Origin of the sequence: Xenorhabdus sp. TS4, assembly GCF_014467265.1 — a bacterium.
In the GTDB taxonomy this organism is placed as follows: Bacteria; Pseudomonadota; Gammaproteobacteria; order Enterobacterales; family Enterobacteriaceae; genus Xenorhabdus; species Xenorhabdus ehlersii.
On the sequence record NZ_NKHQ01000081.1, the window covers coordinates 1 to 57,671 of the forward strand.

At 42.0% G+C, this 57,671-nt stretch carries 59 protein-coding genes; 25 read left to right on the forward strand and 34 right to left on the reverse strand.

All coding sequences use genetic code 11. The annotated features are described in order from the left end of the window. The first annotated feature begins 386 nt into the window (after positions 1-386). A complete protein-coding gene (locus tag Xets_RS17285) occupies positions 387-842 on the forward strand; it encodes a YaiI/YqxD family protein (protein ID WP_187652206.1) in 456 nt (151 codons plus the stop codon). Positions 843-1,655: 813 nt separating this feature from the next. Here the strand turns inward: Xets_RS17285 and Xets_RS17290 are convergent. The 8 genes from Xets_RS17290 to Xets_RS17325 form a co-directional block, all read right to left on the reverse strand. Further along, positions 1,656-2,909, reverse strand: coding sequence for a general secretion pathway protein GspD (locus Xets_RS17290; RefSeq protein WP_187652207.1), 1,254 nt, complete (start codon positions 2,907-2,909; stop codon positions 1,656-1,658). Beyond that, positions 2,890-3,957, reverse strand: coding sequence for a zonular occludens toxin domain-containing protein (locus tag Xets_RS17295; RefSeq protein ID WP_187652208.1), 1,068 nt, complete (start codon positions 3,955-3,957; stop codon positions 2,890-2,892). The genes Xets_RS17290 and Xets_RS17295 overlap by 20 nt, the downstream gene beginning before the upstream one ends. Then, positions 3,957-4,298: a minor coat protein gene (locus tag Xets_RS17300; RefSeq protein ID WP_187652209.1), complete on the reverse strand. Its 342-nt coding sequence runs from the start codon at positions 4,296-4,298 to the stop codon at positions 3,957-3,959. The genes Xets_RS17295 and Xets_RS17300 overlap by 1 nt, the downstream gene beginning before the upstream one ends. A gap of 2 nt (positions 4,299-4,300) precedes the next feature. Further along, positions 4,301-5,737, reverse strand: coding sequence for a hypothetical protein (locus Xets_RS17305; protein ID WP_187652210.1), 1,437 nt, complete (start codon positions 5,735-5,737; stop codon positions 4,301-4,303). A 54-nt stretch (positions 5,738-5,791) separates the two neighbouring features. Then, positions 5,792-6,019, reverse strand: a complete 228-nt coding sequence (locus tag Xets_RS17310; protein WP_187652211.1) for a major coat protein — start codon at positions 6,017-6,019, stop codon at positions 5,792-5,794. An 88-nt stretch (positions 6,020-6,107) separates the two neighbouring features. Further along, on the reverse strand, positions 6,108-6,209 hold the full coding sequence (locus tag Xets_RS28750; protein ID WP_370588257.1) for a tail virion protein G7P-2: 102 nt from the start codon (positions 6,207-6,209) through the stop codon (positions 6,108-6,110). A gap of 59 nt (positions 6,210-6,268) precedes the next feature. After that, on the reverse strand, positions 6,269-6,562 hold the full coding sequence (locus tag Xets_RS17320) for a DNA-binding protein G5P (RefSeq protein WP_187652212.1): 294 nt from the start codon (positions 6,560-6,562) through the stop codon (positions 6,269-6,271). 18 nt (positions 6,563-6,580) lie between these two features. Beyond that, positions 6,581-7,864, reverse strand: a complete 1,284-nt coding sequence (locus Xets_RS17325; RefSeq protein ID WP_187652213.1) for a phage/plasmid replication protein, II/X family — start codon at positions 7,862-7,864, stop codon at positions 6,581-6,583. A 118-nt stretch (positions 7,865-7,982) separates the two neighbouring features. On the opposite strand from Xets_RS17325, the gene Xets_RS17330 reads away from it, so the two are divergent. Then, complete coding sequence (locus Xets_RS17330; RefSeq protein ID WP_187652214.1) at positions 7,983-8,327, forward strand: helix-turn-helix domain-containing protein; 345 nt, start codon at positions 7,983-7,985, stop codon at positions 8,325-8,327. Positions 8,328-9,112: 785 nt separating this feature from the next. Here Xets_RS17330 and Xets_RS17335 read toward each other — a convergent pair. From Xets_RS17335 to Xets_RS17370, 8 genes are all read right to left on the reverse strand, one after another. After that, the gene (locus Xets_RS17335; RefSeq protein WP_187652207.1) at positions 9,113-10,366 is read right to left on the reverse strand and encodes a general secretion pathway protein GspD; all 1,254 of its coding nucleotides are present in this window, start codon (positions 10,364-10,366) and stop codon (positions 9,113-9,115) included. Then, positions 10,347-11,414 (reverse strand): zonular occludens toxin domain-containing protein, encoded by a 1,068-nt coding sequence (locus tag Xets_RS17340; protein ID WP_187652208.1) that lies wholly within the window; start codon positions 11,412-11,414, stop codon positions 10,347-10,349. Before Xets_RS17340 ends, Xets_RS17335 begins: the two co-directional genes overlap by 20 nt. Further along, on the reverse strand, positions 11,414-11,755 hold the full coding sequence (locus Xets_RS17345; protein WP_187652209.1) for a minor coat protein: 342 nt from the start codon (positions 11,753-11,755) through the stop codon (positions 11,414-11,416). The genes Xets_RS17340 and Xets_RS17345 overlap by 1 nt, the downstream gene beginning before the upstream one ends. 2 nt (positions 11,756-11,757) lie before the next feature. Continuing rightward, the gene (locus tag Xets_RS17350) at positions 11,758-13,194 is read right to left on the reverse strand and encodes a hypothetical protein (protein ID WP_187652210.1); all 1,437 of its coding nucleotides are present in this window, start codon (positions 13,192-13,194) and stop codon (positions 11,758-11,760) included. A gap of 54 nt (positions 13,195-13,248) precedes the next feature. Then, positions 13,249-13,476 carry a major coat protein gene (locus Xets_RS17355; RefSeq protein WP_187652211.1) on the reverse strand — a complete coding sequence of 76 codons (228 nt, stop codon included), beginning with the start codon at positions 13,474-13,476 and terminating at the stop codon, positions 13,249-13,251. An 88-nt stretch (positions 13,477-13,564) separates the two neighbouring features. Next, positions 13,565-13,666 (reverse strand): tail virion protein G7P-2, encoded by a 102-nt coding sequence (locus Xets_RS28755; RefSeq protein ID WP_370588257.1) that lies wholly within the window; start codon positions 13,664-13,666, stop codon positions 13,565-13,567. Between the two features lie 59 nt (positions 13,667-13,725). Continuing rightward, the gene (locus tag Xets_RS17365) at positions 13,726-14,019 is read right to left on the reverse strand and encodes a DNA-binding protein G5P (RefSeq protein WP_187652212.1); all 294 of its coding nucleotides are present in this window, start codon (positions 14,017-14,019) and stop codon (positions 13,726-13,728) included. 18 nt (positions 14,020-14,037) lie between these two features. Then, positions 14,038-15,321, reverse strand: a complete 1,284-nt coding sequence (locus tag Xets_RS17370) for a phage/plasmid replication protein, II/X family (RefSeq protein WP_187652213.1) — start codon at positions 15,319-15,321, stop codon at positions 14,038-14,040. A 118-nt stretch (positions 15,322-15,439) separates the two neighbouring features. On the opposite strand from Xets_RS17370, the gene Xets_RS17375 reads away from it, so the two are divergent. Beyond that, positions 15,440-15,784, forward strand: a complete 345-nt coding sequence (locus tag Xets_RS17375; protein ID WP_187652214.1) for a helix-turn-helix domain-containing protein — start codon at positions 15,440-15,442, stop codon at positions 15,782-15,784. Between the two features lie 430 nt (positions 15,785-16,214). Here the strand turns inward: Xets_RS17375 and Xets_RS17380 are convergent, their stop codons facing one another. From Xets_RS17380 to Xets_RS17410, 7 genes are all read right to left on the reverse strand, one after another. Beyond that, positions 16,215-17,732 (reverse strand): FAD-binding oxidoreductase, encoded by a 1,518-nt coding sequence (locus tag Xets_RS17380; RefSeq protein ID WP_187652215.1) that lies wholly within the window; start codon positions 17,730-17,732, stop codon positions 16,215-16,217. 72 nt (positions 17,733-17,804) lie between these two features. Further along, the gene (locus Xets_RS17385) at positions 17,805-18,146 is read right to left on the reverse strand and encodes a DUF805 domain-containing protein (RefSeq protein ID WP_099132434.1); all 342 of its coding nucleotides are present in this window, start codon (positions 18,144-18,146) and stop codon (positions 17,805-17,807) included. 53 nt (positions 18,147-18,199) lie between these two features. Continuing rightward, positions 18,200-19,486, reverse strand: coding sequence for a 4-aminobutyrate--2-oxoglutarate transaminase (locus Xets_RS17390; protein WP_187652216.1), 1,287 nt, complete (start codon positions 19,484-19,486; stop codon positions 18,200-18,202). A gap of 36 nt (positions 19,487-19,522) precedes the next feature. Continuing rightward, positions 19,523-20,266 (reverse strand): cache domain-containing protein, encoded by a 744-nt coding sequence (locus tag Xets_RS17395; protein ID WP_187652217.1) that lies wholly within the window; start codon positions 20,264-20,266, stop codon positions 19,523-19,525. Between the two features lie 33 nt (positions 20,267-20,299). Then, on the reverse strand, positions 20,300-21,055 hold the full coding sequence (locus tag Xets_RS17400; protein WP_099132431.1) for a FadR/GntR family transcriptional regulator: 756 nt from the start codon (positions 21,053-21,055) through the stop codon (positions 20,300-20,302). Between the two features lie 53 nt (positions 21,056-21,108). Then, positions 21,109-21,882 carry a nuclear transport factor 2 family protein gene (locus tag Xets_RS17405; RefSeq protein ID WP_187652218.1) on the reverse strand — a complete coding sequence of 258 codons (774 nt, stop codon included), beginning with the start codon at positions 21,880-21,882 and terminating at the stop codon, positions 21,109-21,111. Between the two features lie 16 nt (positions 21,883-21,898). Continuing rightward, complete coding sequence (locus tag Xets_RS17410) at positions 21,899-23,329, reverse strand: gamma-aminobutyraldehyde dehydrogenase (RefSeq protein WP_187652219.1); 1,431 nt, start codon at positions 23,327-23,329, stop codon at positions 21,899-21,901. Positions 23,330-24,139: 810 nt separating this feature from the next. Between Xets_RS17410 and Xets_RS17415 the strand changes: the two genes are divergently transcribed. The 6 genes from Xets_RS17415 (at position 24,140) to Xets_RS17440 (ending at position 29,441) form a co-directional block, all read left to right on the forward strand. After that, positions 24,140-24,865: a phosphatidylserine decarboxylase gene (locus Xets_RS17415; RefSeq protein ID WP_222941638.1), complete on the forward strand. Its 726-nt coding sequence runs from the start codon at positions 24,140-24,142 to the stop codon at positions 24,863-24,865. A 33-nt stretch (positions 24,866-24,898) separates the two neighbouring features. Next, positions 24,899-25,825 carry a dimethylarginine dimethylaminohydrolase family protein gene (locus Xets_RS17420; RefSeq protein ID WP_099132427.1) on the forward strand — a complete coding sequence of 309 codons (927 nt, stop codon included), beginning with the start codon at positions 24,899-24,901 and terminating at the stop codon, positions 25,823-25,825. A 200-nt stretch (positions 25,826-26,025) separates the two neighbouring features. Beyond that, entirely contained in the window at positions 26,026-27,723 is a 1,698-nt protein-coding gene (locus Xets_RS17425) for an ABC transporter ATP-binding protein (RefSeq protein ID WP_099132426.1), read from the forward strand. Between the two features lie 229 nt (positions 27,724-27,952). Continuing rightward, a complete protein-coding gene (gene ydfG / locus Xets_RS17430) occupies positions 27,953-28,699 on the forward strand; it encodes a bifunctional NADP-dependent 3-hydroxy acid dehydrogenase/3-hydroxypropionate dehydrogenase YdfG (protein WP_187652221.1) in 747 nt (248 codons plus the stop codon). A 70-nt stretch (positions 28,700-28,769) separates the two neighbouring features. Further along, positions 28,770-29,126: a DUF1283 family protein gene (locus Xets_RS17435; protein ID WP_099132424.1), complete on the forward strand. Its 357-nt coding sequence runs from the start codon at positions 28,770-28,772 to the stop codon at positions 29,124-29,126. 30 nt (positions 29,127-29,156) lie between these two features. Then, a complete protein-coding gene (locus tag Xets_RS17440; protein WP_339352545.1) occupies positions 29,157-29,441 on the forward strand; it encodes a DUF1161 domain-containing protein in 285 nt (94 codons plus the stop codon). 57 nt (positions 29,442-29,498) lie between these two features. On the opposite strand, the gene bioD is transcribed toward Xets_RS17440, so the two are convergent. The 3 genes from bioD to Xets_RS17455 all read right to left on the reverse strand — a co-directional run bounded on the left by bioD (position 29,499) and on the right by Xets_RS17455 (position 32,558). Then, positions 29,499-30,167, reverse strand: coding sequence for a dethiobiotin synthase (gene bioD / locus Xets_RS17445; RefSeq protein WP_099132423.1), 669 nt, complete (start codon positions 30,165-30,167; stop codon positions 29,499-29,501). Positions 30,168-30,295: 128 nt separating this feature from the next. Next, complete coding sequence (locus tag Xets_RS17450; RefSeq protein WP_187652222.1) at positions 30,296-31,495, reverse strand: ROK family protein; 1,200 nt, start codon at positions 31,493-31,495, stop codon at positions 30,296-30,298. Between the two features lie 142 nt (positions 31,496-31,637). Then, positions 31,638-32,558 carry a LysR family transcriptional regulator gene (locus tag Xets_RS17455; RefSeq protein ID WP_099132421.1) on the reverse strand — a complete coding sequence of 307 codons (921 nt, stop codon included), beginning with the start codon at positions 32,556-32,558 and terminating at the stop codon, positions 31,638-31,640. Between the two features lie 132 nt (positions 32,559-32,690). Here Xets_RS17455 and Xets_RS17460 point away from each other — a divergent pair, with 132 nt between their 5' ends. Next, positions 32,691-33,965 (forward strand): MFS transporter, encoded by a 1,275-nt coding sequence (locus tag Xets_RS17460; protein WP_187652223.1) that lies wholly within the window; start codon positions 32,691-32,693, stop codon positions 33,963-33,965. Between the two features lie 114 nt (positions 33,966-34,079). Here the strand turns inward: Xets_RS17460 and Xets_RS17465 are convergent, their stop codons facing one another. After that, entirely contained in the window at positions 34,080-34,712 is a 633-nt protein-coding gene (locus tag Xets_RS17465; protein WP_099132419.1) for a helix-turn-helix domain-containing protein, read from the reverse strand. 200 nt (positions 34,713-34,912) lie between these two features. Between Xets_RS17465 and tus the strand changes: the two genes are divergently transcribed. Next, the gene (gene tus / locus Xets_RS17470) at positions 34,913-35,839 is read left to right on the forward strand and encodes a DNA replication terminus site-binding protein (protein WP_099132418.1); all 927 of its coding nucleotides are present in this window, start codon (positions 34,913-34,915) and stop codon (positions 35,837-35,839) included. Between the two features lie 61 nt (positions 35,840-35,900). Here tus and fumC read toward each other — a convergent pair whose 3' ends face one another. Further along, positions 35,901-37,295 (reverse strand): class II fumarate hydratase, encoded by a 1,395-nt coding sequence (gene fumC / locus Xets_RS17475; protein ID WP_099132417.1) that lies wholly within the window; start codon positions 37,293-37,295, stop codon positions 35,901-35,903. A gap of 173 nt (positions 37,296-37,468) precedes the next feature. Here fumC and manA point away from each other — a divergent pair, with 173 nt between their 5' ends. From manA to add, 3 genes are all read left to right on the forward strand, one after another. Continuing rightward, on the forward strand, positions 37,469-38,641 hold the full coding sequence (gene manA / locus Xets_RS17480; RefSeq protein ID WP_099132416.1) for a mannose-6-phosphate isomerase: 1,173 nt from the start codon (positions 37,469-37,471) through the stop codon (positions 38,639-38,641). 126 nt (positions 38,642-38,767) lie between these two features. Continuing rightward, a complete protein-coding gene (locus Xets_RS17485) occupies positions 38,768-40,231 on the forward strand; it encodes a YdgA family protein (protein WP_187652224.1) in 1,464 nt (487 codons plus the stop codon). Positions 40,232-40,307: 76 nt separating this feature from the next. Next, complete coding sequence (gene add, locus Xets_RS17490) at positions 40,308-41,309, forward strand: adenosine deaminase (protein ID WP_099132443.1); 1,002 nt, start codon at positions 40,308-40,310, stop codon at positions 41,307-41,309. A gap of 39 nt (positions 41,310-41,348) precedes the next feature. Here add and Xets_RS17495 read toward each other — a convergent pair whose 3' ends face one another. Further along, the gene (locus tag Xets_RS17495) at positions 41,349-42,338 is read right to left on the reverse strand and encodes a bile acid:sodium symporter family protein (protein ID WP_187652255.1); all 990 of its coding nucleotides are present in this window, start codon (positions 42,336-42,338) and stop codon (positions 41,349-41,351) included. A gap of 28 nt (positions 42,339-42,366) precedes the next feature. Next, positions 42,367-43,407 (reverse strand): oxidoreductase, encoded by a 1,041-nt coding sequence (locus Xets_RS17500; protein WP_099132413.1) that lies wholly within the window; start codon positions 43,405-43,407, stop codon positions 42,367-42,369. A gap of 167 nt (positions 43,408-43,574) precedes the next feature. Between Xets_RS17500 and Xets_RS17505 the strand changes: the two genes are divergently transcribed. The 10 genes from Xets_RS17505 to bla all read left to right on the forward strand — a co-directional run bounded on the left by Xets_RS17505 (position 43,575) and on the right by bla (position 53,921). After that, complete coding sequence (locus Xets_RS17505) at positions 43,575-44,015, forward strand: DUF2569 domain-containing protein (protein ID WP_099132412.1); 441 nt, start codon at positions 43,575-43,577, stop codon at positions 44,013-44,015. Positions 44,016-44,132: 117 nt separating this feature from the next. After that, a complete protein-coding gene (gene rsxA, locus Xets_RS17510; RefSeq protein WP_099132411.1) occupies positions 44,133-44,714 on the forward strand; it encodes an electron transport complex subunit RsxA in 582 nt (193 codons plus the stop codon). After that, the gene (gene rsxB, locus Xets_RS17515; RefSeq protein WP_099132410.1) at positions 44,714-45,337 is read left to right on the forward strand and encodes an electron transport complex subunit RsxB; all 624 of its coding nucleotides are present in this window, start codon (positions 44,714-44,716) and stop codon (positions 45,335-45,337) included. The genes rsxA and rsxB overlap by 1 nt, the downstream gene beginning before the upstream one ends. Then, entirely contained in the window at positions 45,330-47,465 is a 2,136-nt protein-coding gene (gene rsxC, locus Xets_RS17520) for an electron transport complex subunit RsxC (RefSeq protein WP_187652225.1), read from the forward strand. The genes rsxB and rsxC overlap by 8 nt, the downstream gene beginning before the upstream one ends. Before the next feature lie 12 nt (positions 47,466-47,477). Then, complete coding sequence (gene rsxD / locus Xets_RS17525) at positions 47,478-48,557, forward strand: electron transport complex subunit RsxD (protein WP_187652226.1); 1,080 nt, start codon at positions 47,478-47,480, stop codon at positions 48,555-48,557. Positions 48,558-48,573: 16 nt separating this feature from the next. Beyond that, complete coding sequence (rsxG, locus tag Xets_RS17530; protein ID WP_099132407.1) at positions 48,574-49,200, forward strand: electron transport complex subunit RsxG; 627 nt, start codon at positions 48,574-48,576, stop codon at positions 49,198-49,200. Positions 49,201-49,202: 2 nt separating this feature from the next. After that, a complete protein-coding gene (locus tag Xets_RS17535; protein WP_187652227.1) occupies positions 49,203-49,907 on the forward strand; it encodes an electron transport complex subunit E in 705 nt (234 codons plus the stop codon). Between the two features lie 13 nt (positions 49,908-49,920). Next, positions 49,921-50,553: an endonuclease III gene (gene nth, locus Xets_RS17540; protein WP_099132405.1), complete on the forward strand. Its 633-nt coding sequence runs from the start codon at positions 49,921-49,923 to the stop codon at positions 50,551-50,553. 401 nt (positions 50,554-50,954) lie between these two features. Beyond that, on the forward strand, positions 50,955-52,892 hold the full coding sequence (locus tag Xets_RS17545; RefSeq protein ID WP_187652228.1) for an exoribonuclease II: 1,938 nt from the start codon (positions 50,955-50,957) through the stop codon (positions 52,890-52,892). A gap of 96 nt (positions 52,893-52,988) precedes the next feature. Then, positions 52,989-53,921 carry a class A beta-lactamase gene (gene bla / locus Xets_RS17550; RefSeq protein WP_187652229.1) on the forward strand — a complete coding sequence of 311 codons (933 nt, stop codon included), beginning with the start codon at positions 52,989-52,991 and terminating at the stop codon, positions 53,919-53,921. Positions 53,922-53,979: 58 nt separating this feature from the next. Here bla and yciH read toward each other — a convergent pair whose 3' ends face one another. The 4 genes from yciH to Xets_RS17570 form a co-directional block, all read right to left on the reverse strand. Further along, positions 53,980-54,306, reverse strand: a complete 327-nt coding sequence (gene yciH, locus Xets_RS17555; protein ID WP_099132402.1) for a stress response translation initiation inhibitor YciH — start codon at positions 54,304-54,306, stop codon at positions 53,980-53,982. Further along, positions 54,299-55,039, reverse strand: a complete 741-nt coding sequence (gene pyrF / locus Xets_RS17560) for an orotidine-5'-phosphate decarboxylase (RefSeq protein ID WP_099132401.1) — start codon at positions 55,037-55,039, stop codon at positions 54,299-54,301. Before pyrF ends, yciH begins: the two co-directional genes overlap by 8 nt. Before the next feature lie 91 nt (positions 55,040-55,130). Beyond that, the gene (lapB, locus tag Xets_RS17565; RefSeq protein ID WP_187652230.1) at positions 55,131-56,300 is read right to left on the reverse strand and encodes a lipopolysaccharide assembly protein LapB; all 1,170 of its coding nucleotides are present in this window, start codon (positions 56,298-56,300) and stop codon (positions 55,131-55,133) included. A 6-nt stretch (positions 56,301-56,306) separates the two neighbouring features. After that, positions 56,307-56,621: a LapA family protein gene (locus tag Xets_RS17570; protein ID WP_099132399.1), complete on the reverse strand. Its 315-nt coding sequence runs from the start codon at positions 56,619-56,621 to the stop codon at positions 56,307-56,309. Positions 56,622-56,990: 369 nt separating this feature from the next. Here Xets_RS17570 and ribA point away from each other — a divergent pair, with 369 nt between their 5' ends. Further along, positions 56,991-57,587: a GTP cyclohydrolase II gene (gene ribA / locus Xets_RS17575; RefSeq protein ID WP_167450575.1), complete on the forward strand. Its 597-nt coding sequence runs from the start codon at positions 56,991-56,993 to the stop codon at positions 57,585-57,587. Positions 57,588-57,671: the final 84 nt, after the last annotated feature.

The window sequence follows — 57,671 nt, forward strand, 5'->3', positions numbered from 1 at the left end:
TGGCATGATGTTCTCACGGTAACCGTTTTTTGGCGAAAACAATGATACCAGATCATCATGCCGTTCAAATTCCCGTCACAAAACGTCCACAGCCCCTAGAGAAATTGTATGCATTATATATGTACAGTAGTGGACCTTACCAAAAGTTGTTATAGTGCACATAGAGCATGTCCAGAATCAGCTCAGGGTCAGAAGATGAATCAATGCTGTTCTGGCTGGGTGATGACTTACTAGATAACTGGCAGATTTGCCTTGTTAATCAGACCGGAGAAAAAACGTGAGTCTACTACATGTCTTTGATATGGATGGCACCCTGGTTTGATTATTTTAAAATAATGCAAATATCTTAGATATAGCTAAAAACATGAAGTTAAGAGGAATTTGTTATGCCTATATGGGTAGATGCTGATGCATGTCCTAAGGTTATAAAAGAAGTATTATATCGTGCAGCAGAACGTGAAAAAATACGGATTACATTTGTGGCAAATCAACAACTAAGTGTACCTACATCCATTTTTTTACATACGTTACAAGTCCCGGCTGGGTTTGATATGGCTGACAATGAAATTGTTCGTCGTTCAAAAATCGGTGATTTAGTGATTACAGCAGATATTCCTCTTGCTGCTGAAGTGGTCGGAAAAGGTGCAATAGCACTCAATCCGCGCGGTGAACGTTATAGTGAAGCAACAATACGTGAACGCCTAGTTATGCGGGATTTTATGGATACGATGCGAGCAAGTGGAATCCAAACGGGAGGGCCTGCGACGTTAAGCCAGCGTGATCGCCAGCGGTTCGCAAATGAATTAGATAACTGGTTATTGCAACAAAAAAAAGTATCTTGAAATAAAACATCACTATTCTACGAACAACACCATTTCATTATGCGAATTTATTAAATTCCTAACACGTATTCAACAGAACAACCGTAAACAATCACATAGATAATGGAGAATGAAATGCTAATCCTTTCTTTCTCCTCCGCTTTTTTCGTCACACCGTCATGATTTAAGAGGGAACTACACTGGCAAACCATCACAAAAGGATGGATTGCCAAAAGAAAGTATTCCGGGGGGAATCGTTGATGATAAAGCAGGGCACTTACTAGGCTTTAGTTTACGTTTAATTTAACATAATATACATTATGCGAACCTAAGAACACTGAGAAGAATTACGGCAAAAGTTCCACGTCACACTGTTGTTTAGTTCACGTTGTTCGTCACGTTCCTGAACCCCAACGAAGTCCGGTCACCGAGAGTGAAAATTGTCCCGTGCGAGCTGAACATTTCTTTTGTCTGCGACCGTCCAACTTTCGTGTCGCTGACCGCCCGCGAAAAGACGGCTTGGCAGGATGAAGGAAGTGGCCGTGCTCCCCAATGAGTCCCCCCTTTGTATCGGCGGATTGGCAACGGTGTCCCCAGTCACACCGAAGAGTCGCCTTTCATGCCCTGACGGGCATCTAAAAACCCCAACAAGCTCAGGTCATTCGTTACGTGAAAAAAATAACGTAATGACGTGATTACCCCGCCGACGCCTGACGCGTTCGTCAAAGTAAAAGACATAAATCGTCACTCGATCACCAAATGGGTGATATCAAAATTATTAACCAGAGTCACAGGCTGCGCCTGTAACTCTGGCCAATAATTTTTTAATCACGCTCAGATAGCACGTAAAACGCGAGCATGGATCATCACATAGAGCGCGCGCTTCTGGGCATCATCCGATTCAGAACTAAATAACCAACCAATTAACGGAATGCGGGACATAAACGGAACGGAACTGTCTTCATTTGAAGCGCGATCATCAATAATTCCACCTAACAATAACGTCTGACCACTATTTAAATGCACGGTTGTATCAATCTGACGCTGATTAGTAATGATATCACTGGCACCTGTTAACGTACTGATGCTATCCGCCTTAACCTGAATATTCAGGATGACTACATCAGAAGAAGTTACAATCGGCGTAACTTCTAAAGAAACGCCCACATCATGCCGCTCAATGGTCTGAAACGGATTATTTACGCTGGCTGCTTCCCCTGTCACTTTTCCTGTTACAAAAGGCACATTCTGACCCACTGAGATATAGCCCCGCTGACCGGACATAGTCAAGATACGAGGCACGGACAATACAGAAGAAGCACTATCCTTCTGGACAGCCTTAAGAGAAAGCCCCAGTACATTCCCATTAAAAATGCCGAAAGATCCCCCCGCTGCCGATAGAACCGAAGCAAGCCGATCCGTATTCACACCTCCGGCAATCACTCCGGTCTGAGAGCCTGCCGAAAAACCGAAATCAAACGCCTTACCCTCCGTTGTTTCGAACATCAAACCTTCAATCAGCACTTGATCACGAGGTACATCAATCTCCGGTAAAACGGCATATAACTCATCATGGAGCTTTTCAGGCGCAGTCACGGCCACAATATTCGCGCCATCAAACGGCAAGGCTTTCACTCCCGCCACACGAGCAGACTTCAAATAAATATCAATCACCGGCGCCAAGTCTTTCGCCCGAACATGGTTGATTTTGTAAGTCCGTGTAACAAGCTCTACCTCTTCTTTAGACAAAAGATCGGACGATTCAGGGGAATTTCCAGCATCAATACGCTCAGAAACAGGCTGATATTTACCGACAATAGCAGGCTCGCCAGGGAAAAGATCATAGCCATTAGCCCGCAGGACAGAAACAAAGAAATCCGTCCGGTTCTCTGGCGTCACATCAGCAGAATAAACGGTAATGTCCCCCTTAACATCGGATGTGATCACAATCGCCTGCGCTGAGGCTTTTGCATACCACGCCACAAAATCTCGCAATGAAGCATTATTTAACTCAACCTGCTCTGACCACACAAATCCCGAAAAAGTGACAGAAATAAAAAATAATAAATTAACAGCCCACTTTTGCATTTTGCAGTCCTTTAGAAATCACCACATTACACACGTCAAGAAATGAAACGTCATAACCATTTCTTACCAATTCCTGAGAAGTGACTTTATTTCCTTTTGCATCTGAAAAAATTAAGTTCACCTCAAATCCATAACGGGAAGAGGAAATAATTTTAAATTCATTCAATGGGTAATCTCTGTTTTTTTTAACTTCCTTTTTTTCAGAAACTGCAACCGGAGTAACGGGCTTATCCTGATAAAAATAATTAAAAATAAAACTCAACAAAACACCAAATATTAAAATAAAAATACGTGAAAACCGTTTTAAATAAACCTTTGTTAAACGCATATAAAAATCCATATTACGCGGACAAGCATAACGCCCATGAGATAAATAAGGCGTTAAATAAGAATAAACACCCTCATCATAATTATCAGAAAACGCCTGCTTTGTATCATAAGCTGAATACAAATCACGCCCTGTGTACGTCCAGCGCTCAACTGTCATCGACTGGGGCGAATCACCATATTTCACAATCCCGACATGAATTTTGGGCAACGGCATTTTACTGCCTGTCATAAAACTATAAATACTGCCAATAAACGGGATCGTAATCTTATCCAGTCGGCGACAATACACGACATGCTCGGCAAGCGCCAAACGGGCTTGCTTGTCCATAATCGATAAATCCTGAATTAAGAAAATAATATCCCAGCCCAATTTGCGCGCATGCAAAAACCAGTCAACGACCGATTGCCGCTGTTTGTCCGACCACGAACGCGAGTTAAACCACGTCCCGCATTCATCCAGGACCAATAACCCGTTTTTGTTTTCATCATACGAATCATTCCCCCGACCAATACACTCAAGGTCAGCCAAAGCGGGTTTATCAGGAATACGCATTACCCGCGGCGACTTGGCAAACCGCCCAACCCGCGGCAGGTTCCAGACACGCAAATCCAGATTCGTTGCCACCTTACACCCTGCTACTATCTTGTCCTGGATCTTCCCCACAGCAACCAGCGTTTTCCCTGAACCCAATTTCCCTGTCACCACATAAACCGCCATTATGATTTATTCCAGTCCAGATAAGAAATCACCCGGTCTTTGACGTCAAAAATAAAGACCGCCGCTTTTAAAGAAAATATCGCATACAGACAAGGCAACGCATTAGACGGCAAAATAGAGGAAATCGCCCCGCTAATTTCAGGCGGCAAGACCGCAACCAAATCTGATAGATAAGAAACCAGTAAACTATTCAGACCAACAAGCAGCCCCAGAAAAAGACTGATAGCCAGCGCAATACGGGCAATGCCTAAAGTAAAAAACTTCGCTAAATAACCGATTAAAAAAGAAAGTAACCAGCCCAAAAACCGGATTAACGCAGGTATTCCCAGTAAAACAGGCATAATTACCCCCTATTACGCAGCAATGACGTGAACGTTTCGTAAATAGTTACGAATGTCCAGAAATAAAGAATAAAAGCAAAAATACTTTTAAACATATCCAAATATTTACACTCAATGGTAAATTCATATTCTTTGCCCGTACCAAAAACAATGGGCTTACATTCCGTCGCAGATGGTAATGACGGAAAGAAATGCATAAAATTATCAATTAAGGAAGAATTATCCCCGCTACCTATTTGGGACATATAACCTGCTGATTCCTGAAATTCATCGCCAATTTGACCGCCCCCATTAATTAATCCCGATACACTGTTAATATGATTATTAAATACATCCATCAAAGAAGAATATGATGATTCAAATTCCGAGGTCATATCCGACTTAATGCGTGATTCGTCATACTCTTCTGTCATAGCATTTTTATTCGCATTTGACATGCGATCATAATCAAAATCGCCCATGCCATCCCCCTGACCACTATGACCGGACGCACTATTACCGTTATTACCCGATGATTTATTTTCGTTGTGACCGGAAGTGTTATTTCCGCTGTGACCAAACGAATGATTGCCATTATTCCCAGAACCCTCCCTTCCTTTCAAGGCCTGCATATTCGCCCTCACTTGCAGGGTATAAGTATTCGAAGATTCATTCGAGGACTGTTTGATCAGCCGAGACTCATCACAACGTGTTGTAGCGGTATTCTCATCATAAATACACACATTACTCGGATCGTAATTCGTATGATGCACCTTTATTTCATATTCATAATCAATAAAATTAGGTTCTGAAGGGAAAATTTTCTTTTCATTCAACCGATAAGAAATTTTTTGCTCATACGTATTTAACCGAACATGATGACCGTAATCATCAGTACGATCAAACCACAAACCAATCGGCATATAACTCGATTTAATATCACTGAGTATACCGGCCAGCGCAACAACATCCGCATTATCTCCCAGAATATATCCATTCCCCCCTCCCGCTTTAGTATAAATCGCATGTTTATCATCAATACTCTCCGCAAACTCCGTCCCAGCAGGCAAAATAACCGCAGACGGATCGGGAACCGTCACAAATTTTCCCCTCTCCAACGGCATTAACTCCGCGTTCCCACCTGACACACCAGAACCCCCCCCAGAATTCCCCCCCTTACTCTTCGCCCCTGATTCATCAACCCCAACCCCGGAGCCATCTTCCTCAACGGCGCCAACGGGGGTCCAATCCCCATACCAAGATCCATCAGCAGTGCCTATGGATATCCCCGAAAGCGCATAAAGACAACCCTGAAAATTAGCGTAACGTGTATTGCCTTCCTTCCAGACATTAGTCATATTGCCCTTAAAGACAGCCTTAGATTTACATTGTGCCTGAGTCAAATTAGAGGAATAAGAAAAAAAAGGGACGATCAAGAGAGACAAAAAAATAAGCCGCATATAAACCTCTGGATCAAAAAAAGGGGCCTAAGCCCCTTAACAAGAAAAGGAATATTAAGAAGCCTTGTTAACAAACTTCTTAAACAATTTAATGCCGACCGTTGACCCCACAATTAAAACAGCCAATCCCCAAGCATAAGTCGTAAATTCTGTTGCCTGACTCGTTAATTGGTCAAAAGCCACTTTAGCCTGAGAAGCCGCCCCGCCATCAGCGGCAAACGCCCCGACAGATGCAGCTAATGCGAAAACCGCTACAGCAGACTTAACAATAAAATTTTTCACGTTGAAACCTCAGCTAACCTTTTAAAATACAAAACAGAACGGGAAATACACCATCCCAAAATAAAAGCACCAAAGAAATAAGAAATAATCATCTCTGGCCTCCGGCAATAACGCCAAGTGCAAAACAAATAACAAGCCCGGCATTAAATACCAAATTATAAATTTCGGTTAAATTACATTCCTGAATAATATTTCACTCACCATATAATCAAGTAATATTGAAATTTCCATTAATCAAATTGTTATAATCTATTCCACTAAATCTAAAAACATCTCAACGTTATACCCCACTGAGGGTTGCCCTGTTTGTTTGTCATGATATTTAAATGAACGCTCAAAACCTGAAATCCGACAAACTAATTCCGTCACTTCTGAATCAATACTGGCTAATTTTCGGCGTGACCGCACTTTAACCACAGGCGGCTTTGAGTAAGGGTCTGGTGCTGGCAATATAATTGTTGTAAAAACATAACCATCATTCGATGAGTTAATGCGGATCACTTTTCCGCTGATGACAGTATGAAATAATGGTAATTCAGACATAATTAATAATCCTATCTATTAAGCATTCGCTGCTAATTTAAAATCGTATACGTTACCCTGACGTTCGAAGACACTCACGGGTTCGACGTACCAGTCAGGGCGCTGCTGCGCAAAATCAATATTAATAACTTTATAAAACGGAATGACGTTCGTTTTATCGCCTGTCAGGTTTTGCAATTGTGATTTACTGATACCAACATCAGTTAATAAAGCCAAAGAACGCCAAAATGTTGTTCTGCTCATAGAGTTCAAAACATTAGAATAACCTTCATTCACTAACCGCCGGTAAAAACCAAATACGCGCTGTGCTTTCGAATATGATGTATTCCCTTTCGGGGTAATGGTAAAATACGTTGATTTCAATAAATCAAAAATATGTTCATCATCATAAATATTCATTTCCACACCCCGCAGCGCCATCAATAAATCATGAAAACTTTTCATCCATAAATCATAAATTAGGCTCTTGCCATCCGTTTCGTACTGTTCCTGATATAAACACAAATCCGAAAATTTAACGGGAATGTCATTGTCCCGCAAAAACCGCTTTTTTAACCGCCCTTCCAGCCGTAATAAATTATTTGAAAATTCAATTAATCGCTTATCGTTTAAAACAGTCATCTGATACTGTAATGATGCATCCTTTGGATTCTTACGCAACTTTCGCTGAATTTCTTCCGTACGTTTTGCCACCTCAGATTCTTTATGATAAATACACAGCTCACGGTGTTTTGACCCCCGGTTAAAATACACTGTCGATTCATGATCATTCGCTTTAGTCGCTTTTGTCTGACCATGACTGATATTTTTCAGGTAAGAAATAACCTGCTTACAAATGGTTTCAGACGGCAATCTCGCAGAGCAAGTGGTATGAATTTCTGACACTTCAGTATTATCAACATCCAACAAATCATACAGTTCAGGCTGTGATGCTGCCAGATTAGCCAGTAGTTCAACACCACATAACGCAATATCTACCGAGCCAAAAACATTATGTCCCTGCAATAATTTCGCCGGAGATGCTTTCAGGTTAACGCGCGGAAAAATTAAATGTGTCCCCTGATAAACCTTCATTCCCAAACTGGCAAAATGCGTTGGTAACGATTCAAAAGGATGGCTCAGTCCCTGAACGGACAAATCCCCTTTTATCTCAAACTCAACATCCCGTGCCGAAAGCCGCAACCCCGACAATTTCGCGATCTGTACCAAATCGATAGAGCCGCCCCCGTGTTCAATATCACGAGAAGTCTTGACTACATACTCGTCTTTGAAAGGAATCTGTAACTCAAGAAGATCTATCATAACAATCACTCTATGAACACCAATAGTGACTATATATAATCAACAAACCTTAGATAGTCAACAAAGTATTCATAAATGCGCTATTATTCCGTGAAACAGTTCACAGGTGAGAATTACCATGTCTATAGGTGAGAATATAAGAACAAGAAGGGAAGCACTGGGCATGACAAGGGAAGAATTAGCCGAAAAAACAGAAATATCATTTTCTCAGCTATCAAAAATAGAGAGAAATGAACAAAAAAACCCGACTATTCAATCAATTATATCAATAAGTACAGCATTGAATTGCTCTGTAGATGAACTCATCTACAACCAAAACTCAAGCGATACCAATTACTTAATCAACGTAATAAAAAAACTACCCGAAAAAGATCAAGAAACCATCAAGAAGATAACTAAAGGTATGAATCTGATAAACCAAGCAGAAAACATGCTTACAGAGAAAGATGCAAAAAGAAGTTAAGCTTTCGGTCAAAAAATCACTAGCACCGTTTCAAATTGAAACAAGAGTACATAATTAAAGAGTCATGTACTCTTTAATGTGCAAAATTTGTGCAACAATTGGCAAAAAAACAGAAGAGCTAAAAACCGAAAAAAACTGGCAGGTAATTTGGCGAATCGGACGGTTGCCGACCTTTGATAAAGAGGTTCGCATAATCGCGTTATGTGTAAATTGGTGGCGGCGGGTTGTGATTATCGCCGCTCACCAATTCAACATAACGGCATATCACATTATGCGAACCTAAGAACACTGAGAAGAATTACGGCAAAAGTTCCACGTCACACTGTTGTTTAGTTCACGTTGTTCGTCACGTTCCTGAACCCCAACGAAGTCCGGTCACCGAGAGTGAAAATTGTCCCGTGCGAGCTGAACATTTCTTTTGTCTGCGACCGTCCAACTTTCGTGTCGCTGACCGCCCGCGAAAAGACGGCTTGGCAGGATGAAGGAAGTGGCCGTGCTCCCCAATGAGTCCCCCCTTTGTATCGGCGGATTGGCAACGGTGTCCCCAGTCACACCGAAGAGTCGCCTTTCATGCCCTGACGGGCATCTAAAAACCCCAACAAGCTCAGGTCATTCGTTACGTGAAAAAAATAACGTAATGACGTGATTACCCCGCCGACGCCTGACGCGTTCGTCAAAGTAAAAGACATAAATCGTCACTCGATCACCAAATGGGTGATATCAAAATTATTAACCAGAGTCACAGGCTGCGCCTGTAACTCTGGCCAATAATTTTTTAATCACGCTCAGATAGCACGTAAAACGCGAGCATGGATCATCACATAGAGCGCGCGCTTCTGGGCATCATCCGATTCAGAACTAAATAACCAACCAATTAACGGAATGCGGGACATAAACGGAACGGAACTGTCTTCATTTGAAGCGCGATCATCAATAATTCCACCTAACAATAACGTCTGACCACTATTTAAATGCACGGTTGTATCAATCTGACGCTGATTAGTAATGATATCACTGGCACCTGTTAACGTACTGATGCTATCCGCCTTAACCTGAATATTCAGGATGACTACATCAGAAGAAGTTACAATCGGCGTAACTTCTAAAGAAACGCCCACATCATGCCGCTCAATGGTCTGAAACGGATTATTTACGCTGGCTGCTTCCCCTGTCACTTTTCCTGTTACAAAAGGCACATTCTGACCCACTGAGATATAGCCCCGCTGACCGGACATAGTCAAGATACGAGGCACGGACAATACAGAAGAAGCACTATCCTTCTGGACAGCCTTAAGAGAAAGCCCCAGTACATTCCCATTAAAAATGCCGAAAGATCCCCCCGCTGCCGATAGAACCGAAGCAAGCCGATCCGTATTCACACCTCCGGCAATCACTCCGGTCTGAGAGCCTGCCGAAAAACCGAAATCAAACGCCTTACCCTCCGTTGTTTCGAACATCAAACCTTCAATCAGCACTTGATCACGAGGTACATCAATCTCCGGTAAAACGGCATATAACTCATCATGGAGCTTTTCAGGCGCAGTCACGGCCACAATATTCGCGCCATCAAACGGCAAGGCTTTCACTCCCGCCACACGAGCAGACTTCAAATAAATATCAATCACCGGCGCCAAGTCTTTCGCCCGAACATGGTTGATTTTGTAAGTCCGTGTAACAAGCTCTACCTCTTCTTTAGACAAAAGATCGGACGATTCAGGGGAATTTCCAGCATCAATACGCTCAGAAACAGGCTGATATTTACCGACAATAGCAGGCTCGCCAGGGAAAAGATCATAGCCATTAGCCCGCAGGACAGAAACAAAGAAATCCGTCCGGTTCTCTGGCGTCACATCAGCAGAATAAACGGTAATGTCCCCCTTAACATCGGATGTGATCACAATCGCCTGCGCTGAGGCTTTTGCATACCACGCCACAAAATCTCGCAATGAAGCATTATTTAACTCAACCTGCTCTGACCACACAAATCCCGAAAAAGTGACAGAAATAAAAAATAATAAATTAACAGCCCACTTTTGCATTTTGCAGTCCTTTAGAAATCACCACATTACACACGTCAAGAAATGAAACGTCATAACCATTTCTTACCAATTCCTGAGAAGTGACTTTATTTCCTTTTGCATCTGAAAAAATTAAGTTCACCTCAAATCCATAACGGGAAGAGGAAATAATTTTAAATTCATTCAATGGGTAATCTCTGTTTTTTTTAACTTCCTTTTTTTCAGAAACTGCAACCGGAGTAACGGGCTTATCCTGATAAAAATAATTAAAAATAAAACTCAACAAAACACCAAATATTAAAATAAAAATACGTGAAAACCGTTTTAAATAAACCTTTGTTAAACGCATATAAAAATCCATATTACGCGGACAAGCATAACGCCCATGAGATAAATAAGGCGTTAAATAAGAATAAACACCCTCATCATAATTATCAGAAAACGCCTGCTTTGTATCATAAGCTGAATACAAATCACGCCCTGTGTACGTCCAGCGCTCAACTGTCATCGACTGGGGCGAATCACCATATTTCACAATCCCGACATGAATTTTGGGCAACGGCATTTTACTGCCTGTCATAAAACTATAAATACTGCCAATAAACGGGATCGTAATCTTATCCAGTCGGCGACAATACACGACATGCTCGGCAAGCGCCAAACGGGCTTGCTTGTCCATAATCGATAAATCCTGAATTAAGAAAATAATATCCCAGCCCAATTTGCGCGCATGCAAAAACCAGTCAACGACCGATTGCCGCTGTTTGTCCGACCACGAACGCGAGTTAAACCACGTCCCGCATTCATCCAGGACCAATAACCCGTTTTTGTTTTCATCATACGAATCATTCCCCCGACCAATACACTCAAGGTCAGCCAAAGCGGGTTTATCAGGAATACGCATTACCCGCGGCGACTTGGCAAACCGCCCAACCCGCGGCAGGTTCCAGACACGCAAATCCAGATTCGTTGCCACCTTACACCCTGCTACTATCTTGTCCTGGATCTTCCCCACAGCAACCAGCGTTTTCCCTGAACCCAATTTCCCTGTCACCACATAAACCGCCATTATGATTTATTCCAGTCCAGATAAGAAATCACCCGGTCTTTGACGTCAAAAATAAAGACCGCCGCTTTTAAAGAAAATATCGCATACAGACAAGGCAACGCATTAGACGGCAAAATAGAGGAAATCGCCCCGCTAATTTCAGGCGGCAAGACCGCAACCAAATCTGATAGATAAGAAACCAGTAAACTATTCAGACCAACAAGCAGCCCCAGAAAAAGACTGATAGCCAGCGCAATACGGGCAATGCCTAAAGTAAAAAACTTCGCTAAATAACCGATTAAAAAAGAAAGTAACCAGCCCAAAAACCGGATTAACGCAGGTATTCCCAGTAAAACAGGCATAATTACCCCCTATTACGCAGCAATGACGTGAACGTTTCGTAAATAGTTACGAATGTCCAGAAATAAAGAATAAAAGCAAAAATACTTTTAAACATATCCAAATATTTACACTCAATGGTAAATTCATATTCTTTGCCCGTACCAAAAACAATGGGCTTACATTCCGTCGCAGATGGTAATGACGGAAAGAAATGCATAAAATTATCAATTAAGGAAGAATTATCCCCGCTACCTATTTGGGACATATAACCTGCTGATTCCTGAAATTCATCGCCAATTTGACCGCCCCCATTAATTAATCCCGATACACTGTTAATATGATTATTAAATACATCCATCAAAGAAGAATATGATGATTCAAATTCCGAGGTCATATCCGACTTAATGCGTGATTCGTCATACTCTTCTGTCATAGCATTTTTATTCGCATTTGACATGCGATCATAATCAAAATCGCCCATGCCATCCCCCTGACCACTATGACCGGACGCACTATTACCGTTATTACCCGATGATTTATTTTCGTTGTGACCGGAAGTGTTATTTCCGCTGTGACCAAACGAATGATTGCCATTATTCCCAGAACCCTCCCTTCCTTTCAAGGCCTGCATATTCGCCCTCACTTGCAGGGTATAAGTATTCGAAGATTCATTCGAGGACTGTTTGATCAGCCGAGACTCATCACAACGTGTTGTAGCGGTATTCTCATCATAAATACACACATTACTCGGATCGTAATTCGTATGATGCACCTTTATTTCATATTCATAATCAATAAAATTAGGTTCTGAAGGGAAAATTTTCTTTTCATTCAACCGATAAGAAATTTTTTGCTCATACGTATTTAACCGAACATGATGACCGTAATCATCAGTACGATCAAACCACAAACCAATCGGCATATAACTCGATTTAATATCACTGAGTATACCGGCCAGCGCAACAACATCCGCATTATCTCCCAGAATATATCCATTCCCCCCTCCCGCTTTAGTATAAATCGCATGTTTATCATCAATACTCTCCGCAAACTCCGTCCCAGCAGGCAAAATAACCGCAGACGGATCGGGAACCGTCACAAATTTTCCCCTCTCCAACGGCATTAACTCCGCGTTCCCACCTGACACACCAGAACCCCCCCCAGAATTCCCCCCCTTACTCTTCGCCCCTGATTCATCAACCCCAACCCCGGAGCCATCTTCCTCAACGGCGCCAACGGGGGTCCAATCCCCATACCAAGATCCATCAGCAGTGCCTATGGATATCCCCGAAAGCGCATAAAGACAACCCTGAAAATTAGCGTAACGTGTATTGCCTTCCTTCCAGACATTAGTCATATTGCCCTTAAAGACAGCCTTAGATTTACATTGTGCCTGAGTCAAATTAGAGGAATAAGAAAAAAAAGGGACGATCAAGAGAGACAAAAAAATAAGCCGCATATAAACCTCTGGATCAAAAAAAGGGGCCTAAGCCCCTTAACAAGAAAAGGAATATTAAGAAGCCTTGTTAACAAACTTCTTAAACAATTTAATGCCGACCGTTGACCCCACAATTAAAACAGCCAATCCCCAAGCATAAGTCGTAAATTCTGTTGCCTGACTCGTTAATTGGTCAAAAGCCACTTTAGCCTGAGAAGCCGCCCCGCCATCAGCGGCAAACGCCCCGACAGATGCAGCTAATGCGAAAACCGCTACAGCAGACTTAACAATAAAATTTTTCACGTTGAAACCTCAGCTAACCTTTTAAAATACAAAACAGAACGGGAAATACACCATCCCAAAATAAAAGCACCAAAGAAATAAGAAATAATCATCTCTGGCCTCCGGCAATAACGCCAAGTGCAAAACAAATAACAAGCCCGGCATTAAATACCAAATTATAAATTTCGGTTAAATTACATTCCTGAATAATATTTCACTCACCATATAATCAAGTAATATTGAAATTTCCATTAATCAAATTGTTATAATCTATTCCACTAAATCTAAAAACATCTCAACGTTATACCCCACTGAGGGTTGCCCTGTTTGTTTGTCATGATATTTAAATGAACGCTCAAAACCTGAAATCCGACAAACTAATTCCGTCACTTCTGAATCAATACTGGCTAATTTTCGGCGTGACCGCACTTTAACCACAGGCGGCTTTGAGTAAGGGTCTGGTGCTGGCAATATAATTGTTGTAAAAACATAACCATCATTCGATGAGTTAATGCGGATCACTTTTCCGCTGATGACAGTATGAAATAATGGTAATTCAGACATAATTAATAATCCTATCTATTAAGCATTCGCTGCTAATTTAAAATCGTATACGTTACCCTGACGTTCGAAGACACTCACGGGTTCGACGTACCAGTCAGGGCGCTGCTGCGCAAAATCAATATTAATAACTTTATAAAACGGAATGACGTTCGTTTTATCGCCTGTCAGGTTTTGCAATTGTGATTTACTGATACCAACATCAGTTAATAAAGCCAAAGAACGCCAAAATGTTGTTCTGCTCATAGAGTTCAAAACATTAGAATAACCTTCATTCACTAACCGCCGGTAAAAACCAAATACGCGCTGTGCTTTCGAATATGATGTATTCCCTTTCGGGGTAATGGTAAAATACGTTGATTTCAATAAATCAAAAATATGTTCATCATCATAAATATTCATTTCCACACCCCGCAGCGCCATCAATAAATCATGAAAACTTTTCATCCATAAATCATAAATTAGGCTCTTGCCATCCGTTTCGTACTGTTCCTGATATAAACACAAATCCGAAAATTTAACGGGAATGTCATTGTCCCGCAAAAACCGCTTTTTTAACCGCCCTTCCAGCCGTAATAAATTATTTGAAAATTCAATTAATCGCTTATCGTTTAAAACAGTCATCTGATACTGTAATGATGCATCCTTTGGATTCTTACGCAACTTTCGCTGAATTTCTTCCGTACGTTTTGCCACCTCAGATTCTTTATGATAAATACACAGCTCACGGTGTTTTGACCCCCGGTTAAAATACACTGTCGATTCATGATCATTCGCTTTAGTCGCTTTTGTCTGACCATGACTGATATTTTTCAGGTAAGAAATAACCTGCTTACAAATGGTTTCAGACGGCAATCTCGCAGAGCAAGTGGTATGAATTTCTGACACTTCAGTATTATCAACATCCAACAAATCATACAGTTCAGGCTGTGATGCTGCCAGATTAGCCAGTAGTTCAACACCACATAACGCAATATCTACCGAGCCAAAAACATTATGTCCCTGCAATAATTTCGCCGGAGATGCTTTCAGGTTAACGCGCGGAAAAATTAAATGTGTCCCCTGATAAACCTTCATTCCCAAACTGGCAAAATGCGTTGGTAACGATTCAAAAGGATGGCTCAGTCCCTGAACGGACAAATCCCCTTTTATCTCAAACTCAACATCCCGTGCCGAAAGCCGCAACCCCGACAATTTCGCGATCTGTACCAAATCGATAGAGCCGCCCCCGTGTTCAATATCACGAGAAGTCTTGACTACATACTCGTCTTTGAAAGGAATCTGTAACTCAAGAAGATCTATCATAACAATCACTCTATGAACACCAATAGTGACTATATATAATCAACAAACCTTAGATAGTCAACAAAGTATTCATAAATGCGCTATTATTCCGTGAAACAGTTCACAGGTGAGAATTACCATGTCTATAGGTGAGAATATAAGAACAAGAAGGGAAGCACTGGGCATGACAAGGGAAGAATTAGCCGAAAAAACAGAAATATCATTTTCTCAGCTATCAAAAATAGAGAGAAATGAACAAAAAAACCCGACTATTCAATCAATTATATCAATAAGTACAGCATTGAATTGCTCTGTAGATGAACTCATCTACAACCAAAACTCAAGCGATACCAATTACTTAATCAACGTAATAAAAAAACTACCCGAAAAAGATCAAGAAACCATCAAGAAGATAACTAAAGGTATGAATCTGATAAACCAAGCAGAAAACATGCTTACAGAGAAAGATGCAAAAAGAAGTTAAGCTTTCGGTCAAAAAATCACTAGCACCGTTTCAAATTGAAACAAGAGTACATAATTAAAGAGTCATGTACTCTTTAATGTGCAAAATTTGTGCAACAATTGGCAAAAAAACAGAAGAGCTAAAAACCGAAAAAAACTGGCAGGTAATTTGGCGAATCGGACGGTTGCCGACCTTTGATAAAGAGGTTCGCATAATCGCGTTATGTGTAAATTGGTGGCGGCGGGTTGTGATTATCGCCGCTCACCAATTCAACATAACGGCATATCACATTATGCGAATCATTGATACTTTTAAAAAATACTGAGATTTTATGGCGATGCTGAAGCTCCTCTCTTGTAACCAAGAGAGGAATAATTTAATCGGCGTGGGAGCGATTGTATAGAGCACATAGCATGTGATAGTTGCCTCTCTGCTAATGGAAACCAACCACTCAGAACGAAACCATATCTGCCGGATTAAGCGTGCTTATTACTCCCAGAGCGCCTTTAATCAATGGGATAGCCACCGGAGAGAGATAGGAGCCTAACGGAATCCTCGTGTGATCAATGCAGGTAAGCATAGCAAAGTCGTGATTGCGTCCGATGAGATCGTCGCTGATGGCTTTGCCAATGCGTACCGTCTGCGCCACTCCATGTCCGCTCCAACCATGCACCATATACACAGGGATGCTGTCACCGCTTTTGCGGGCATCGGTGGCACCGTTCAGTGTCAAATCGCTGATCCCACCCCAGGAGTATTCCAGTTCAGGTTTTTCCAGATGCGGGAATACGGTTCTGATACGATCAAGCAAGTAGTTGTTCACATCACGCGGTGACCAGGAGTTGCCAGTGCCCTGTCCACCGAATAGCAGACGGTTGTCACGCACCGCGCGATAATAGTCTATCTGTAACTGTGTATCGTAGACCGGAAGATCTGACGGAATCAGCTCTTTGATATCCACCGGCAACGGCGAGGTTACTGCTACATAGGTGAAAAAAGGCACTGTAGTAGAAGGGCCGGAAATAAACTCATCGGTGGAGCCATGTACCCCCAGTACCACAGCTTTACTCGCTCTGATAACTCCCCGCTCAGTTTCTATGACCGTGCTGCTGGCATCCTGTCTAATGCCTTTCACTTTTGTACTGTCATAGACTCGTCCACCCAATCTGACAAAGCCATAAACTAAGCCTCGCAGCAGCGCCAGAGGCTGAACCTGTCCGCCGATGCTGTCGATATTGGCACCATGATAGATACTCGAACACACATACTCTTCCTGTAATTCGTGTGGCCCAATAACCTTCACTGCCCTATCTCCCAGTTGGCGCCGGGCATCAACATTAGCAACCAATGGCCCCATATGACCTGGATGTATTGCTGCAGTAATATGACCATATTTGCGGTCACATTCAAAGCCGTAACGCTCGCGGAGCTCATCTACAAGAGCCATCGCTTCAATCGATGCAAAACGCCATAAACGTTTGGCCTCATCAGGTGAAAATTTTTCCAGTATGGTTTCAGCTTCCCAACGGGCAATTCCGGGGGTCATCTGTCCCCCATTACGGCCAGAGGCTCCCGAACCAATGTTATCCTTTTCAACCAGAATCACATCCACGCCAGCTTCAGCAAGATGCAGTGCAGTGGAAGCTCCCAGCAACCCGCCGCCAATAACTACTACCTCACAGCTTTGGTCTCTGGAAAAGCTTCCAAAAGCTGGCCAATCGACCAAGGAGGCCTCATAGTAGTTGGCGGGCATGGCGTTGGTAGTCATGTCTCTATGCCAGTTCCAGATGCGCGGATCCAAGCCCAACCGGCTGGTTCTGTACTGTGCATCCTGCAACAGAATCGGCTGGAATGGGTTAATATTGATGGCCTGAGCGAGCAGAGATGTAGTGGGAAATATGGATGAAAGTACTCCCGCTCCTGTGAAGGTTGCGGCAGTAGAGATAAAATCTCTTCTGTTCATTGCCATTTCAGCACTCCTTTATGATCGGAAATTATCCGTTAGCCTGGCCTGGGGTATTTTTCCTGTGAGTGAATCCGATTATTTATTGCTGCCCGCCCGTCCTTTCCGAGCGGCGAGAATCAGTAAAATAATAGTGCCGACAAACGGGATAAGATGTAACAGTAGCCACCAGGCGCTACAATTGATATCGTGCAGGCGGCGGGCATTTACCGCCAATGCTGGCAAAAATGTGATCAGTAAATAGATAGCACTAAACCACCCCATATAAATTTCGGGGTTGGCAACAGCAAACAACCTTTCCAGGAAAGAAATGATGAGAACAACAAGGATCTGAAACAGAAAGAAATACCAGAACTCCTTACGCTGAGCCCGCCCCCTGAAATAGGTATAATTCTTTAATACATTTAAATACCAGTGCATTGTTCCCCTCTCTTATGAACCAGCTCAGGTTCCTCCCTGCCGCTACGTGCATATTACTTTCCCTCTTTATAATTCAAATCGAGCAACACAGATTTCAGGATATTGAGCGCCTCGTCAAAAACATCATCCTGTATGGTCAGCGGTGGAAGGAAACGAATTACGTTGCCATGTACACCACACGTCAACAGAATCAAGCCATGCTCTAACGCTTTTTGGCGCACCGCGTTGGTAAAATCGGCATCAGGTTCCTGACTATCCGCACGATTAAATTCCACCGCAATCATTAGCCCAAGTCCACGCACATCAGCGATCTGTGGGACATGCGGTCGCAGTTTATACAGATCTTGTTTTAGCCGCTCTCCCAGCTGCGTTGCACGCTCAGCCAGCTTTTCTTCTTCGATCACATCCAGCACCGCATGGCCAGCTGCAATCGCCACTGGGTTACCTCCATAGGTTCCCCCCAACCCCCCTGGCACTACAGCGTCCATCAACTCTGATCGCCCCGTTACAGCCGCCAGCGGAAATCCCCCCGCCAGACCTTTTGCCATTGTGGTCAGATCGGCCGCAACCTCATGATGTTCCATAGCAAACAGTTTTCCTGTACGCGCGAAACCAGTCTGAATTTCATCGGCAATGAGTACAATACCGTAGCGATCGGCAATTTCGCGTAGGGATTTGAGTAGTTCGGGAGGCGCAGGATAAAATCCACCTTCGCCTTGTACTGGCTCGATAATAATGGCAGCAACGCGCGTGGGTTCAATATCGGTTTTGAAGAGATTCTCCAGCGCGTTCAGTGTCTGTTCTACACTGATACCGTGTAGCCCTACCGGAAACGGGACACGGTAAACATCGCTAACCAGCGGGCCAAACCCCATTTTGTACGGTGCCACTTTGCCGGTTAATGACATACCGAGGAAGGTACGACCATGAAAAGCGCCGCTGAAAGCCACTATGCCATTACGTCCGGTAGCGGCACGCGCGATCTTCACGGCATTTTCTACTGCCTCAGCCCCGGTGGTAACAAAAACGGTCTTTTTAACAAAATTACCCGGCACCAGACGGTTCAGTCGTTCGGCTAGCGTTACATAATTTTCGTAAGGCACTACTTGATGACAGGTGTGGGTAAACTGTTCCAACTGCTCTCTGGCTGCGGCAATGACGCGCGGATGACGATGGCCAGTATTTACTACGGCGATACCGGCTGCAAAATCAATATAGCGTTGTCCTTGGGAATCCCAGATTTCAGCATTTTCCGCACGTTCAACATAGATTTGTGTGGTCACGCCTACGCCTTTTGCGATAGCCGCTTTACGCCTTTTAGTTAACATAGATTCAGTCATAAGGAAAAACTCCTGAGTAATCTTAATAAGTGAGCTTCAGCTGACAAACGCCCTGTGTGATGACGGTAGGATCACCAGGCGCAGTGAAGGCGTTTCACCATCGACCGCTCGGTTAACGTCTTGGTTCTTCAATAATGAACCAGAACGTACTCCTGGCACGGTTGAAGTCACGACCCGCGCATCGTCATTAATAATTAATGCTGGCTTACCGATAGCTCCCAGAACCGGCAGAAGTAACCGATCCAGCGTCGAGACCAGAATATCGACTGCCGTGACACCGGCAAACTCCTCATCGATAAGCACCGGATGGGCTATCGTAATCGTGTAGGCGCCATTGCAGACATAATCCACATAGGGGCCGTCGATGACGGGAAGGTGACGACTGGCTGGTTGCCGGAACCACTCAAACAATCGGAAATCCAGACGCCTGCGCTGCTCTTGATTGTGTTCCAGCTGCGCATACTGAATGATATTCCCTTCCTGACGCCACCATTCCAGCGTCCAGTAACCATTCTCCTCCTTAACCGTCTTTGGTAGCGCATAACTGGCAAATCCCGCCCCGTTACACCAAACGTGATTACGCCGTAGTACATCTTGGATATGTTTTTGCAATGCGTCGCGCTGCTCCTGCTCCAAACGAACGCCTTCCGTACGATATAACGGCAGCTCTAATAAAATACGCGCTGTCTTATCCGCTAAAGTTGTAGTGGCCCGCTGCGCCGCGACCAAGATATCGTCCAGGATATCCCTGGCTCGTTCTACGTATATGTTGTTGTACATATGCCCCCCCTTCCAGGGATAAATGCAGCCACATTACTCGCGATCAGATCTCTGTAAGAATGACGCATCAGTATCCATACGCAATTTGCATTCAAGCAGGTGGTCAGTAATTCGGGTAATCATCTTCTGTGCCAGCTGGTAACAGGCGAGGCCATCCCCCTTATACAAAGGGGCTAAGAGTGTATGCCAGGCGGCAGCAACCTCGCTGTGAATACCAGTCTCTCGATACAGAAGCACCATCAAAGGAGCCCATTCAGCCTGTATCTCCAGCTCTTGATTGGCAAGCCTAGCCGACTGTGCCTGGGATGCCAGGGTTAACAAACAGCGCATATCTGTCTGTATACGGACATCCGGCTGCGTCGCGATTGCAAAGCTGTCGATTAGTTGTCCAAGCTTTCTCAGTTCACCCGGCGTTGAACGTTGAGCGGCAAGCCTCGCACTGTGGCCAATCACTGCACAGTGAAACTCGCTGAAATCCGCCAGTTCACCTGAAGCCATCAACCGCAACGGGTGATATTTCCGCATTGTTTCAACGGAAACCCGGCATACAAAACTACCGCCATGACGTCCGCGCCGAGTATCAATCAACTGCCTGGCACGTAGCGTGTTCAGGGCATCACGAACAGTTACCGGAGACACACCCAGCCGCCGCGACAACTCGTTTTCGTTAGGCAACTGCTCATCAGTTTGTAATATCCCGGATATGATCGCGTTACTTAAACGTTCCACAACCTGTTCGGTTCTGGTGGCCTGATCGAGTGGTGCGTAGACGATAGAATATGCCGTCATTCTCTAACTCCTGATTGAAATAACCCAGAATTTCAGCATGTCTGCAAACAACGCTAAAAAATACCGTGGCGGTGTAGCGCTTGCGCATCCTCCGGTACTGGTGTGATAGCATCCCAAAGTTCAGCCACTTTGCCGTTCTCGACACGCCATAGCTCAAAATAACTGTGACGTGCTCCGGCAATACTCCCCTCTGAGTGGGTCAGAACAAACTGCCCGTCGGCTACTGTGTGGTGGATTTTTGCATAATGTAGGCCCCGCCCTTCATCTTTAAGTTGTTTAAGAAATGCAATGACCGCAGCTGTACCATCGGGAATATCGGGGCTGTGCTGGCGAAACTCTTTACCATTGGTGTAATTTCCAAACTCATCATAGTGCCCTTCGATCAGGGACCGTGTGAAAAAATTAACCACCAGTTCGCGATTTTTCTCTCGGTCACGACTATGGCCTGTTTCAGTTGGGCCATCCAACTGAGTTCGGCCACTGGCGTTGGGCGCGGACTGCGGTACTAATCCATCCCAATGTTCCACGATTAAGCCATCGGCAATCCGGTAAAGATCGAAACCGACCAACGGTTGATCGTCTAAACCCGTGAAACGACCGTGGATAGCAACCAAATCACCGTCTTGTAGTACGCGAAATGTTTCATGATGCAGTTCAGGATGTGATTGGACCAGCTCACGCAGTCCGGTAAGTCCGTCTTTGATTAGTGGAGAATGTTCAATGAAATTCGGTGCAAAATAACGCTCAAGTGCCCTCACATCACGGCCAGTAAAGAGCTCATGGTGCGCACGTGATACCAGGTCGCGCAAAGATCTATTTTGATTCATTGTGGGTATCCTTGTATCAATCATTGGAACTCATCACGTGTTTGATACGTGTGTATTCATCGAAGCCATAAGCCGACAAATCTTTACCGTATCCAGAATTCTTGAAGCCACCATGTGGTGCTTCTGCCGTAAGAGGAATATGGGTGTTAATCCAGACAGTTCCAAAATCAAGCTCACGAGACAGGCGTAACGCGCGGCCATGGTCGCGGGTCCAGACACTGGAGGCCAATCCGTATTTTACATCGTTAGCTTTCTCGATAGCTTCCTGTTCTGTGAGGAACTTCTGCACTGTGATAACAGGGCCAAAAATCTCAGTCTGAATCACTTCATCGTATTGCTCCAGACCAGTAATCACCGTAGGTTCAAAATAATATCCCGAACGATTGGCCTGACGGCCTCCTGTTTCGATACGGGCATGGGCGGGCAGACGTGCAATGAACCCTTTGACCTGCTCCAGCTGACGAATATTATTAAGCGGTCCATACAGCGCCTCTTTATCTTCTGGATCGCCAAAACGGGTGGCTTTAGCTGCCGCCACCAATTTAGTGACGAAGATATCGTGAACAGATTCATGCACCAGCACACGTGAAGCCGCCGTGCAGTCCTGACCAGCGTTGAAGTACCCTGCGGTAACGATGGTATCCACTGCTTTGTCAATATCCGCATCAGAAAAAATAACCACCGGCGCTTTGCCACCCAGTTCCAGATGCGCTCTGGTGAGATTAGCCGCCGCCGAAGAGGCAACCTGAAAACCTGCACGTGTGGAACCAGTGATAGAAACCATAGCAGGCGTTTTGTGTGAAACGACCAGGGCACCCGCGCTCGCATTACCCAATACCACGTTGAAGGCGCCAGCAGGGAAAAACGGAGCGGACAGTTCAGCCAGTAACAGAGTACTCTCCGGTGTGGTATCACTTGGTTTAAGTACCACGGTATTTCCTGCTGCCAGAGCAGGTGCTATCTTCCACACTGCCATCATCAACGGATAGTTCCATGGGGTAACCTGCCCCACCACGCCCAGCGGTTCACGCCGGACACTAGTAGTCATATCAGGGAGATATTCAGCTGTAGCCTTGCCTTCCAAAAAACGGGCTGCACCGGCGAAGAAGCGGATATGATCCACAGATGTCGCAACCTCCTCGGAGGCAATCAGGTGCTTAAGCTGCCCTGTATTGCGGCTTTGTAATTCAATCAGACGTTCAGCATTTTTTTCTATCGTATCAGCCAGCGCTAACAGCGCCCGCTGACGTGCCGAGGGTGTTCTACGTCCCCATACTTTAAATGCCTCTTTAGCCGATGCATAAGCATCATCAACATCCGCCGCGGTCGCGTTAGGAGAACGTGCATAAGATTCACCAGTGACCGGGCTCACCAGATCAAAATATTCGGAACCTTTAGTCTCAATATACTGACCATTAATGAAATGCCTTAGCGTTGGTATCAGCATGGTTACTTCCTCTCCTTATGGATTAAATGGATAAAATATAACCTATGATTTAATATATTTAACGGTTGCATTTTAGTCAAATTTGTAGCAAAAATGTAAAAACAGGAGTAAAGTTAGATACATACATGTAACTTTAAGTATTCTCGTCAGGAAAGAATATTCAAATCTGTGAGAAAGATCGAAAATTTCATATTTTATGAGCTGGATAAATAGGAAGTTTATGTAATTTCAATTGACTATAAAATTTAGGATCGTTGCCGTATATTTTTTCGGTATTATTTTAAATTTATGCATATATTTGCGAAACATCTGCATTATTACGCAAATAATTCCTTGGTATAAAAGCAGTAATGAAATTTTTCCTAACTTGTTCTTCTAATTTTGAGGCGTGATTTAAAATACCTCACATTTCTTTTATGTTGACTTTAAAGTTATATCAGTTCATAAAAATCCCCTTACTCTAAGTATTAAAATGGATTAAAAATCGACCTATAAACTTCACTTTCTTCAGTTTTAATGAAATTTTCTGCCATATTTGTGATAAATATCACTGACAGATATATATAATACACTACCTTACTACCCATAATTTATATCATCAATATATTTATATTTAGTTGGCTATATATATCATTCTAGTTAACTTAGGTGAAATGTTGTTTATTGACAAACAAAAAATAAACATACCCATAAAAAAAATAAAATTGAATCATTAATATTAGTCTGTAACATATCTCGCTGTAACTGTTTGTATCATGTTGTTTTTTCTCTGTTTCATGTTCTAGTTGATGAACATTTTTAGAGGTAATAATGAGTAACAAAATGAACGAAGCCATTAAATCTATATTTAATGGACTCCCTGATCTTCCACCTGAAACTTATTTTCAGGAAGGTTTTTTCAGGGATCCAGCGAGAACAATCAATACGGATGATAGATATTTTTTATCTCCTGCTGATGGGTTCGTTATCTATAGCGGAATAATAAACCCAGATGAAGCGATCACCGAAGTAAAAGGAAAAAAATATAGCATTCAGGATATCATAAGAGATAAATATTATGATAAACGTTCGCTTGTCATTGGTATCTTTATGACATGTTATGACGTGCATATTAATAGAGTTCCTTACGATGGCATCCTGAGTTACGCGGAACATGAACCTCTGGAAACCAACAATCTACCAATGATTGATGTAGAGAGTAATATTTTTTATAAAGAGAACATTGAATTAATTTATGACGACTATTTATATCTGAACCAACGAGTCGTCAATAAAGTCTACTCGCCTGGCATTAATCGAGAATACTATATGGTTCAAGTCGGTGATTATGATGTTGATACGATAACACCGTTCCATATACAACAAAATACTCCTGTATATCAGGGTGATAGATTTTCAATGATTCGGTATGGTTCACAAGTCGACTTGGTGATCCCTGTCACTGATGATGATGAATTAACTTCATTGGTAACTGAAAAGGAACATGTCACTGGTGGTATAACTAAGTTAGTTAGAATCAACGATAACTCTCTATAAACAAATAATATAAACTAAAATTGAGGTTTTAAGATGTTAAAGAATTCTTCCAGTATCATTTCTGACCTGAAAATGCCAGTTTTTTTATTAGCTCCTCCATTTTCATTAAATACCAATGTAAGAAATAATATTTGGATGGAGGAACTGGATGAATCCGCCATCAACGTTAACAGCAAAGTGGCTTTAAGACAGTTCTATAAGCTATATAGCTTTATGTCATCACAATCGTTGGTCTATTTACTGCCATCTGATACTCATCAGGAGCTACAAGATCAAGTATATGTTGCTAACTTGGGAATTATTATTGGAGATGAAGATCCAACTGCAATAGTTGCCAATTTTGCATCAGAAATCAGAAGATCAGAAACACCTATTGGGGTAAGTTTCTTTGAATCATTGGGCTATAAAACTGAAGTTGCTCCCTACTATTTTGAAGGTGAAGCGGAGTTAAAACACTTGCATGATAATGTACTGATCGGCGGTTATGGAATAAGAAGTGATATTAAAACTTATGACTGGATGGAAGAAAAATTCGGTCTCAAAATCGTGAAAGTGGAAGAAAGAGATCCTTATCTTTACCATTTGGATTGCAGCATATTCCCACTGGATAAAGAAAATACGCTCGTTTATACCGGCGGATTCAACAGCGATGAGCTGAAAGAACTGGAAAAAGTAACCAACATTATCAGTATCAATAAAGATATTGCGTACAGTGGGATTTGTAACTCTGTCAGAGTCAATCAACATATTCTCTGTTCATCTAATATTAATGACCTGAAAGCAGGTACAGAGGAGTATATCTATGAAATGAACAAAAACCATGAGCTGGAAAAAATTTGCTCTAAATTGGCATTAACGCCAAAACTTTTCAATTTATCTGAATATATGAAGAGCGGCGCCCTGCTTTCCTGCATGGTTATGCATTTAAATAGATATTCTTATAAAATACAGGTAATCTAAAAATTGCGATAAATCATTCAATAATATTGATCACATAATTCCACTCAAAATTATTGAGTTGTTAGTTGCAATATAAATTGTATTTTATTGTCATAGGATAAATGTATTCCAAGGATGGAGTTAGTCGCTTTTTGGTAGGATGGTAAGTTTTAACATGTTGTCTATACTAGTTAGATTGATAACTTAACAGTGATCAGTATATGAAATATATTATATTCCTTTATTCTTTTATACGTAAACAAAAAACAGCATTGGTGCTGGCTATTGTTTTTACAGTAGTGGCTGCTTTAGCGGAGGTTTTATTTCCATTTCTGGTTCAGGAATTAGTCAATACTTTATTGAAGGATAAGCTAATTCTTTCTTTCTCATTTAATGAATTAATTGCTTCTCTAATCGCAGTATCGTTATTGATTGTCATCAGCCACGCTATTATCATTTGGATGCAAACAATTAATGCATCAGAACTGAGTTATAATATGAGGAAATCGCTAGTCGATTCTTTCCTCTCTTTTCCCTATCATATCACCAGAAAATTTCATTCAGCGAATCTGGCATTTAGAATAAAAAATGATACTTATCTTGTGTCAGATAGAGTTAGAGATTTATATAGCGAATTTCTCTATGATACGTTATCAATCATCGGCCCATTTATTGCCATGGCCCTGATTGATATTAAATTGGCTATTTTGGCATTTATGATGGTTTGTCTGACTACTCTAATCAGCAAGCCAATCACTAACCGAGTGGCTGTTTATGAAAGAATTCTGCAAATTTATAACTCACGATTAACTGGCGTCATCCAAGAATCTCTTTCTTGGATCAAATCTGTCAAGATTTTCAATTCTGAAGAGTCGGAGAAAAAGAGAATTAATGATGCTAATACTAAAGTGAAAAATGTTGAGAAGATCACCGGGCTGTTTATGTCTCTATCTATTCCTCTTGGCTTTTTTGCACAGTTAGCATCGACAATTGCCGTACTTTGGTATGGTGGTTTGCTATTGATGGATGGAACGATCAACCCTGGTAACTTTGTTGCTGCATTTACCTATGAACAATTAATGTCTGATTCCATTAAGAGATACAGCAATCATTTAAATAAATTTGCTTCACTCAAATCGTTGTTGGACAGGGTGTTAGAATTGTTGGGAGCTTATCAGCCAAACAATCGCAAACAGAGCCAACCAGTGGAGAATTATAATGCTAATGCTATTGATATCAACGTCAAGAAATTCTCCTATAACGACAGAGAGACTTTGTTCAAAGATATGAATATCTCTATACAAAAAGGAGAACGAGTTCTTATCGTCGGTGATAACGGTCAAGGTAAAAGTACAATATTTGATATCGTGACTGGTTTGACACCATTAAGCGAAGGCTATGTTTCAATTTTTGGTGAAGTTCTCGATAATCCCGATTCTCAGCGTTGGTTACAAAAATTTGGTGTGATGTCACAACAGACTCAGATTATAAAAGGCACGTTATACGATAATCTGCACATTGCCAATACAGAATCAACCAAGGAAGAGATGATTTCAGCGTTGATTAAAGCCGGTGGTAATGAACTGTTGGGCAAATTGAAGGATGGCTTGGATTCATATATTGACGAAAAAGGTTCTTCTTTGTCGGGCGGTGAAAGGCAGGTGATTGGGTTAGCGCGTTTGTATCTTAAGACGCCAGAAATATTGCTATTTGATGAACCGACTACCTATTTGGACAATAGTAAAATAAATAGCTTTGCTGAATCATTGAACAATATCGTTCGTGGTAAAACTGTGCTCATGATAAGCCATGATCCGCGTGTATTTAGACTGGCTGAGCGAGTAATCCGAATCGACAAAGGGAAAATTGCATTTGATGGCTCTCTACAGGAATATATGGGACAGGCAAGAGCAAACTAATTACTGACCTTTCCAGGCCCGCATTTAGCGGGCCATTATGTTTATCTTAAGATATTCATTCAAAGTAAATTCCCCGATTTCAATTCTAAAACTTTCAAATCACAGCTAAATAATTATTTAAAAAACAATCAATTGGCAATAAAGCCATAATTTCACCTTGACTAATGAGAAACAACTTTTTCTACTAATATGGACATTACGATAATAAATTGCAGATAAGAGGATAGTTATGATTGTTTTTGTGACAGGAGCAACTTCTGGTTTCGGTGAGGCAATTGCAAGAAAATTTATCAAACATGGCTCCATCGTCATTGCAACAGGACGCCGTAAGGATAGATTAGATCAATTGAAAAATGAATTGGGTGAGAACTTCCACCCCATCCAACTTGATGTGAGAAATCGCACTGCAATCGAGCAGACAGTTCAACAACTACCAGATGGCCTACGTAATGTAGATGTTCTTGTGAATAATGCAGGGCTTGCGTTAGGGTTAGAACCCGCTCACCAAGCTAACCCTGATGACTGGGAAACAATGATTGATACTAATACGAAAGGATTAGTGAATATGACGCGGGCTTTGTTGCCTAATATGGTACAAACCAATCATGGACACATTATTAATATTGGTTCCACCGCAGCAAATTGGCCTTATGCTGGCGGTAACGTATATGGTGCTACTAAAGCCTTTGTCAAACAATTTAGTTTAGGGTTGAGAGCTGACTTACATGGAAAGAATATCCGAGTCACCGATATTGAACCTGGTCTGGTTGAAGGAACTGAATTTTCTCATGTTCGTTTTAAAGGCAATCAGGAAAAAGTTGATAAAACTTATGCAGGCGCTGATGCATTGATGGTGGAAGATATTGCAGAAGCGGTATTTTGGGTTGCTAACCTGCCTCCTCGCGTCAATATTAATACATTGGAAATGATGCCAGTTTGTCAGTCATTCGCGGGTTTAACCGTATACAGGGACTAATAATTTTTTAGCAGTTTCGTTAAATGGCTTAGTCTTATAGTTTAAGTAACGTAGTAAAAGAGGTTCAAAAATGAACGTTCGTTCTTTGATTGTTAAAAGTGTTTCTGCTATTGCTCTGGTATTCTCTTTCTTTTGGCAGACGTCCGCATTCTCTACGCCATGTGCATCAGAAAGTACGTGTGTAACCATCAATGGCGGAGAAACTTCCTTAAGCAAAGAAATGGCTCGTCAAAGCAAAGAAGAATGGAATGAACAGAGAAGATTGCGCCATAAAGCGGACAAACGTAAAGAAAAAGAGTTTGATAAGTATGAAGTTGAAGCTGATAATCGTGAAGCCTGTTTAAAAAGTGTCGATATTAATGCTTATTGGGAACCGAGCACAAAACGTTGTCTGGATATCAATACAGGTCGCCCGATTAAACCTTAATAAAATCAACACCGACATCAAGATAAGGAGATGATGGTGAAAAAGATCCTACTGACCGGAGCGTTGTTTTTTGCGCTTTCTTCCTTTACAGTGCAAGCTTCACAAAAGATAACATGTGAAAACTTGAAAGAAGAGATTGCGCAGAAAATCATTAAAAATGGTGTTTCAACAACGGATTTTAGACTTGACTTAGTTCCTAGTGATCAAGTTACTGAAAACAATACGACAAATGGAAAAGTTGTTGGTCATTGTGATTATGGCAAACAAAAAATAGTCTATGTCCGTCTTTCTCATGATAAGAAAGGCCAAGAGTAATATTCTTTCTGACTTTTGGAAAAGGGAGCGTAATCTGCTCCCTTTTTATTTCTCTTTTTAATCATCACATGCCAATATCGCAGAAACATCCAGATAGCAAGATAAGTCGCGTTCTTCTGGCCTTAAAAGATAAGGTATTTCTCCTAACTGTGGAGCTGGTATGTGACGCCGTAACCTTTCCAATACCTTGGCGTAGTGTGCTAGTCCTGGATTGATGCGATTAGCAATCCAGCCAATCAGAGGTATACCATCATTCACGATGGATTGCGCCGTGAGAATAGCATGGTTAACACAACCTGCCTGAATGCCAACTACCAAAATGACGGGAAGTTTTTCTTGCACTACCCAATCAGAATAAAACGTTTCATCTTCCAGCAATACACGCCAACCACCGTTACCTTCAATGATGACACGATCTGCTTTACAGCCTAAATTTCTTAGACCTTTTGTCATTTGAGTAAAATCAGCACGATTTTCTTCTTCATAATTGTTTTCCCAAACAACAGGATTGATTTCTTCATAATCCACTTGTACCGGTGAAGATTTATGTATGACTAAAGCATCACGATTACGTATTCCCTCCGGAGTTTCATGTTTTTCTGTCGCAATAGGTTTATATCCTACTGCGGTTGCTCCTTCACGATTAAAGACTTGCAATAATGCGCGGGTAACAACCGTTTTACCAATGTTGGTATCCGTGCCTGTAACAAATAAGCGTGTTAACATAAATTCATTTTTCCGTAATAACAGAATAGATTGACCGGTTACTTACTCTCTTTAACGAGCAAGATTAGAGTGTAGGGGATGTGTTTAAGATAGGGGTTGCGTTAGCGCAATGTTTTGCGTGATGGGTGTTATCCTTGCATGAGCTCGAGCAGTAATTCACCGTTATACAATGCTTGTTTAATTAAGGCTGCCGCAGGTAATGTGCCTGTATTGTCAAATTGGGTAGCCACAATATCAACTTGTTGGCTATAGCCGGGAAGTGAACGCTGTACTATCTGTTGTTGAATGGCAGGATAGAGAATATGTTTAACGCTGTTCAGCGGCGAACCAATTAAGATCCTTTCGGGGTTAAAGATATTGACCATAATCGCCATGATGCGCCCGATTCGTTCTCCAGCATCACAAATAATTTCTGTTACCCGTGGATCACCATCGATAGCTGCCTGACAAAGTGAATCAATTGTCAAGGCGTCAGATTGCTTTTCCGTCTGGGAGTGAAATTTATACAAAATTTTTTTGATACCCACCACTGTTTCAAGACAGCCGATATTACCACAGTAACAATGTTCGCCATTGGGTTCGATTTGAATGTGCCCAATTTCTACGACACTATGATTTCCTGCATGGAGCATTTGCCCCGCTGTCATAATTCCAGCGCCAACATTGTCATCTATAACAATCTGAATAAGATTCTGATAGTTTTTCCCTGCCCCATATAAAGATTCTGCGATTGTCCATGCGGCTATACCATGTTGCAGAAAAATGGGCAGTCCTGTGCGTTGGTGTAAAAACTTTCCCAGAGGAAGATCGTGGATATCGTAATATGGTGAACTATGGATAACTCCATTAACCGGATCTACTATCGCATTGATAGTAATACTGATTGCTGTTAACCGTTCCAGGGCAGATTGATGACACAAAAAGAAGTTATCAATTTCATTAACAATACAATCTAAGAAAGAGTAATTCAGAGACACAGAGAATGTTGATTGCTTTTCAACGACGAGATTACCGCTCAAGTCACGAAGCCCAATGACAATACGCCCTTCGTCAATGCGAATACATAAAAATTGCCACCCTTTACTATCTACTTTCAACCCAACAGCAGGACGTCCTCTAAAACCGAGGTCAGGAAATTCAGTTTCTTTCACTAAATGTGCATCAATGAGTTCCCGTGTGATTTTAGTAATACTGGCTGGTGCCAATTGAGCTTTTTTGGAAAGAGCGATACGCGAGATAGGCCCATATTGATCAATTAACCGATAAACCAACCCAATGTTGGTCTGTCTGATTTGGTCAATATGACTTGGTTGAACATCAACACTCACCTTGCCTCCTGCATTTAATTCACGCTGCTAAAAAATTAATAATGACGATTATGTCTCTGTTTAAATGAGAAGATATCCGTTTAAGGTAGAAATGTGATCTTTCACACGAACTTATCTTGATTATTACTTTTGATGAACAATTTTAGCTATTAGCTTCATCCACAATGTTTGAAATCAGGAGCTGAGTTAACCGATCTGCCGCAGCGCTGTTATTGTAATTTTTATGTTTAACCAGCCAAACTTCGGAGTAAGCAGGATTATTTGCTAAAGGCAGATATTGAACTCCATCCAGTTTCATTCGGGTAAACGATTCTGTAATAATGCTTACTCCTAATCCCGCAGCAACTAATCCTAATATTGTCATGGCTTCCCCTGCTTCCTGAGAAATCGTCGGAACCACTCCTACATTAGCCAATAAGGAAATAATTTCATCATACAGTGCTGTCCCTACATCACGTTCAAAAAACACCAGTGGGTAATCAGATAGTATTTCCAAATCCACACCTTCATTAGCGTATTTCAACAAAGGATGATCATCATATACGGCCAACATAAAACGCTCGCGGAAAAGTAACTGATGTTCCAGATTATCGGGCAATGACGTATTGCGCATAATCCCTATATCAATTCTGCCTGTCTGCAAAGGCGCTATTTGCTGTTTAGTATTCATTTGATGCATATGGATGGCGACATCAGGATAACGTTCTCGGAATTGACGTAAACTCAGTGTTACTTTTTGCATAAAAGGTGTGATGGATGTAAAGCCAATAGATATCTCCCCTAACTCCCCTTGCTGCATTCTGGCAGCTTTGGTTGCTGCAGCATCAACTTGGGAAATGATTTGATATGCTTCCTGAAGAAACATATGTCCGGCAGGTGTTAAATTAACATTTCTGTTATTACGCACCAGTAACTGGGCATTTATATTTGCTTCCAGCGCTTGGATCTGCTGGCTTAATGGTGGTTGTGAGATATTCAATCGTTCTGCTGCTCGTCCAAAATGTAGCTCTTCTGCCACAGCAATGAAGTAACGCAAGTGTCTGAGTTCAATATTAGTAGTCATTATTTATCACCCCATTGATATTTTTAAAATATCATTTTTAATGATTAATATATTAGACAAAATATTCATGAATTCCTATCCTTGATCTACATCAAGTAATTAACGTTTGTTTTACCTAGATAAGGAAGTAGCGTGAATACAATCCAAAGCGTCAGTGAAAAATCAGCAGTCTCTGGCGTTGAAAGAGATGTTGAAAACACGATTAATCAAGGATACAAAAGTAAACAGCCTTATATTCAACGTGAAGATGCTGTATACCTGCGAGTCACTCTCTCGTTCTTTGCCGTAGGGCTGGCAACATTTGCATTACTCTATTTTGTTCAACCCATTTTGCCAATTTTGTCAGATGAATTTGACATCTCGCCGGCCAATAGTAGTTTGGCTTTATCCCTTTCCACCGGAATGTTATCCCTCGGTCTATTAATAACAGGTCCTTTATCCGATGCACTTGGCCGTAAACATGTGATGGTAGTATCACTTATTGCCGCCGCTATTTTTACTCTCCTAAGCTCTGTTGTAACAAGTTGGCACGGGATTTTGTTTATGCGCGCGCTAGTGGGTTTATCATTAAGTGGTGTTGCTGCTGTTGCGATGACTTATTTAAGTGAAGAGATCCATCCCAGTTATGTAGCCTTATCTATCGGCCTCTATATCAGTGGTAATTCAATAGGGGGAATGAGCGGACGTTTGATTACTGGTGTGATCGCTGATCACTATTCATGGCGGATTGCCGTTATCTTACTTGGTACATTTGCTTTAATCTCCGCCATTGCGTTTTGGAAGATGTTACCGGAATCCAGGCACTTTAAATCCAGCTCATTAAAACCTAAATCATTACTTATCAATTTGAAGTTACACCTCCGTGATCAAGGTCTTCCCCTGCTATTTGCCGAAGCTTTTTTACTTATGGGAAGTTTTGTCACTATGTTTAACTACATTGGTTATCGATTATTAGAAGCACCTTATCATTTAAGCCAAACTATTGTTGGTTTGCTATCTGTCGTCTACTTAACAGGAACTTACAGCGCAACTAAAGCTGGTGGATTAATAAGCAAGCATGGGAGAGGAAAAGTATTGTTATCCGCTATCAGTATGATGCTAATTGGTTGCTTAATCACCCTATTTCCCCCTATCTGGGCAGTAATACTGGGAGTGATGATATTGACAACAGGCTTCTTTGCTGCTCATGCAGTTGCTAGTGGATGGTTAGGACAGAGAGCCAAGCGCGCCAAAGCGCAAGCTTCATCACTTTATTTATTCTGTTATTACTCTGGTTCCAGTATTGCAGGAACGTTAGGTGGAGTATTCTGGTTCTATTTTGGATGGAACGGCGTTGCTGCTTTTATTTCATTATTAATGATAATTGCTATTTATTTAGGCTTAAGACTCAATAAATTACCAAAATAATAAAATATAGCTGCCGGCATAAATTTAATTTAAATTATAAATGTCGGCTTTTTTAAGCAATACATTTAAAATAATCTGAATTATTCATTGTTTATTTGATACTTGAAATATTTTTTAATAATAAGATTCAATCGGTAGCACTAAAACTTTTGTCAAATATCCATCAATAATTTCAATGCATCCTTCTTTTTTTAGAGAGAGTAAAACTCGTTGTATACAACTGCGTGAAAGTGTGCATCTTTGTTCTATATATTTAATTGCCGTAATATTTTCTCTGAATTCTGTCGGTAAGGTCATCAGGCGAGATAACAAACTACACACGACTTCCCTATTGCAATGACGGAAGAGGCTAATATCTCTGGCATATAAGAAAGATATTTTATAGGAAATTATTCTCATCCACTCTCTATAGAGGTCATACTTCTTTATGGCATTCAATGCATTAACCCGAGGAATTTGATAAAGTTTACAGCTTTCCCCTAGCTCAATGGAATAATAGGTTTCTGCTCCAGAATAGAAAGATAAACCGATAATGTAGGGTGAAAAAAGTGTAGCAATAATTAAATTGTCGTTTATTCTGCGCATATTGATATATCCTTGCTCTAATAAAAAAAACTTAGCAAATTCACTTTCTATTTTAATCACTTTTCCTTGTGTTGATAAATCAGCTGTGATCAATTCGGAGTATGGTAACAATGCATCGACCACTTTCTTAAAGGAATTTATTGGCTTAACTAATTTTTTCATATTTAACGACCTTGGTGTATTTTCAATTAATGTGTTATTGGTTTTTTATCACAATGCTAAATTATTTCGCAATAGGTGTTTTCTTTTTTAATTAACTTTGGGAGTGGTAGGTTGTGGATTTTTTTGTGGGTTGATTTTATACTAAAAGTATGTTGTAACTAAATAAAGCACCGTATGATCGTCGATGGTTGAGAACAATCATGAATAAGTATTTTTCAATAGAATCACTTACAACTTGCTTTAAAAAACAAGAAGAAAAGCTATCTGAACTGGTTGAGTTGTTAATGAGTTATAAGCTTATTGATGCACGGGTATTTGAATTACCGAAAATTGAAAAAGGTGAAGAACATGAACAAATAACCGAAATTATGGTCAATCAGCTACAGGGAAATGAAGCGCTCAATGTAGGTTTACACTTCTATCAGAAGCTATTCATACACCATAATAACCCTAATGTCAGCAGTAAAGCTGCGATCCGCCTGCCTGGCGCCTTGTGTTTTGCTGTTAACCACCAGCAATATAAAGAAGCAATGGAAGTCATTAATGAAGTAAACCAATTAAAAATAGAGTTAGAAAATATCGTTACCAAAGAATCAGGTATCAGCAAAGAACAACGATTTGAATTTGTTCATGATCATTTGCGCGGCCTTATTACCCTGAATGCCTATCGCACTATCACTCCTCTATTAAATCCTGATTCCATTAACTTTGGGTGGGCTAATAAGAACATCATTAATAAAGTCACCAAGCAACAAATTTTGGAAAAGCTGGAGAAAAGCTACAATGCGGGCAGAGCAGTCCCCCCCTACTCCAGTGATCAATGGGCAGCGTTGGTGGCATTGGAGATTACAGATATTAAAAAATTACCTGATGATGTGGTATTGAAAATCAAACGACCAGTAAAAGTACAACCTATTACTCGTGTATGGTATTCAGAAATACAAAAGCAAGTCCAATATGCTTGTCCGATTCCTGTGATTGTTTTCTACACAGAAGATAGTGAAATCAAACCTAAACTCGGCACTTTGTCCAACTACAATGCCAACGCAATTAAACATAAGTATAAGCCCAAATCGAAGCCACTTGAGTTGGTCATTTCCCGCTTACATCTCTACAAAGAAATCTGAGAAATAAAAAACCGGAGTAAATGCTCTCCGGTTTTTTTCATTTTTGCTTATATAGCAAGCATTACTTCATGCTGCCAACCATATCTTCTGGGCGAACCCACGCATCAAATTCAGCTTCAGTTAAATACCCTAACTGGAGTGCTGACTGCTTCAGCGTCAGGCCTTCTTTATGTGCTTTTTTAGCAATTTCAGCAGCCTTATCGTAACCAATATGAGTATTTAATGCCGTTACCAGCATCAGTGATTCATTCAGCAATTGGGTGATGCGATCACGATTAGGTTCAATACCAATAGCACAATGCTCATTGAAACTACGCATACCATCCGCCAGCAAACGAACGGATTGCAGGAAGTTATGGATAACCATTGGGCGGAATACGTTCAGTTCAAAGTTACCAGACGAACCACCAATGTTGATTGCCACATCGTTACCCATCACTTGGGCACATAACATGGTCATAGCTTCACACTGAGTTGGATTCACTTTGCCTGGCATGATGGAGCTGCCGGGCTCATTTTCAGGAATGGAAATCTCACCAATACCACAACGAGGGCCAGAAGCCAACCAACGAACATCGTTAGCAATCTTCATCAATGATGCAGCCAAACCTTTCAATGCACCGTGTGAGTGAACCAGCGCGTCACAAGTTGCCAGGGCTTCAAATTTATTTGGCGAAGTGACAAAAGGATGACCAGATAATTCAGCAATTTTCTGCGCAACACGGACGGCATACTCAGGATGGGTATTCAGACCAGTTCCTACTGCAGTCCCCCCCAGAGCCAGTTCACACACATGAGGAATACTCTCTTCAATATGTTTCAAGTTATGCGTCAACATGGCTGCCCAGCCGGAAATTTCCTGGCCTAAGGTCAATGGAGTGGCATCTTGTAAGTGAGTACGGCCAATTTTTACGATGCCTTTAAATGCTTCCGCTTTATCTGCTAGGGTTTTTTGAAGTACTTTTAACTCTGGTAACAAATGTTCACGTAATGCAGTAACTGCTGCAACATGCATGGCCGTTGGGAAAACGTCATTAGAGCTTTGGCTCTTGTTAACATCATCATTAGGATGGATCAGACGTTCATTGCCCCTTTTACCACCAAGGATCTCACTACCACGGTTCGCCAACACTTCATTCATGTTCATGTTGCTTTGAGTTCCCGAACCGGTCTGCCAGATAGCAAGAGGGAATTCTGTTGGGTGTTTGCCTTCTAACACCTCTTTCGCCGCAGCGATAACTGCTTCGCCACGCTCTTTAGGTAGAAGGCCCAGATCCATATTAACGCAGGCCGCTGCTTGTTTAGTCAATGCAAGGGCATCAATCAATGCAACAGGCATTTTTTCCTGAGAAATGCGGAAATGCTCCAGTGAGCGCTGAGTTTGCGCCCCCCATAATTGGTCAGCAGGTACTTCGATAGGTCCCATTGAGTCTTTTTCAATGCGAGTGGCTGCCATTTACTATCTCCTTAGCACACAGAATAATTGAATACGCCGGAACAAACTTTGCAGATAAATTAGTCGGCATTTTCTTATCATGCCATAAATTTATTATCGATAATGCGACCTAACCGTGTTTATTGTATTGTTGTCACACAAATAAGTTACTTTTTATTATAGGAAATTCCGCCATGCTGAAAATGACCAACAAAATCCAACATTATGACTGGGGAAGTAAAACCGCTCTGACGGATATTTATGGTATCGAGAACTCTGATAATCAGCCAATGGCAGAACTATGGATGGGAGCACATCCAAAATGTAGTTCACTGGTAACAGATCCTCAAACAGGTGAAACTATCGCCTTGAATACTTTGATCAACAAAGAACCAGAGAAATACCTTGGGGAAAAAGTAGCCCAGCAATTCCAGCGCTTGCCTTTCTTGTTCAAAGTATTGTGTGCAGCTCAACCACTGTCTATTCAAGTGCATCCTGATAAAACATCAGCAGAAATAGGTTTTGCCAAAGAAAATGCACAAGGAATACCGTTAGACTCAGCACAACGCAACTACAAAGATGATAATCATAAACCTGAATTGGTCTATGCGCTGACTCCGTTCAAGGCCATGAATGCTTTTAGACCCTTATCTGAGATTGCGCAATTATTGGATTATGTTTCTGCCGCACATCCAGATATTCAAACATTCCTCCAACAACCGATTGAACAAAATCTGTCGTTTCTGTTTTCACAGTTATTGAATATGCAAAACGAACAAAAGCATTTGGCGATGGCTGTTTTAAAGTCAGCATTAAACTGTCATCAGGGCGAACCGTGGGATACCATCAAAAAAATGACCTCATTCTATCCTGATGATAATGGACTGTTTGCCCCACTCTTGCTCAATGTCGTTGAACTCGAACCCGGCCAAGCGATGTTTCTATATGCCCGCACTCCCCATGCCTATCTTGATGGCGTCGCCTTGGAGGTTATGGCCAATTCTGACAATGTGTTGCGTGCCGGTTTAACCAGCAAGCATATTGATGTCCCTGAATTAATGGCTAATCTGGATTTTATTTCAAAAGCTGCCGATACTTTGCTAACCGTGCCAAGACAGGAAAAAGATGTGCTGAATTACCCTGTTCCTGTTAATGATTTTTGTTTTTCTGTTTATTCTGTTTCAGAACAACCAATCTCATTGGAAAATGATTCAGCATCGGTTCTATTTTGTGTTGAAGGGCAAGCAGTGATCAGCACTGATAAACAGCAGTTGAAATTACTCTCAGGTGAATCAATCTTCTTGCCTGCTATTGAAAAAGCCGTAACTGTTTATGGTAAGGGGAGAATAGCCAGAGTATCTAATTAATTTTATTATACTCATATGGTTATGATTATTTTTATTGGTAGTTAATCATATTTTCAGTGAATTTTGACATAAATACAAAACGCATAATACGTCCATGTATACGCGTTAAAAGGATGGGATTTCCACATGAAAAAATCGTTAGTTGCAGTAAGTGTTGTTGTTGCTCTGGGCGCTGTATGGACAGCAGCATCATGGTATACAGGTAAGAAACTTGAAGATCGTTTAGATAGCTTTATAAAACAGGCGAACACTGAACTGGTAAAATCGTTTCCTCAAAGTGGCATAGAATGGCAAGCAAAAGATTTCAAACGAGGTATTTTCAGCTCCGATGTCCGTTTAATCCTAAACATCAAGAATGGTGTAAAAAATGCCGATATTCCGCCAAATGAAGAAATCATTTTCAAATCGACAATTGATCATGGGCCATTTCCCACTGCTAACCTAAAGAGATTCAACCTGATACCCCAAATGGCCTCTGTCCACGCAGAACTTGAAAAAAATGACGCATTGAAAAAACTATTTAATATCACAAATGAAAAATCACTGTTTAATTTAGATGCTAAGGTCAGTTATAGCCGCGCGCTCTCTGCTAACATTGAGCTGATCCCTATTAATCATACGGAAACGAATGAAAATGGTGACCAACGGGTTCTGTCATTTTCAGGCGCAAAAATCAGTGCCGACGTTAATCATGATCTAAGTGAATTTTCCTTCACAGTCAAAAGTGATGAACTGTCTTTTAGTGATCCTACCAAAAAAGAGACAATTTCACTTAAAGGTATTGATTTTAAAGGCGATAATAAAAAAGGTAAATTTGATATCTATACCGGAGATCAAAGCTACAGTATTGGCGAATTCAGCATGAATGGAATTCCTAATGAGCCAAATATCGCTCTTAAGGGAATGAAAGTGACATCCAATTTAGGTGAGGATAAAGACAATCTGAACATCAAAATCGTTTATAGCATTGATGGTGTAAAGATTAAGGATATAGAGTTTGGCTCTGGTAAGTTAGCTCTGGGTATGGAAAAACTCGATGGCCAGTCTGTACGTAAATTTACCCAAGCCTATAATGATGCGGCAGAAACAGCCTTGACTACGGATAAAGTATCTTATGATACGACTTCCCTAGCGATCCTCAGTAACTTACATCTCCTTCTGAATAACAATCCACAATTCAGCATTTCTCCTTTTAGTTGGAAAAACAGCAAAGGTGAAAGTTCAGTAGATTTCAATCTTTCCTTACAAAATATTCCGGAAAATAAAAGTGCATGGCAACTTATGGGACCGGAAGAAATGGCTCGTACTCTGGTTCAGGAATTGTCCTTGCACATTAATGTACCGAAAGTCATGTTGATAGAATCTATTGCGCAGTCAGCGATGCTAGATGGTCAGGATAAAGCTGCCGCAGAAGCTCAAGCAGAACAACAAGTTAGGATAATAACTCAAGAAGGGATTAAATACAAAATCCTTACTGATAAAGACGGTATCATTGGCCTTAACTTCCTCTATGCTAATGATAAAGTCAAATTAAACGACAAAGAATCCAGCTTACATCAATTCCTGCTTGATAATGGCCTTGCAGAATAGTGCTTTCACTTTCTTGCCAGTCAACACGTTGACTGGCTTTTTTGTATATATAAAATTTGATAATAAGGATAAGAAAATGATTGACATACAGCTTCCACTGACCGATCTTCACCGTCACCTTGACGGTAATATCCGTCCTGAGACCATTTTGGATCTTGCTCGTCAACATAATATCCCACTCCCAGCTTATGAGCTGGAAGCATTACGTCCCTATGTCCAAATCATTGAAAATGAACCTAACCTTGTCAGCTTCCTGCAAAAATTGGACTGGGGTGTGACTGTACTTGCTGATTTAGAAGCTTGTCGCAGAGTCGCCGTTGAAAACGTTAAAGATGCGGTCAATGCGGGTCTTGACTACGCTGAACTGCGTTTCTCCCCTTATTACATGGCGATGAAGCACCAACTTGCCGTTGAAGGTGTCGTGGAAGCAGTAATCGATGGTATTCACTCAGCAAGCCAACAACATGATATTCAGATCCGTTTAATTGGTATCCTGAGTAGAACATTTGGGGAAAAAGCTTGCACCGAAGAACTCGCTGGACTTCTTGCCCATAAACAACATATCACCGCATTAGATCTGGCCGGTGATGAATTAGGATTCCCAGGCCATCTCTTTGAGCAACATTTTATCCGTGCGCGCGACGCGGGTTGGAATATTAGTGTACATGCCGGTGAAGCCGCAGGTGCGGAAAGCATCTGGCACGCTATTCGTGAATTGGGTGCAACGCGTATTGGTCACGGTGTCAAAGCAATCACTGATCCAGCCCTAATGGATTATTTAGCTGAGCATGGCATCGGTATTGAATCCTGCCTGACATCAAACCTGCAAACCAGCACAGTCAGTTCCTTACAAGCTCACCCACTGAAACAATTCCTTGAGCATGGGATTTTGGCATCAATCAATACAGATGATCCGGCAGTAGAAGGTATTGAAATTCGTCATGAGTATAACGTTGCTGCGCCAGCAGCGGGGCTGTCTCCAGCGCAGATCCGACAGGCGCAGATTAATGGATTGGCAACAGCATTCCTTAGTGAAGCGGAAAAACAAGCGCTGAAAGAAAAAGTCGCCAACCGCTAAGAAACATTATTTATTCTAAATTGTTCCAAGGGCAGAAAACTACTCTGCCTTTTTTGTTTTTAGGCGCTGCGCATAACGCTGAGCGAGGACAGCACAAACCATCAGTTGGATCTGGTGGAAAATCATCAGCGGTAACAGCATCACACCTACCATTGGCGCGGGAAATAATACATTGGCCATTGGCACGCCATTCGCCAGACTCTTCTTCGAACCACAAAACACAATCGTGATTTCGTCATCTTTATCAAAACCCAGCAAACGCGAGCTATATACATTAATTATTAATATAATAGCTAATAAAACACAGCAGACGATCCCAATCATGAAAAGTGAATAAGCATCGATTTTATGCCAGATACCTTCCACCACCGCCTCACTAAATGCAACATAAACCACCAGCAAGATAGAAGAACGATCCGTCATGTTGACCAATTTTTTATGTTTCTCCACCCAACGGGCAATCAGAGGACGTGATAAGTGTCCAACCATAAAAGGCACCATCAGCTGCAAGATAATATCTTTTATCGCCTTCCAGGTATCAGTTTGAGCACCTCCCTCATGAGTTTGGATCAAAAAACCAACCAATAATGGCGACAGGAATACGCCTAATAGGCTTGAAGCAGAAGCACTGCATATCGCCGCAGCAACATTTCCTCCTGCAACAGAAGTAAAAGCAATAGCCGATTGCACCGTGGCAGGTAAAGCACAAAGATAAAGAAAGCCCATATAAACTGTCGGTGACATCCATTCCGGCACGATGAAACTTAATCCCATACCCAGTATGGGAAACAAAATAAAAGTGCTAGTGAAAATCACCAAGTGCAACCGCCAGTGCCCTATTCCTGCCAAAATGGCATTACGGGATAACTTCGCGCCATGCATAAAAAATAACAACGCAATAGCGGCCGTTGTGAAGTACTGAAACCACTTTTTAGCTTCACCTTCACAAGGAAAAAATGATGCAATGATGACCACCGCAATCAATATAACTAAAAAAAGATCAATTCTTAATTTCTGCAACATGTTCATCAATATAAGCCCACCTGCCACCGTTTAATTAGTCAATTAAGATTGTGCGCTGTTCTTTTGCCGATTTTTCACCTGCTTCAATAAGCTTCATAATCAAAATAGCTTCGCTGGCCGTCACTGGGTTCGGTTTTCCAAACAAAATTGCATCACGAATAGCGGCATAATAAGCGCCATAATTGCCAGGTACTGTAGGAACAACTTTCGCAGCCAAATCATTACCTTGTGATAACGTTACATAACCATCCCGTGCATCATATCCCCAGTCAGCCCGTGGTGGCCTTTCCCCTGCCTTTAAACGCTCTTCCTGAGTATCCAACCCATACTTGGTATAACTGCCAGCCATACCATGCAATGTATAAATAGGTGATTCTGCCGCTGCGAGCATGGTTGCATGTAATACAACTTTCAAATCAGAATAGGTGAGCTGGGCATGAAAATAATCCGCCGTCTCTGCATTCGGACGCATCATGCCCAAATCTGTTGTGATGGCTTGTGGTTTGCCAAAAAGTTGAACGGCCTGATCCAGTAAATGGGGAGCTAAATCATACCAAATACCACTACCGGCTCCGGCAGCTTCACGCCAGCGCTGACGAACAGCAGGACGGTAACGATCAAAATGGGATTCATAATATTTCAGTGTTCCCAATTTATTTTCTTTAATAATTGATTTAACCGTCAGAAAACCAGAATCCCAGCGACGATTATGGAATACAGATAGCAATAAATTAGCTTCTTCCGCTTGCTTTTTCAGTGATTGGGCTTGTTCTACCGTAATGGTAAAAGGCTTATCAACGATGACATGTTTACCTGCCGTCAATGCCTGTTGTGCCAATGGATAGTGAGTATCATTCGGAGTTGGGATCACAATAAGGTCAATGTTGGGATCATGGAAGAGCTCCTCCGGTGAAGAAACAACTGATATTGTTGGCCAGTCTTTTTTAACTTTATCTGCATCACTGCTGGAAATAGCAACCAATTCAATATTGGATGTTCCTGCAATCAATGGAGCATGGAACGTTTTACTTGCATAGCCATAACCTACCAAACCAACTTTTAAAAAATCACTCATAACTGCCTCTAAGAAATGATCGTAATATCGTAAACGCGTAATCAGGCATCAGAAAGTATCACCACCTCTCACACGTTAGCAAATAATCCTGGTTCCAGTATTACTATCTTTTTCCTATAATCATTTTCCCAATATCAAAAACACTCATGATGGAGTGAAAACTTCTTATGTATCAGTCCAATGATTATTATCGTATTAATGGCTGGTTATTAGCGCCTGCCGCATATCTAATCATGACATTAATTGCTGCCAGTTTGATGTTACTGTTATATATAATGACGTTTATCCATAAAAATGAAGCTATTCATCAAATAGGTGGTGGTTTTACCGCGTTGTGGTATGCCTCAGTATTAACCACGACAATGATGTGGTGTTTTACTGTATGGGTATTGAAGCTACTTTTTATTCGTTCGAAACGATTCCCTCGTATTTTTATTATTTGGCTGATGGTTTCCGTGCTGATAGCGATAAAAACTTTCGCCTTTTCTCCTATTTCTGATGAAATGGCAATACGCTCCCTATTATGGCCATTACTGGCTGCTGCCGTTTTCATTCCTTATATTAAACGCTCCCATCGGGTGAAAATGACTTTCACACAAGATCGATAACATACCCCACAATTGATTGTTATCATTGCCCCGCTTCCCCACACTCAGGTGGGGAATTTCTACTCAAACTATGTAAGCAGTGTTCCATTTTCCAATATCTTATTTTCAGGTATAGCAATGACTGAATACCTTTTGTTATTTATTGGCACAGTCTTGGTCAATAACTTTGTTTTAGTAAAATTTTTGGGTCTATGCCCATTTATGGGAGTATCCAAAAAACTTGAAACCGCCATCGGTATGGGGCTGGCCACAACTTTTGTTCTTACCCTAGCTTCTATCTGCGCATGGCTGGTAAACACATTTATTCTTGTCCCGCTTGATTTGGCTTATTTGCGAACTCTGAGCTTCATTCTCGTTATTGCGGTTGTCGTTCAGTTTACGGAATTGGTCGTCCGCAAAACCAGCCCGACGCTTTATCGCTTGTTAGGTATTTTCTTGCCACTGATTACAACTAACTGTGCTGTACTTGGTGTTGCATTACTGAATGTCAATCAATCCCACGATTTTTTACAATCTGCTGTATATGGCTTCAGCGCTGCTGCGGGGTTTTCTCTCGTCATGGTGCTGTTTGCCGGCATTCGGGAACGCTTGGCCGTTGCCAACATTCCTGTCCCTTTTCGTGGTTCATCAATAGGGCTTATTACAGCAGGGTTAATGTCCCTCGCATTTATGGGATTTAGTGGTTTGGTGAAATTCTAATGATGTCATTATGGATTGCTATCGGCGTGTTAAGCATACTCGGATTAGCCTTTGGCTTAATCCTTGGTTTTGCAGCCCGTCGTTTTAAAGTAGAAGAAGATCCAATTGTTGAAAATATCGACAACTTATTGCCTCAGAGTCAATGTGGACAGTGTGGTTATCCCGGTTGTCGCCCCTATGCGGAAGCGGTTGCCAATAATGGCGAGATGATCAATAAATGCGCCCCCGGTGGAGAGCAAGTTATGATCAAAATCTCTGAATTGCTGGGTGTTGATCCACAACCGTTGGATGGCGACGATAGCGTTCAAAATCCAGCCAGAAAAGTTGCTTTCATTGATGAACAAAATTGCATAGGCTGCACAAAATGCATTCAGGCTTGCCCTGTAGATGCCATTATTGGTGCAAACCGTGCCATGCACACCGTTGTTGAAGATCTCTGCACAGGCTGTGACCTATGTGTCGCACCTTGCCCAACAGATTGCATTACGATGATTCCCGTTGCTACGACTACCTCAAATTGGAAATGGGATTTAACCACTATTCCAGTAAAAAATATTCCCGTAACACCAGACCCCACTTTGTTCTCTCTTGCTAAGCCTGTTGAGGTTAAAACCCATGTTTAATCTGCTCAACTTGCTTAACAAAAATAAAATCTGGGATTTTGATGGTGGTATCCATCCACCAGAAATGAAGCTGCAATCTAGCCGTACCCCATTACGCCATGCTCCATTGCCGAATGAATTAATCATCCCCCTACAGCAACATTTGGGACCAGAAGGAGAACTGCTGGTTAAAGTGGGCGATAATGTATTGAAAGGCCAGGCTTTAACGTTTGGAATAGGCAGAACAGTACCTGTTCATGCTTCCACATCCGGGACAATTATTGCAATTGAACCTTGCGTCACGGCACACCCATCCGGGCTGAAAGAATTGTGTGTCCGGTTGCGTCCTGATGGTAAAGATCAATGGGGAGAACGTAACCAAGTCGCTGATTATACGACACTGGATGCCAATGAAATATTGCAACGCATTCAACAAGCCGGTATTGCTGGCTTAGGTGGCGCTGGCTTCCCTACTGAAATAAAACTTAAAGGCGGACGACACAATCTCAGAACCCTGATCATCAATGCGGCTGAGTGTGAACCCTATATCACCGCTGATGACCGTTTAATGCAGGAACATGCGAAAGAAATTATTGCAGGTATCCATATTTTGATACATTTGCTTAATCCAAAGCAGGTGTTGATCGGTATTGAAGATAACAAACCCGAAGCAATTAATGCCTTAAACGCAGCACTTAATGGTGATAAATCCATCATCGTGCGCGTTATTCCAACAAAATATCCTTCTGGTGGTGCCAAACAACTGACCAAGATCCTGACCGGAAAAGAAGTACCTTCTGGCGGTCGTTCTTCTGACATCGGCGTTCTTATGCAAAACGTGGGGACAGTCGTGGCGATAAAACGAGCCATTATTGATGGCGAGCCGTTAATCGAACGTGTAGTTACGCTAACAGGTGAAGCTGTCACTTCTCCCGGTAATTTCTGGACTCGCCTCGGTACCCCCGTTCACTTCCTGTTACAACAAGCCGGATTTAATCCAGGATCAGAACAAATGGTCATTATGGGGGGGCCATTAATGGGATTCACTTTGCCTGATTTGAATGTCCCCATCGTCAAAATAAGTAACTGTATTCTTGCACCTTCGGTACAAGAGATGGAACCCAAAGTTATTGAAGAAGCCTGCATTCGCTGCGGCTTATGCGTTGAAGCATGCCCTGCCGGATTGTTGCCGCAACAACTGTACTGGTTCAGTCGAGGGCAAGAACATGAAAAAGCCAAAAATCATCATTTATTCGACTGTATTGAGTGTGGCGCTTGTGCTTATGTATGCCCAAGTAACATCCCTCTGGTTCAATACTACCGACAGGAAAAAGCTGAAATATGGGCGATAGAAGCAGAAGCACGCCGCTCTACCGAAGCTAAGGTGCGTTTTGAAGCCAAACAGGCACGTCTGGAACGGGAAAAATTGGCGCGTGAAGAACGCCATAAGAAAGCGGCTGTTCAAGTAAATAGCAGTGATAAAAGTGCCGTACAAGCCGCTCTTGCCCGTGCGAAGGAAAAACAGGGAAATACTGGCGAATCTATCATGGTGCAAGCAGGCCAATTACCTGACAATACGGCCGCAATTGCAGCACGTAAGGCCAGAAAAGAACAGTTGCGTGCTCGTCAGGCAGAAAAACAAATTACTACAAGCTTAAATATAGAAGAAAATACATCAAAATCGGTTGAAGATAATGATCCGCGTAAAGCTGCCCTCGCCGCTGCAATAGCCAGGGCAAAAGCAAAAAAGGCAGCACAAAGTGGAGAAGTGACAACGTCACCAGAGGAACCTCAACAAAATAGCACGGATGATAAACAAGATCCACGTAAGGCAGCTGTTGCTGCGGCTATTGCTCGTGCCAAAGCTAAGAAAGCCGCGCAAAGCCAACCTGAGTCGATTCCACCACAGGCAGATTCCGCAGAACCAGAAAAGACTGATCCTCGTAAAGCGGCCGTTGCTGCGGCTATTGCGCGTGCCAAAGCTAAGAAAGTTGCACACAAACAACCTGAATCGCCTCTACCTCCGGCTGTTTCCGAAGAACTGGAAGAAACCGATCCACGCAAAGCGGCTGTTGCTGCAGCTATTGCTCGTGTCAAAGCCAAAAAAGCCGCTCAAGCTCAAGAAGAACAAATAATTACAACCGAATAGTGAAATTTATCGATGAAATTTAGGCCAGTAAAAACTGACAACAACCAACTAAAAGTCGCGAGTTCGCCTTTTACACACAATCAAAAAAGCACTAGCCAGATCATGCTTTGGGTGGTTTTAGCTGCCATACCCGGTATTGCTGCCCAAACCTATTTCTTTGGCTATGGAACATTGTTCCAGATTTTGCTAGCTATCATTACCGCATTGTTAGCTGAATCTGCTGCTATCGCATTAAAAAAACAACTAATACTTCCCTATCTCAAAGATAACTCTGCTTTAGTGACAGGATTGCTTTTAGGTATTAGCCTGCCACCATTAGCACCATGGTGGCTAATCGTGCTCGGCACATTTTTTGCTGTCATTATTGCTAAACATCTGTATGGCGGACTTGGACAAAATCCGTTTAACCCTGCCATGATTGGTTATGTCGTTCTGTTGATCTCATTCCCTATACAAATGACCAGTTGGATGCCCCCAGAATCTTTACAGACATTCACTTTAACACCATGGGATAGCCTGGTGGTTATTTTCACAGGACATACGCCAGATGGCTCTACTTTGTTACAACTGCAACAAGGTATTGATGGATTAAGTCAAGCAACACCGCTGGACAGTTTCAAAACGGGCAGGTTAACTCACAATATTGATGAAATATTGCAACAACCTATATTACAAGGAATTTTAGCAGGCATTGGCTGGCAATGGGTTAACGTTGCCTATTTGGTTGGCGGCCTGATTATGCTCAACCGAAAAATCATTAACTGGCAAATTCCAACTGCATTTATTTTGTCACTGGGTATTTGTGCATTGATTAGTTGGCTCTTTGAGCCTACTCGTTATTCACCGCCTTTATTGCAACTCTTTTCCGGTGCAACCATGCTAGGCGCATTTTTTATTGCGACTGATCCAGTTAGCGCATCAACAACACCAAAAGGTCGCTTGATTTACGGAGCCATTATTGGTGGGCTTATTTGGATAATTCGTGTTTATGGTGGTTATCCTGATGCTGTTGCATTTGCGGTATTACTGGCAAACATATGTGTACCACTTATTGACCATTACACCCAGCCTCATGCTTACGGCCATAAATAGGAAAAGGGAGAATACTATGTTAGAAACTATGCGTCGTCACAGTATTACCCTCGCAATTTTTGCGGCTTGTACGACAGGATTAACAGCAATTGTTTATTCATTAACAAAGGATCGGATCGCCGAACAGGCAGCTTTGCAGCATAAGGTATTACTGGATCAAGTTGTTCCCCCTACTTTATACGACAATGATCTGCAAAATGAATGCTATCTAGTGACAAACAATGCATTAGGCAATGAACTGCCTCATCGTCTTTACCTCGCCCGTAAAGACGGCGTTCCGGTCGCCGCTGCGTTAGAAAGTACAGCCCCTGATGGCTATTCAGGTGCAATTCAATTACTGGTTGGCGCTGATTTTTCTGGTAGTGTACTGGGTGTTCGAGTAACTGAACACCATGAAACACCCGGTTTGGGAGACAAAATTGAGACCAGAATTTCCAATTGGATCTATGCCTTCTCCGGCAAAAAAATCATGTCAAAGGATGATCACAACTGGGCGGTCAAAAAAGACGGTGGAGAGTTTGACCAATTTACCGGTGCAACCATTACGCCTCGTGCTGTTGTCAATGCCGTTAAACGGACCACTCTTTATCTGGAAACAGTGCCGACACAACTTTCTTCCCTGCCAACTTGCGAAGAGAAATAATCATGAATGAAACTAAAAATCTATTTATGCAGGGACTATGGAAAAATAACTCCGCATTGGTACAGCTTTTAGGGCTTTGCCCTTTATTGGCTGTTTCCTCCACGGCAACCAATGCTCTGGGATTAGGATTAGCGACAACACTGGTTTTAATGAGTACCAATATGGCAGTGTCAGCATTGCGTCGCTGGGTACCTCATGAAATCCGTATTCCAATTTATGTGATGATAATCGCGTCTGTCGTCAGTGCCGTTCAGATGTTAATCAATGCCTTTGCTTTCGGACTCTATGAATCATTGGGTATTTTTATCCCCCTGATTGTGACTAACTGTATCGTGATTGGTCGTGCCGAAGCCTACGCATCAAAGAATTCGATCTACCATTCGACGATTGATGGCCTGTCAATGGGGCTGGGAGCAACTTTCGCCTTATTTGTATTGGGTTCCATGCGAGAAATTTTGGGGAACGGGACTATTTTTGATGGTGCCGATTTATTGCTGGGTAGTTGGGCTAAATCACTGCGTATTGAAATAATTCATCTGGACTCTCCTTTTCTGCTTGCCATCTTGCCACCAGGTGCTTTTATCGGATTAGGTCTGATGCTGGCAGGAAAATATCTCATTGATGAACGCGTCAAAAATCGGGCAGAAAATAAAGAACGCCAATATAACGTAGAAAAAGGCTGTGGAAGCCATATCACAAGAGGCTGAAAAGTAACCAGATATGAATCAACAAAAACGGATTGAGATCCTCACCCGTTTACGGGATAACAATCCACATCCAACTACTGAGCTGGTGTTCAACACTCCATTTGAGTTACTCATTTCCGTATTACTGTCTGCACAAGCTACAGATGTCAGCGTGAATAAGGCAACAGCAAAACTATATCCCGTTGCCAATACTCCGCAGACGATCCTTGATTTGGGTGTTGATGGTTTAAAGGAGTATATAAAAACCATTGGGTTATATAATACTAAAGCTGAAAACGTAATTAAAACTTGCCGGATATTGCTGGAAAAACACCAAGGAGAAATACCGGAAGATCGCATGGCGCTGGAAGCATTGCCAGGCGTCGGTCGAAAAACTGCTAACGTTGTTTTAAATACTGCTTTTGGTTGGCCAACCATTGCCGTTGATACACATATTTTTCGCGTCAGCAATCGAACCCAATTTGCCCCAGGGAAGAATGTTGATGAGGTCGAGAAGAACTTATTGAAAGTTGTGCCAGCCGAATTCAAGGTTGATTGTCACCATTGGTTAATTCTGCATGGTCGCTATACTTGCATTGCTCGTAAGCCGCGCTGTGGCTCTTGTATTATTGAGGATCTTTGTGAATATACGGATAAAACCGAATAATAAAAAATCTTAAATCTCCATTAGTCTGTCTCCTATTTAATCATTACAGGAATTACAGGAGGCAGACTGAAAAAACCATATCATTGTTGTTTTTTTCTTATTGAAATTTGTAAGTAAATTAAGATGAATTGGATTATTTGGGTGGTTTTAATAGTATGTTGTAACTAAATATCGTTTTTTCAAACGTTACCTAATACGGATTAAGCTGTCATAAAACTAACAACACTGCCATATCAGTGGATAAGTAGAAATAACATTCCCCGTTTCGGAAAAAAGACTAATTTTTGGTCTTACACCACAGTTTTTCCTGTTTTGATAAGATGTTACTTGCTCCATACTCTCGATTCGCGTAAAACTGTTGTCCAAAATTATCAATAATAACTCCATATTCTCTTGATATTATGTTTCAAAATAATCCGCTGCTTGCGCAGCTAAAACAGCAACTTCACGCTCAGACCCTGCGTGTAGAAGGTTTAGTCAAAGGAACTGAGAAAGGTTTTGGATTTCTAGAAGTCGACGGCCAAAAAAGTTATTTCATTCCACCTCCTCACATGAAAAAAGTCATGCACGGTGATCGGATTACCGCTGCTATCCACACAGACAAAGAGAAAGAAATTGCCGAACCAGAGTCTCTGATTGAACCCTTCCTGACCCGTTTTGTAGGAAAGGTCCAGAAGAAAGAAAATGACAACCGACTGTGGATTATTCCTGATCACCCATTATTAAAAGACACTATCCCTTGCCGCCCAGCAAACCAAGTTGACCATATCTTTGAAAATGGCGATTGGGCCGTAGCTGAAATGCGCCGACATCCCCTGAAAGGCGATCGTGGTTTTCATGCCGAAATCACTGGCTATATTACGCAAGGTGATGACCACTACGCACCGTGGTGGGTAACATTAACTCGCCATGAACTGGAACGCGAAGCGCCAGCGATGACGGATTGCCAGTTGGATGATAGTTCTATCGAACGCATCGATCTGACCGCGCTTGATTTTGTCACTATTGACAGTGCAACAACTGAAGATATGGATGATGCCCTGCACATCACCAAAAATGATGATGGCAGCCTGAAACTTTCTATTGCAATTGCCGATCCCACTGCTTATATCAAAGCGGATAGCGAACTGGACAAAATTGCCTACCAGCGTAGTTTCACCAATTACCTGCCAGGTTTCAATATCCCAATGCTCCCTCGTGAGCTATCCGATGACCTATGCTCTCTGCGCCCTAATGTACGCCGCCCTGCCTTGGTTTGTCAGGTTTCAATTTCCGAAGATGGTCAATTGGGTGATGATACTCAATTTTTCTCTGCTTGGGTTGAGTCTAAATTTAAGCTGGTTTATGACGAAGTCTCAGACTGGTTAGAAGGCCAAGAAAGTTGGAAACCAGGATCAGACGCTGTAATTAGCCAAATCACCCTTCTGAAAGAGATGTGTGAACGTCGCAATAACTGGCGTCTACAAAACGCCCTGGTTTTCAAGGAACGCCCGGATTATCGATTTATCCTTGATGATAATGGCCATGTTGTTGATATCGTTATTGAACAGCGCCGTACAGCTAACCGTATTGTCGAAGAAGCCATGATCGCAGCAAACTTATGTGCAGCTAAAATTCTGCGTGATAAGTTAGGCTTTGGTATTTATAACGTCCACACTGGCTTTGAACCTACCCAGATTGAGCAGGTCGTTGAAGTTCTCAAGGAAAACGGCATTGAAGCTAATGCCGAAGCATTACTGAATCTGGAAGGATTCTGCGAATTGCGCCGTGAACTGGATAAACAACCAACCCAATTCCTGGACAGTCGCATCCGCCGTTTCCAAACATTTGCTGAAATCAAAACAGAACCAGGCCCACACTTTGGTTTAGGATTTGATGCTTACGCGACCTGGACATCCCCTATCCGTAAATACAGCGATATTATCAACCACCGTTTGTTGAAAGCAATTATCCAACAAGTGGAGATAGAAAAACCGACTGAAGATTTTTGCCTGCGATTGACAGAGCGGCGCCGGGCTAACCGCATGGCCGAGCGCGATGTTGGTGATTGGCTCTATGCCCGTTTCTTACAACCTTATGCTGGCACAGATAAAACATTCCCAGCAGAAATTATCGATATCACCCGTGGTGGCCTGCGAGTTCGACTGGTAGATAACGGTGCTATCGCTTTCGTTCCTGGACCATTTTTACATACTGTTCGTGATGAACTTCAATGCAGTCAAGAAACAGGTTCCGTGTTGATCAAAGGCGAGACGGTTCACCGCTTGAATGACATCATTAATATCCGTATTGAAGAAGTCAGAATGGAAACCCGCAATATTGTGGCACGTCCTGTATAAACTAATCTTACAGATAATTTCGATAAAGCATCTCTGCCGCCATTTATGGCGGCAGTTTTGTAATAACAATAAGATAATCCCTATGAGGACTTCCACATGCTATTTTCTTCGGTAAACCGAATAGGTTTTACAACTGCCCTCGCTTCGTTACTTGGTATATTATTCACTTTTCCAGCTAGTTCCACTGTTCATAACAATCAAATTTCTCACCAGCATGAAACATTATCTGGCAAGACAAATAAGATCATCCATCAGCTTTCCATATTGGAGAAAAATGCCAATGGCCGGCTTGGTGTGGTATTGATAGATATATCTGATCATTCCACCATCACCTACCGTGCAAACGAGCGTTTTCCTCTATGCAGCACCAGTAAGCTGATGGCGGTATCCGCTATTCTGAAAAAAGGCGAAACAAATATTCACCTATTAAATCAACCAGTTCACTATCAACGATCAGATCTTGTTGAATATAGTCCAATTACGGAAAAACATCTCAAAGAGGGTATGACCTTAGGAGAGTTGAGCGCAGCAACACTGCAATATAGCGATAATACGGCTATGAATTTACTTCTTAACCAATTGAATGGCCCAAATGAAGTGACACACTTTGCCCGTACTATCGGTGACAATTCTTTTCGCCTCGATCGCTATGAACCCGAATTAAATACCGCTATTCCAGGTGATGAGCGTGATACTTCCACACCTCAAGCTATGGCAAAAAGTTTATATAATTTAGTATTGGGCGATACCTTGGCTACAATACAACGTGAACAATTAGCTGAATGGATAAAAGGCAATACAACTGGCGGCGCCAGCATTCGTGCGGGAGTACCCAAGGATTGGATTGTAGGAGATAAAACCGGTCGCTGCGATTATGGTACAACAAATGATATCGCGGTCATTTGGCCAGTATCCAATCGTGCACCGTTGGTTTTAGTTACCTATTTTACTCAGCCAGATAACAAAAAAGCCAGTGCCCGCCCTGACGTACTGGCTGCGGCTGCCCGTATCGTAACACGTATTAATTAGTTCAATTACCAAGCTATGCAGTTTATTGGCTGCATAGCTTGTATATAACAAACTGAGCTTAGCCTCCAGCCAGTTTTACCTTCATGCCTTTTGCTTCCAGCAATTGCTTCAACAAGTCGCGTTTATCGCCTTGAATCTCAATTTCACTCTCTTTGACAGAGCCTCCACAGCCACACTTTTTCTTCAATTCGGCTGCTAACTTAGCCAAAGTTTGGTCGTCAGCATCTATACCCGTAATCACACAAACACCTTTCCCTTTACGGCCACTGGTTTGGCGCTGGATACGTACAATACCATCACCTTTCGGACGAGAAGGCTTTACTTTTTCCTCCTCCTGGATGCGGCCACCATCCGTCGAATAAACCAAACGAGAGTTATTATTCATGAACGAGTCCAAGAGATTGGTTAATCTGCCGTAGTGCTAATGTCGGATTTTCTGATCGAGTAATTGGACGCCCGATCACCATATAATCCACCCCAGCCTGAACCGCCTGAGGAGGTGTCATGATCCGGCGCTGATCTCCCGCTTCTGTACCTTCAGGACGAATACCTGGGGTAACAAGCTGGAATGCTTGTCCACATACAACTTTCAATTGCTGTGCTTCATGGGCTGAACAAACTACGCCATCTAAACCACACTGTTTTGTCAATAATGCCAAACGCTCCGCATGTTGCGCTGGAGTTATATCAATGCCTGTGCCTAATAAATCAGATTGTTCCATACTGGTCAGCACTGTCACCGCAATCAACAGAGGCGCATCCTTACCGTAAGGCAGCAACGCTTCTTTAGCTGCTGTCATCATTCTCGCACCACCACTTGCATGAACATTAACCATCCACACACCTAATTCTGCGGCAGCGGCAACCGCCCTTGCCGTTGTATTGGGGATGTCGTGAAATTTAAGATCCAAAAACACATCAAAACCACGCTGATGCAGCGCCTGAACAAATTGCGGGCCATACAGTGTAAACATCTCTTTGCCCACTTTCAGACGACAGGATTGTGGATCAATCTTGTCGATAAATGCCAGCGCTGCGTCCTGATTGTCATAATCCAGTGCAACAATAACAGGCGAGTCAATCTGTTTATCTAAAGTTTGAACTGTGTGGGAGATCATTTTTAGGCCCTTTGATTTACTAATTAAATTGAATTACTTAATTACTTATAAACTTTAATTACTAATGAGTAGCAGTATAATAGTGACAGTGTCACTGACCATCCAGCCCTCGGATCGGTTTAATAGAATCCCAAGAACGACATGATGGGCAATGCCAATATAACGAACGGGAAGTAAAACCACATTTATGGCATCGATAATCAGGTTTTGTACGGATTTGCTCACCAACCATATTGCGCAAAAGAATCAAGCTTTCTTTAGCCCGCCCTTCTTCTGCTTCCGTCATATGGTAATCCATCAAACGGTAAAATAATCTCATTGTTGGATGGCGTTCCAACTGACGGTTAATGAAGTTTTGAGCAACTTCACGCCCTTCTTTCTTCTCAAGAATATCGGCCATATGAAGTTCAGCGATCGCACCACAATTTTCTTCTACACAACGCTGTACAAAAGCTTGCCACGCGTCCGGTTGAGACAAATGTTGGTAACATTCTTGCAGCATTGGCAAAGATTCACTGACTAATTGTTTATCCTGCTCAAGAATGCGTTTCAACTCATTGGTCGCTTTAAGATATTCTCCCTGAGCCATATAAATACGACCAAACATAATAGAAGCACGGGCACAATTTTTGTCTGCTTGAGCCGCTTTATTCAAATAGCCGATCGCAGCAGTAAAATCATCACTGCCCATACATTGCAGAGCCAACTCACAGTAGAAATGGGCAATTTCTTCCCGAAAATGGTGTTTACCCAGTTTTACGAGTTTTTCTGCGATATCAATGGCTTTATTCCAATCACTGGTTGACTGATAGATGGTTAGCAAGGAATTAAAGGCATTTTCACGGAAATCAGTTTCGTCAACTAACTGAACGAACATGTTCTCTGCGCGATCATAAACTCCAGCAGCCATATAATCTTGCCCAAGTTGCTGGATCGCAAGCAAACGCTGTTCAAATGTCAGGGAAGCACTTTCCATTAGGGACTGGTGAATACGAATAGCTCTTTCAACTTCACCACGGGAACGGAAAAGATTTCCCAATGTTAGGTGAGCCTCAAATGCAGAGCTATCCTCTTTCAGCATATCAAGAAATAAATCTACCGCCTTATCTTGCTGATTGGAGAGCAAAAAGTTAACACCATCAACATATTCACGCGAAAGGCGGTCAGCCGATTGTTGTTTATCTTGTTGAGCACTTCTGCGCCCCATATACCAGCCATAGGCGGCAGCAATGGGAAGCAACAGAAACAACAGCTCTAACATAGAGAATTATTCCTTGTTTAATGCTACGGTAGATACGACTTTTTTGGATGATTCAGATGGTTGTTCCACTTGAGTTTCCAGTCGCTTGATTTTGCGTTTCGCATGTCGCAAAGAAACACAGGCGCGTAGGTAAAAAAAACCACAAACTCCCCAACCGAGAATAAAGCCAACAGCAAACAACGCAGCCAGCAATGTGGATACAGAGTAATCACCCTTAGCAATCAAATAATTAAACGTCACTATCTGATTATTATTTGCTCCCAGCGTCACTGAGATAACAAAAACAACCAGTGCCAGTAATAAGATCAGAAAATATTTCACATTTCTTCCTGTTATCTATCGTTGCTGATTGATTATGCCAAATAACAGACATAGTGGCGTGTTAAATTAGCATTTCTCGTCTACACACGTCTACGTAAAGGAAGCAATTTATTGCAATAAACGCTGATTTCCCTCTTCTTGTAATAAATACATCTGCAAAAATCTGCCTATAGTTTAGCATGTTAATATATTTATCATTAAAGGACCCGACGCTTTATTCATGCGCAATAATAATTTCTGTTACAATGCGTCGGCGTGCATGCGTTGTAATCAGAGAAAATTTTTGCGTAGTTTTAGCTGATTTCTCAACCGGTATTGTTCTGATATCGCAATATTTATAACGAGTTAAATCAATATATGAATACAAAAATACAACTAAAACGAGTAGCTGAAGCAAAATTACCTACACCATGGGGCGAGTTTTTAATGATTGGATTTGAAGAAATCAAAACCGGCCGCGATCATGTCGCTCTTGTTTTCGGCGATATTTCTGGTGATGAACCTGTATTATCGCGCATCCACTCAGAATGCCTCACTGGAGATGCTTTATTCAGTCTAAGATGCGACTGTGGTTTTCAATTAGAAGCTGCACTTTCGCAAATTAGTCAGGAAGGCCGGGGTGTTTTGCTCTATCACCGCCAGGAAGGCCGCAATATTGGCCTGCTGAATAAAATTCGTGCCTATGCTTTACAGGATCAAGGTATTGATACTGTTGAAGCCAACCATCAATTAGGTTTTGCTGCCGATGAAAGAGATTTCACCCTGTGTTCAGACATGTATAATATTTTGAATATTAATACAATTCGTCTTCTTACTAACAACCCTAAAAAAGTTGAAATCATGATAGAAGCAGGTATTAATATCACCGAACGTGTTCCATTGATCGTAGGACGTAATTCCCAAAATGCTCACTATTTGGATACCAAAGCCAACCGAATGGGCCATTTGCTGTCCAAATCAAGCTAAAAGTTCTCTAATGACTTTCTGTAAAAGATAAAAACTGCGTCAGTGTGGGCGCAGTTTTTATTTCTAAATGTGATTTTTCAGTTT

Coding starts and splice junctions, on each gene's coding strand:
- add (WP_099132443.1), top strand. CDS start 40,308: ATGATTGACATACAGCTTCCACTGACCGATCTTCACCGTCACCTTGAC.
- fumC (WP_099132417.1), bottom strand. CDS start 37,295: ATGGCAGCCACTCGCATTGAAAAAGACTCAATGGGACCTATCGAAGTA.
- Xets_RS17415 (WP_222941638.1), top strand. CDS start 24,140: ATGAGTAACAAAATGAACGAAGCCATTAAATCTATATTTAATGGACTC.
- yciH (WP_099132402.1), bottom strand. CDS start 54,306: ATGAATAATAACTCTCGTTTGGTTTATTCGACGGATGGTGGCCGCATC.
- Xets_RS17380 (WP_187652215.1), bottom strand. CDS start 17,732: ATGGCAATGAACAGAAGAGATTTTATCTCTACTGCCGCAACCTTCACA.
- Xets_RS17485 (WP_187652224.1), top strand. CDS start 38,768: ATGAAAAAATCGTTAGTTGCAGTAAGTGTTGTTGTTGCTCTGGGCGCT.
- Xets_RS17285 (WP_187652206.1), top strand. CDS start 387: ATGCCTATATGGGTAGATGCTGATGCATGTCCTAAGGTTATAAAAGAA.
- Xets_RS17365 (WP_187652212.1), bottom strand. CDS start 14,019: ATGTCTGAATTACCATTATTTCATACTGTCATCAGCGGAAAAGTGATC.
- Xets_RS17505 (WP_099132412.1), top strand. CDS start 43,575: ATGTATCAGTCCAATGATTATTATCGTATTAATGGCTGGTTATTAGCG.
- Xets_RS17375 (WP_187652214.1), top strand. CDS start 15,440: ATGTCTATAGGTGAGAATATAAGAACAAGAAGGGAAGCACTGGGCATG.
- bioD (WP_099132423.1), bottom strand. CDS start 30,167: ATGTTAACACGCTTATTTGTTACAGGCACGGATACCAACATTGGTAAA.
- Xets_RS17535 (WP_187652227.1), top strand. CDS start 49,203: ATGAATGAAACTAAAAATCTATTTATGCAGGGACTATGGAAAAATAAC.
- Xets_RS17335 (WP_187652207.1), bottom strand. CDS start 10,366: ATGCAAAAGTGGGCTGTTAATTTATTATTTTTTATTTCTGTCACTTTT.
- Xets_RS17495 (WP_187652255.1), bottom strand. CDS start 42,338: ATGAACATGTTGCAGAAATTAAGAATTGATCTTTTTTTAGTTATATTG.
- Xets_RS17500 (WP_099132413.1), bottom strand. CDS start 43,407: ATGAGTGATTTTTTAAAAGTTGGTTTGGTAGGTTATGGCTATGCAAGT.
- rsxG (WP_099132407.1), top strand. CDS start 48,574: ATGTTAGAAACTATGCGTCGTCACAGTATTACCCTCGCAATTTTTGCG.
- Xets_RS17420 (WP_099132427.1), top strand. CDS start 24,899: ATGTTAAAGAATTCTTCCAGTATCATTTCTGACCTGAAAATGCCAGTT.
- rsxD (WP_187652226.1), top strand. CDS start 47,478: ATGAAATTTAGGCCAGTAAAAACTGACAACAACCAACTAAAAGTCGCG.
- Xets_RS17290 (WP_187652207.1), bottom strand. CDS start 2,909: ATGCAAAAGTGGGCTGTTAATTTATTATTTTTTATTTCTGTCACTTTT.
- Xets_RS17405 (WP_187652218.1), bottom strand. CDS start 21,882: ATGAATCAAAATAGATCTTTGCGCGACCTGGTATCACGTGCGCACCAT.
- Xets_RS17440 (WP_339352545.1), top strand. CDS start 29,157: ATGATGGTGAAAAAGATCCTACTGACCGGAGCGTTGTTTTTTGCGCTT.
- Xets_RS17340 (WP_187652208.1), bottom strand. CDS start 11,414: ATGGCGGTTTATGTGGTGACAGGGAAATTGGGTTCAGGGAAAACGCTG.
- bla (WP_187652229.1), top strand. CDS start 52,989: ATGCTATTTTCTTCGGTAAACCGAATAGGTTTTACAACTGCCCTCGCT.
- tus (WP_099132418.1), top strand. CDS start 34,913: ATGAATAAGTATTTTTCAATAGAATCACTTACAACTTGCTTTAAAAAA.
- Xets_RS17305 (WP_187652210.1), bottom strand. CDS start 5,737: ATGCGGCTTATTTTTTTGTCTCTCTTGATCGTCCCTTTTTTTTCTTAT.
- Xets_RS17390 (WP_187652216.1), bottom strand. CDS start 19,486: ATGACTGAATCTATGTTAACTAAAAGGCGTAAAGCGGCTATCGCAAAA.
- pyrF (WP_099132401.1), bottom strand. CDS start 55,039: ATGATCTCCCACACAGTTCAAACTTTAGATAAACAGATTGACTCGCCT.
- Xets_RS17545 (WP_187652228.1), top strand. CDS start 50,955: ATGTTTCAAAATAATCCGCTGCTTGCGCAGCTAAAACAGCAACTTCAC.
- Xets_RS17320 (WP_187652212.1), bottom strand. CDS start 6,562: ATGTCTGAATTACCATTATTTCATACTGTCATCAGCGGAAAAGTGATC.
- Xets_RS17300 (WP_187652209.1), bottom strand. CDS start 4,298: ATGCCTGTTTTACTGGGAATACCTGCGTTAATCCGGTTTTTGGGCTGG.
- Xets_RS17465 (WP_099132419.1), bottom strand. CDS start 34,712: ATGAAAAAATTAGTTAAGCCAATAAATTCCTTTAAGAAAGTGGTCGAT.
- Xets_RS17385 (WP_099132434.1), bottom strand. CDS start 18,146: ATGCACTGGTATTTAAATGTATTAAAGAATTATACCTATTTCAGGGGG.
- manA (WP_099132416.1), top strand. CDS start 37,469: ATGCTGAAAATGACCAACAAAATCCAACATTATGACTGGGGAAGTAAA.
- Xets_RS17325 (WP_187652213.1), bottom strand. CDS start 7,864: ATGATAGATCTTCTTGAGTTACAGATTCCTTTCAAAGACGAGTATGTA.
- rsxA (WP_099132411.1), top strand. CDS start 44,133: ATGACTGAATACCTTTTGTTATTTATTGGCACAGTCTTGGTCAATAAC.
- Xets_RS17370 (WP_187652213.1), bottom strand. CDS start 15,321: ATGATAGATCTTCTTGAGTTACAGATTCCTTTCAAAGACGAGTATGTA.
- nth (WP_099132405.1), top strand. CDS start 49,921: ATGAATCAACAAAAACGGATTGAGATCCTCACCCGTTTACGGGATAAC.
- Xets_RS17295 (WP_187652208.1), bottom strand. CDS start 3,957: ATGGCGGTTTATGTGGTGACAGGGAAATTGGGTTCAGGGAAAACGCTG.
- ydfG (WP_187652221.1), top strand. CDS start 27,953: ATGATTGTTTTTGTGACAGGAGCAACTTCTGGTTTCGGTGAGGCAATT.
- Xets_RS17345 (WP_187652209.1), bottom strand. CDS start 11,755: ATGCCTGTTTTACTGGGAATACCTGCGTTAATCCGGTTTTTGGGCTGG.
- Xets_RS17410 (WP_187652219.1), bottom strand. CDS start 23,329: ATGCTGATACCAACGCTAAGGCATTTCATTAATGGTCAGTATATTGAG.
- rsxB (WP_099132410.1), top strand. CDS start 44,714: ATGATGTCATTATGGATTGCTATCGGCGTGTTAAGCATACTCGGATTA.
- Xets_RS17395 (WP_187652217.1), bottom strand. CDS start 20,266: ATGTACAACAACATATACGTAGAACGAGCCAGGGATATCCTGGACGAT.
- Xets_RS17455 (WP_099132421.1), bottom strand. CDS start 32,558: ATGACTACTAATATTGAACTCAGACACTTGCGTTACTTCATTGCTGTG.
- Xets_RS17350 (WP_187652210.1), bottom strand. CDS start 13,194: ATGCGGCTTATTTTTTTGTCTCTCTTGATCGTCCCTTTTTTTTCTTAT.
- Xets_RS17435 (WP_099132424.1), top strand. CDS start 28,770: ATGAACGTTCGTTCTTTGATTGTTAAAAGTGTTTCTGCTATTGCTCTG.
- Xets_RS17400 (WP_099132431.1), bottom strand. CDS start 21,055: ATGACGGCATATTCTATCGTCTACGCACCACTCGATCAGGCCACCAGA.
- lapB (WP_187652230.1), bottom strand. CDS start 56,300: ATGTTAGAGCTGTTGTTTCTGTTGCTTCCCATTGCTGCCGCCTATGGC.
- Xets_RS17330 (WP_187652214.1), top strand. CDS start 7,983: ATGTCTATAGGTGAGAATATAAGAACAAGAAGGGAAGCACTGGGCATG.
- Xets_RS17425 (WP_099132426.1), top strand. CDS start 26,026: ATGAAATATATTATATTCCTTTATTCTTTTATACGTAAACAAAAAACA.
- rsxC (WP_187652225.1), top strand. CDS start 45,330: ATGTTTAATCTGCTCAACTTGCTTAACAAAAATAAAATCTGGGATTTT.